Origin of the sequence: Bradyrhizobium sp. SZCCHNR1043 (genome assembly GCF_032489675.1) — a bacterium.
In the GTDB taxonomy this organism is placed as follows: Bacteria; Pseudomonadota; Alphaproteobacteria; order Rhizobiales; family Xanthobacteraceae; genus Bradyrhizobium.
This window is the reverse complement of sequence record NZ_JAUEYN010000025.1, coordinates 1-56,080: the sequence shown is the minus strand read 5'-3', so window position 1 is coordinate 56,080 and position 56,080 is coordinate 1. Positions and strand designations below refer to the sequence as shown.

At 65.6% G+C, this 56,080-nt stretch carries 54 protein-coding genes (1 of these 54 cut by a window edge); 16 read left to right on the top strand and 38 right to left on the bottom strand.

Annotated elements, in window-relative coordinates:
- On the top strand, nt 1–121 hold the final stretch of the coding sequence (locus tag QX039_RS32200) for a DUF2336 domain-containing protein (protein WP_315773158.1). The gene continues 962 nt to the left of window position 1, outside the view; 121 of the gene's 1,083 nt are visible here — the last part of the coding sequence; its start codon lies off the left edge, out of view; the stop codon is at nt 119–121.
- An 83-nt stretch (nt 122–204) separates the two neighbouring features.
- On the opposite strand, the gene QX039_RS32195 is transcribed toward QX039_RS32200, so the two are convergent.
- The 12 genes from QX039_RS32195 to QX039_RS32140 all read right to left on the bottom strand — a co-directional run bounded on the left by QX039_RS32195 (nt 205) and on the right by QX039_RS32140 (nt 11,235).
- Nucleotides 205–2,325, bottom strand: coding sequence for a sodium-translocating pyrophosphatase (locus QX039_RS32195; RefSeq protein ID WP_315773149.1), 2,121 nt, complete (start codon nt 2,323–2,325; stop codon nt 205–207).
- A 201-nt stretch (nt 2,326–2,526) separates the two neighbouring features.
- Complete coding sequence (thiL, locus tag QX039_RS32190; RefSeq protein WP_315773147.1) at nt 2,527–3,519, bottom strand: thiamine-phosphate kinase; 993 nt, start codon at nt 3,517–3,519, stop codon at nt 2,527–2,529.
- 196 nt (nt 3,520–3,715) lie between these two features.
- On the bottom strand, nt 3,716–4,225 hold the full coding sequence (gene nusB, locus QX039_RS32185; protein ID WP_315773146.1) for a transcription antitermination factor NusB: 510 nt from the start codon (nt 4,223–4,225) through the stop codon (nt 3,716–3,718).
- Nucleotide 4,226: 1 nt separating this feature from the next.
- Nucleotides 4,227–4,718, bottom strand: coding sequence for a 6,7-dimethyl-8-ribityllumazine synthase (gene ribH / locus QX039_RS32180; RefSeq protein ID WP_315740221.1), 492 nt, complete (start codon nt 4,716–4,718; stop codon nt 4,227–4,229).
- 182 nt (nt 4,719–4,900) lie between these two features.
- A complete protein-coding gene (locus QX039_RS32175) occupies nt 4,901–5,509 on the bottom strand; it encodes a riboflavin synthase (protein ID WP_315773144.1) in 609 nt (202 codons plus the stop codon).
- Complete coding sequence (ribD, locus tag QX039_RS32170) at nt 5,509–6,660, bottom strand: bifunctional diaminohydroxyphosphoribosylaminopyrimidine deaminase/5-amino-6-(5-phosphoribosylamino)uracil reductase RibD (protein WP_315773142.1); 1,152 nt, start codon at nt 6,658–6,660, stop codon at nt 5,509–5,511. The genes QX039_RS32175 and ribD overlap by 1 nt, the downstream gene beginning before the upstream one ends.
- Nucleotides 6,657–7,142 (bottom strand): transcriptional regulator NrdR, encoded by a 486-nt coding sequence (gene nrdR, locus QX039_RS32165; protein ID WP_006612773.1) that lies wholly within the window; start codon nt 7,140–7,142, stop codon nt 6,657–6,659. Before nrdR ends, ribD begins: the two co-directional genes overlap by 4 nt.
- Nucleotides 7,143–7,155: 13 nt before the next feature.
- Nucleotides 7,156–8,460, bottom strand: coding sequence for a serine hydroxymethyltransferase (glyA, locus tag QX039_RS32160; RefSeq protein ID WP_315740224.1), 1,305 nt, complete (start codon nt 8,458–8,460; stop codon nt 7,156–7,158).
- 763 nt (nt 8,461–9,223) lie between these two features.
- Complete coding sequence (locus tag QX039_RS32155) at nt 9,224–9,445, bottom strand: hypothetical protein (protein ID WP_315711437.1); 222 nt, start codon at nt 9,443–9,445, stop codon at nt 9,224–9,226.
- A 26-nt stretch (nt 9,446–9,471) separates the two neighbouring features.
- The gene (locus tag QX039_RS32150; protein ID WP_315740226.1) at nt 9,472–9,687 is read right to left on the bottom strand and encodes a hypothetical protein; all 216 of its coding nucleotides are present in this window, start codon (nt 9,685–9,687) and stop codon (nt 9,472–9,474) included.
- Nucleotides 9,688–9,894: 207 nt separating this feature from the next.
- Nucleotides 9,895–10,407 carry a transcriptional regulator LdtR gene (gene ldtR, locus QX039_RS32145; RefSeq protein ID WP_008962376.1) on the bottom strand — a complete coding sequence of 171 codons (513 nt, stop codon included), beginning with the start codon at nt 10,405–10,407 and terminating at the stop codon, nt 9,895–9,897.
- A gap of 360 nt (nt 10,408–10,767) precedes the next feature.
- On the bottom strand, nt 10,768–11,235 hold the full coding sequence (locus tag QX039_RS32140) for a DUF6163 family protein (protein WP_315740227.1): 468 nt from the start codon (nt 11,233–11,235) through the stop codon (nt 10,768–10,770).
- 217 nt (nt 11,236–11,452) lie between these two features.
- Between QX039_RS32140 and hemB the strand changes: the two genes are divergently transcribed.
- The 3 genes from hemB (at nt 11,453) to QX039_RS32125 (ending at nt 14,115) form a co-directional block, all read left to right on the top strand.
- The gene (hemB, locus tag QX039_RS32135) at nt 11,453–12,514 is read left to right on the top strand and encodes a porphobilinogen synthase (protein ID WP_315758572.1); all 1,062 of its coding nucleotides are present in this window, start codon (nt 11,453–11,455) and stop codon (nt 12,512–12,514) included.
- Between the two features lie 199 nt (nt 12,515–12,713).
- Nucleotides 12,714–13,247: an RDD family protein gene (locus QX039_RS32130; protein ID WP_315740229.1), complete on the top strand. Its 534-nt coding sequence runs from the start codon at nt 12,714–12,716 to the stop codon at nt 13,245–13,247.
- 91 nt (nt 13,248–13,338) lie between these two features.
- Nucleotides 13,339–14,115, top strand: coding sequence for an arginyltransferase (locus tag QX039_RS32125; RefSeq protein WP_315773141.1), 777 nt, complete (start codon nt 13,339–13,341; stop codon nt 14,113–14,115).
- 88 nt (nt 14,116–14,203) lie between these two features.
- On the opposite strand, the gene QX039_RS32120 is transcribed toward QX039_RS32125, so the two are convergent.
- On the bottom strand, nt 14,204–15,580 hold the full coding sequence (locus tag QX039_RS32120; protein WP_315773139.1) for an Nramp family divalent metal transporter: 1,377 nt from the start codon (nt 15,578–15,580) through the stop codon (nt 14,204–14,206).
- Between the two features lie 203 nt (nt 15,581–15,783).
- Here QX039_RS32120 and QX039_RS32115 point away from each other — a divergent pair, with 203 nt between their 5' ends.
- Both QX039_RS32115 and QX039_RS32110 read left to right on the top strand, forming a co-directional pair.
- On the top strand, nt 15,784–16,572 hold the full coding sequence (locus QX039_RS32115; RefSeq protein WP_315773138.1) for a class I SAM-dependent methyltransferase: 789 nt from the start codon (nt 15,784–15,786) through the stop codon (nt 16,570–16,572).
- A gap of 102 nt (nt 16,573–16,674) precedes the next feature.
- A complete protein-coding gene (locus QX039_RS32110; protein ID WP_315773137.1) occupies nt 16,675–17,901 on the top strand; it encodes an MFS transporter in 1,227 nt (408 codons plus the stop codon).
- Here QX039_RS32110 and QX039_RS32105 read toward each other — a convergent pair.
- The 5 genes from QX039_RS32105 to parC form a co-directional block, all read right to left on the bottom strand.
- Nucleotides 17,898–18,332, bottom strand: coding sequence for a universal stress protein (locus QX039_RS32105; protein ID WP_315740234.1), 435 nt, complete (start codon nt 18,330–18,332; stop codon nt 17,898–17,900). The genes QX039_RS32110 and QX039_RS32105 overlap by 4 nt on opposite strands.
- 62 nt (nt 18,333–18,394) lie before the next feature.
- Nucleotides 18,395–19,669, bottom strand: a complete 1,275-nt coding sequence (locus QX039_RS32100) for an adenylate/guanylate cyclase domain-containing protein (protein WP_315740235.1) — start codon at nt 19,667–19,669, stop codon at nt 18,395–18,397.
- A 37-nt stretch (nt 19,670–19,706) separates the two neighbouring features.
- A complete protein-coding gene (gene arsC / locus QX039_RS32095; RefSeq protein ID WP_315773135.1) occupies nt 19,707–20,111 on the bottom strand; it encodes an arsenate reductase (glutaredoxin) in 405 nt (134 codons plus the stop codon).
- A gap of 206 nt (nt 20,112–20,317) precedes the next feature.
- A complete protein-coding gene (locus QX039_RS32090; RefSeq protein ID WP_315740237.1) occupies nt 20,318–21,280 on the bottom strand; it encodes a cation diffusion facilitator family transporter in 963 nt (320 codons plus the stop codon).
- A gap of 83 nt (nt 21,281–21,363) precedes the next feature.
- Nucleotides 21,364–23,616: a DNA topoisomerase IV subunit A gene (gene parC / locus QX039_RS32085; RefSeq protein ID WP_315740238.1), complete on the bottom strand. Its 2,253-nt coding sequence runs from the start codon at nt 23,614–23,616 to the stop codon at nt 21,364–21,366.
- 397 nt (nt 23,617–24,013) lie between these two features.
- Here parC and QX039_RS32080 point away from each other — a divergent pair, with 397 nt between their 5' ends.
- From QX039_RS32080 to QX039_RS32055, 6 genes are all read left to right on the top strand, one after another.
- Entirely contained in the window at nt 24,014–24,844 is an 831-nt protein-coding gene (locus QX039_RS32080; protein ID WP_315740239.1) for an alpha/beta hydrolase, read from the top strand.
- Between the two features lie 694 nt (nt 24,845–25,538).
- Nucleotides 25,539–25,910 (top strand): hypothetical protein, encoded by a 372-nt coding sequence (locus tag QX039_RS33135; protein WP_409998904.1) that lies wholly within the window; start codon nt 25,539–25,541, stop codon nt 25,908–25,910.
- A gap of 254 nt (nt 25,911–26,164) precedes the next feature.
- Nucleotides 26,165–27,376 carry an ABC transporter substrate-binding protein gene (locus tag QX039_RS32070; RefSeq protein WP_315740240.1) on the top strand — a complete coding sequence of 404 codons (1,212 nt, stop codon included), beginning with the start codon at nt 26,165–26,167 and terminating at the stop codon, nt 27,374–27,376.
- 10 nt (nt 27,377–27,386) lie between these two features.
- On the top strand, nt 27,387–29,120 hold the full coding sequence (locus tag QX039_RS32065; protein WP_315740241.1) for an FAD-dependent oxidoreductase: 1,734 nt from the start codon (nt 27,387–27,389) through the stop codon (nt 29,118–29,120).
- Nucleotides 29,117–29,878, top strand: a complete 762-nt coding sequence (locus QX039_RS32060; RefSeq protein WP_315740242.1) for a glucose 1-dehydrogenase — start codon at nt 29,117–29,119, stop codon at nt 29,876–29,878. The genes QX039_RS32065 and QX039_RS32060 overlap by 4 nt, the downstream gene beginning before the upstream one ends.
- A 32-nt stretch (nt 29,879–29,910) precedes the next feature.
- Nucleotides 29,911–30,699 (top strand): IclR family transcriptional regulator, encoded by a 789-nt coding sequence (locus tag QX039_RS32055; protein ID WP_315740243.1) that lies wholly within the window; start codon nt 29,911–29,913, stop codon nt 30,697–30,699.
- Nucleotides 30,700–30,702: 3 nt separating this feature from the next.
- On the opposite strand, the gene QX039_RS32050 is transcribed toward QX039_RS32055, so the two are convergent.
- The 3 genes from QX039_RS32050 to QX039_RS32040 all read right to left on the bottom strand — a co-directional run bounded on the left by QX039_RS32050 (nt 30,703) and on the right by QX039_RS32040 (nt 34,701).
- Entirely contained in the window at nt 30,703–31,326 is a 624-nt protein-coding gene (locus QX039_RS32050) for a glutathione S-transferase family protein (protein WP_315740244.1), read from the bottom strand.
- 110 nt (nt 31,327–31,436) lie between these two features.
- On the bottom strand, nt 31,437–33,038 hold the full coding sequence (locus QX039_RS32045) for an FAD-binding protein (RefSeq protein ID WP_315740245.1): 1,602 nt from the start codon (nt 33,036–33,038) through the stop codon (nt 31,437–31,439).
- Between the two features lies 1 nt (nt 33,039).
- Nucleotides 33,040–34,701: an acetolactate synthase large subunit gene (locus QX039_RS32040; protein WP_315740246.1), complete on the bottom strand. Its 1,662-nt coding sequence runs from the start codon at nt 34,699–34,701 to the stop codon at nt 33,040–33,042.
- Nucleotides 34,702–34,856: 155 nt separating this feature from the next.
- Here QX039_RS32040 and QX039_RS32035 point away from each other — a divergent pair, with 155 nt between their 5' ends.
- Nucleotides 34,857–35,915: a LysR family transcriptional regulator gene (locus QX039_RS32035; RefSeq protein ID WP_315740358.1), complete on the top strand. Its 1,059-nt coding sequence runs from the start codon at nt 34,857–34,859 to the stop codon at nt 35,913–35,915.
- A 22-nt stretch (nt 35,916–35,937) separates the two neighbouring features.
- Here the strand turns inward: QX039_RS32035 and QX039_RS32030 are convergent, their stop codons facing one another.
- The 13 genes from QX039_RS32030 to rpoZ all read right to left on the bottom strand — a co-directional run bounded on the left by QX039_RS32030 (nt 35,938) and on the right by rpoZ (nt 49,152).
- The gene (locus QX039_RS32030; protein ID WP_315740247.1) at nt 35,938–36,348 is read right to left on the bottom strand and encodes an ACT domain-containing protein; all 411 of its coding nucleotides are present in this window, start codon (nt 36,346–36,348) and stop codon (nt 35,938–35,940) included.
- A gap of 9 nt (nt 36,349–36,357) precedes the next feature.
- A complete protein-coding gene (locus QX039_RS32025; RefSeq protein WP_315740248.1) occupies nt 36,358–37,344 on the bottom strand; it encodes a glutathione S-transferase family protein in 987 nt (328 codons plus the stop codon).
- Nucleotides 37,345–37,495: 151 nt separating this feature from the next.
- Nucleotides 37,496–38,542, bottom strand: coding sequence for a DUF2278 family protein (locus tag QX039_RS32020; RefSeq protein WP_315740249.1), 1,047 nt, complete (start codon nt 38,540–38,542; stop codon nt 37,496–37,498).
- A 30-nt stretch (nt 38,543–38,572) separates the two neighbouring features.
- On the bottom strand, nt 38,573–40,321 hold the full coding sequence (locus tag QX039_RS32015; RefSeq protein ID WP_315740250.1) for a phospholipase D-like domain-containing protein: 1,749 nt from the start codon (nt 40,319–40,321) through the stop codon (nt 38,573–38,575).
- A 294-nt stretch (nt 40,322–40,615) separates the two neighbouring features.
- Nucleotides 40,616–41,356 carry a DNA repair protein RecO gene (gene recO, locus QX039_RS32010; protein WP_315740251.1) on the bottom strand — a complete coding sequence of 247 codons (741 nt, stop codon included), beginning with the start codon at nt 41,354–41,356 and terminating at the stop codon, nt 40,616–40,618.
- 245 nt (nt 41,357–41,601) lie between these two features.
- Nucleotides 41,602–41,982 (bottom strand): hypothetical protein, encoded by a 381-nt coding sequence (locus QX039_RS32005; protein ID WP_315740252.1) that lies wholly within the window; start codon nt 41,980–41,982, stop codon nt 41,602–41,604.
- A 2-nt stretch (nt 41,983–41,984) separates the two neighbouring features.
- Complete coding sequence (era, locus tag QX039_RS32000) at nt 41,985–42,911, bottom strand: GTPase Era (protein ID WP_315740253.1); 927 nt, start codon at nt 42,909–42,911, stop codon at nt 41,985–41,987.
- Nucleotides 42,901–43,968: a ribonuclease III gene (rnc, locus tag QX039_RS31995; protein WP_315740254.1), complete on the bottom strand. Its 1,068-nt coding sequence runs from the start codon at nt 43,966–43,968 to the stop codon at nt 42,901–42,903. The genes era and rnc overlap by 11 nt, the downstream gene beginning before the upstream one ends.
- Nucleotides 43,965–44,726 carry a signal peptidase I gene (gene lepB / locus QX039_RS31990; RefSeq protein WP_315740255.1) on the bottom strand — a complete coding sequence of 254 codons (762 nt, stop codon included), beginning with the start codon at nt 44,724–44,726 and terminating at the stop codon, nt 43,965–43,967. Before lepB ends, rnc begins: the two co-directional genes overlap by 4 nt.
- A 285-nt stretch (nt 44,727–45,011) precedes the next feature.
- Entirely contained in the window at nt 45,012–45,431 is a 420-nt protein-coding gene (gene acpS / locus QX039_RS31985; RefSeq protein ID WP_315740256.1) for a holo-ACP synthase, read from the bottom strand.
- A complete protein-coding gene (locus tag QX039_RS31980; protein ID WP_315740257.1) occupies nt 45,428–46,210 on the bottom strand; it encodes a pyridoxine 5'-phosphate synthase in 783 nt (260 codons plus the stop codon). Before QX039_RS31980 ends, acpS begins: the two co-directional genes overlap by 4 nt.
- 81 nt (nt 46,211–46,291) lie before the next feature.
- Nucleotides 46,292–48,592, bottom strand: coding sequence for a bifunctional (p)ppGpp synthetase/guanosine-3',5'-bis(diphosphate) 3'-pyrophosphohydrolase (locus QX039_RS31975; RefSeq protein WP_315740258.1), 2,301 nt, complete (start codon nt 48,590–48,592; stop codon nt 46,292–46,294).
- Nucleotides 48,593–48,759: 167 nt separating this feature from the next.
- Nucleotides 48,760–49,152 carry a DNA-directed RNA polymerase subunit omega gene (gene rpoZ / locus QX039_RS31970; protein ID WP_006612728.1) on the bottom strand — a complete coding sequence of 131 codons (393 nt, stop codon included), beginning with the start codon at nt 49,150–49,152 and terminating at the stop codon, nt 48,760–48,762.
- 371 nt (nt 49,153–49,523) lie between these two features.
- On the opposite strand from rpoZ, the gene QX039_RS31965 reads away from it, so the two are divergent.
- Nucleotides 49,524–50,174, top strand: a complete 651-nt coding sequence (locus QX039_RS31965; RefSeq protein WP_315740259.1) for an NYN domain-containing protein — start codon at nt 49,524–49,526, stop codon at nt 50,172–50,174.
- On the top strand, nt 50,155–50,841 hold the full coding sequence (locus QX039_RS31960; RefSeq protein WP_315740260.1) for a uracil-DNA glycosylase: 687 nt from the start codon (nt 50,155–50,157) through the stop codon (nt 50,839–50,841). Before QX039_RS31965 ends, QX039_RS31960 begins: the two co-directional genes overlap by 20 nt.
- Before the next feature lie 17 nt (nt 50,842–50,858).
- Here the strand turns inward: QX039_RS31960 and QX039_RS31955 are convergent, their stop codons facing one another.
- From QX039_RS31955 to dapA, 4 genes are all read right to left on the bottom strand, one after another.
- The gene (locus QX039_RS31955) at nt 50,859–51,443 is read right to left on the bottom strand and encodes a peroxiredoxin (protein ID WP_315740261.1); all 585 of its coding nucleotides are present in this window, start codon (nt 51,441–51,443) and stop codon (nt 50,859–50,861) included.
- 56 nt (nt 51,444–51,499) lie between these two features.
- Nucleotides 51,500–51,973 carry an SsrA-binding protein SmpB gene (gene smpB / locus QX039_RS31950; protein WP_315711387.1) on the bottom strand — a complete coding sequence of 158 codons (474 nt, stop codon included), beginning with the start codon at nt 51,971–51,973 and terminating at the stop codon, nt 51,500–51,502.
- Entirely contained in the window at nt 51,973–52,389 is a 417-nt protein-coding gene (gene mscL / locus QX039_RS31945) for a large conductance mechanosensitive channel protein MscL (RefSeq protein WP_315740262.1), read from the bottom strand. The genes smpB and mscL overlap by 1 nt, the downstream gene beginning before the upstream one ends.
- Before the next feature lie 67 nt (nt 52,390–52,456).
- Nucleotides 52,457–53,347: a 4-hydroxy-tetrahydrodipicolinate synthase gene (gene dapA / locus QX039_RS31940; RefSeq protein ID WP_315740263.1), complete on the bottom strand. Its 891-nt coding sequence runs from the start codon at nt 53,345–53,347 to the stop codon at nt 52,457–52,459.
- Between the two features lie 310 nt (nt 53,348–53,657).
- On the opposite strand from dapA, the gene QX039_RS31935 reads away from it, so the two are divergent.
- Nucleotides 53,658–56,009 (top strand): lytic transglycosylase domain-containing protein, encoded by a 2,352-nt coding sequence (locus QX039_RS31935; RefSeq protein ID WP_315740264.1) that lies wholly within the window; start codon nt 53,658–53,660, stop codon nt 56,007–56,009.
- Nucleotides 56,010–56,080 lie beyond the last annotated feature (71 nt).

The window sequence follows — 56,080 nt, the reverse complement described above, 5'->3', positions numbered from 1 at the left end:
CGCCAGCGGCAGCGCACGCCCGCAGCTCGACCAGCATCTGGCGAGCTTCTCGCAAATGCAGCCGCGCATAGCGCAGAGCACGCTGCAGTCGTATCGCACGCGGCAGCGCGCGGCGGAATAGTCGGCGTCACGACACAACGAGAGACAATGAAAAACCCCGCGGCTCGCGCCGCGGGGCCTTTATTGGTCAGGACATCGCCCCGCTCAGTGCGCGAGGATCGCCAGCAGCAGCAGGGCCACGATGTTGGTGATCTTGATCATCGGGTTCACCGCGGGGCCGGCCGTGTCCTTGTAGGGGTCGCCGACGGTGTCACCCGTCACCGCCGCCTTGTGAGCATCCGAGCCCTTGCCGCCGTAGTGGCCGTCCTCGATGTACTTCTTGGCGTTGTCCCAGGCGCCACCGCCTGAGGTCATCGAGATTGCGACGAACAGGCCGGTGACGATGACGCCGAGCAGCATGGCGCCGACGGCCGAGAACGCCGCCGACTTGCCGGCCGCGCCGCCGCCCGCGATGGCGTAGATCAGGAAGTACACGACGATCGGCGACAGCACTGGCAGCAGCGAGGGGATGATCATCTCCTTGATCGCCGCCTTGGTCAGCAGGTCGACGGCCTTGCCGTAGTCGGGCTTGTCGGTGCCCTGCATGATGCCGGGCTTCTCGCGGAACTGCCGGCGCACCTCCTCGACGATTGCGCCGGCCGCGCGGCCGACAGCGGTCATGCCCATCGCGCCGAACAGATACGGCAGCAGGCCGCCGAACAGGAGGCCGACCACGACGTAGGGGTTGTTCAGCGAGAAGTCCGGCTTCACCCCAGCGAAATAGGGATGACGCGCGGAGTCGGCGATGAAGAACTGCAGGTCCTGGTTATAGGCGGCGAACAGCACCAGCGCGCCGAGACCGGCCGAGCCGATCGCGTAGCCCTTGGTGACCGCCTTGGTGGTGTTGCCGACCGCGTCGAGCGCGTCGGTGGACTTGCGCACCTCCTTCGGCAGGCCGGCCATCTCGGCGATGCCGCCGGCGTTGTCGGTGACGGGGCCGAAGGCGTCGAGCGCGACGATCATGCCGGCCAAAGCGAGCATGGTCGTGGTGGCGATCGCGATGCCGAACAGGCCGGCGAGGCTGTAGGTCACCAGGATGCCGGCGATGATGACGATCGCAGGCAGCGCGGTCGATTCCATCGAGATGGCGAGGCCCTGGATGACGTTGGTGCCATGGCCGGTCACCGAGGCCGCCGCGATCGACTTCACCGGACGGAAGTCGGTGCCGGTGTAGTACTCGGTGATCCAGATGATGAGGCCGGTGACGACGAGGCCGACCACGCCGCACATGAACAGCGCCGTGCCGGTGTAGTCGACGCCGTCGAGCTTGCCGAAGCCGATCAGCCAGGCGATGGCCAGCGCCACGCCGCCGAGCGAGAGGACGCCGGTCGCGATCAGGCCCTTATAGAGCGCGCCCATGATCGACTGGCTGGCGCCGAGCTTGACGAAGAAGGTGCCTGCGATCGAGGTGATGATGCAGATGCCGCCGATGGCGAGCGGCAGGGTCATCATGTTGGTCAACAGCGACGACTTGGCGAAGAAGATGGCCGCCAGGACCATGGTGGCGACCGCGGTCACCGCGTAGGTCTCGAACAGGTCGGCGGCCATGCCGGCGCAGTCACCGACGTTGTCGCCGACGTTGTCGGCGATGGTCGCGGGGTTGCGCGGATCGTCCTCCGGGATGCCGGCTTCGACCTTGCCGACGAGGTCACCGCCGACGTCGGCGCCCTTGGTGAAGATGCCGCCGCCGAGACGGGCGAAGATCGAGATCAGCGAGGCACCGAAGCCGAGCGCGACCAGCGCGTCGATCACGGTGCGACTGTCCGGCGCGAGCTTCATGAAGCCGGTCAGGATGCCGAAATAGATGGTGACGCCGAGTAGTGCGAGACCGGCCACGAGCAGACCGGTGATGGCGCCGGCCTTGAAGGCGAGTTCGAGGCCGCCGGCGAGCGAGGTGATGGCCGCCTGTGCCGTGCGGACGTTGGCGCGCACCGACACGTTCATGCCGATGAAGCCAGCCGCGCCGGAGAGGATCGCGCCGATCGCAAAGCCGATCGCGACGAGCATGCCGAGGAAATACGCAAGGAGCACGAAGATCACGACACCGACGATTCCGATCGTCATGTATTGGCGGCGAAGATAGGCCTGCGCGCCCTCACGCACGGCCGCCGCGATTTCCTGCATGCGCGCATTGCCGGCGTCTGCGCTGAGCACCGATTGTGTGGCCCAGATCGCATAGACGATCGACAGCGCTCCGCAGAGCACGATCACCCATAAAGCTGACATTTAGTTTCCTCGGCTCTTTGCTTTTCTAACTACGTCACGCCGCGCTGGTGCGACGCACGCCCCCTGTCAGGCAGCCCCGGGCGGAGCCGCCTCGAACATCATGAAGCTTGCCAAAATCGCCATGATGACGCAACGCCGCGACGCCTGAACCGCTCCAAATTCAGACGCTTCTTTGGTCGCATTGTGCGGTGCAAATAGGTGTCAGAAGTGGCTGAAGGACAAGCGCGTCAGTGTGACGGGACGGCCCTGCCCGTCCAGGAAGCGCGGGGCTCGCGTTCCTTCGACGATGGCGCCGATGTCGGTGACGGCAACGCCCGCCGTCTCGGCTGCGCCACGGAAGGCTGCGCATTGCGCTGCGGGAACAGTGCAGAGGATCTCGTAATCGTCGCCGCCGGAGATCATGCTTTCAAGCTGCGCGGCCCCGACAGCGAGCAGCTTCGCCGCCGCCGGCGATCGTGGAATGTGTGACAGCGTGATGTCGGCGCTCACGGAAGAGGCGGCGCAGAGCTTGATCAGGTCGCCTGCGAGGCCATCGGAGACGTCCATCGAGGCGGTCGCGTAGTCTCTCACGGCCGCGGCCAGGGCATTGCGCGGCTGCGGCGTGCGATAGCGGCCGATCAGCATATCCCGCGCGACGGGATCGTCGGCCAGCGCCGCCGCCTCCGCTGTGCCCGTCAGCATGCACAGGCCGAGCGCAGCATCACCGATCGTTCCCGTGACCATCACCCGGTCGCCGGGACGCGCCCCGAAGCGATGCACCATCCGGCCCCTAGGCACCCGCCCCCAGGCTGCGATCGAGATCATCACGGGACCGGGCGTCGACACGGTGTCGCCACCGAGCAGCGGACAGCCGAACGCAGCCGCGTCCTCGCCGAGGCCACGCGCGAACTCCGACAGCCACGCCTCGTCCTTCTCGCGCAGCGCCAGCGTCAGGACGAAGCCGGTGGGCACGGCGCCCTTGGCGGCGAGATCGGACAGGTTCACCCGCAGCGCCTTGCGCGCGATGGTGTCGGGGGGATCGCTGGCGAGATAATGGACGCCTTCGACGATGGCGTCGGTCTTGACGACGATGTCGTCACCATTGGCCGGAATGATCGCGGCATCGTCGACGAGGCCGAAGGCGCCGGGGTCGGTCGCCAGCGGCTTGAAATAGCGCGCGATCAGGGAGTCTTCGCCGGAGGGGTTGTGGGTCACGCGCTCGTCCCCCACACTTTGCACACTCTGCTGTCATCGCCCGGCTCGACCGGGCGATCCAGTACGCCGCGGCCCTTCCGTATCCCTTGAACGTCTCTGGAATACGGGATCACCCGCCGTCGCGGGTGATGACAGTCGAGGAAAGAGACTGGCATCGCGCCGGTTCGCAGCGATCGTGCTCCGGCGCCCCCCATCGCTACTTCGGCCCCATCTCGTCGGCTCGGTATTGCCGGGCGAGTTGCTCCAGCACGGCGTTGACCATGCCGGTCTCGTCGCGCTCGACGAAGGCATGGGCAATGTCGACATATTCAGACACCACGACCTTCGCCGGAATGTCCTTGCGCCGCTCCAGCTCATAGGCGCCGGCACGCAGCACCGCGCGCAAGATCGCCTCGATCCGCTGCAGCGGCCAGCCGCGCTCCAGCGCATTGTCCAGCACTGGATCGATCTTGGTCTGGTCGCGCACCACGCCGGAGACGATGTCGCGGAAGAAGGCGGCCTCGGCCGGCAGATACTGCTCGCCCTCGACCTCGTTGCCGAGCCAGTGGCTCTCGAACTCGGCCAGCACGTCGTTGATGCCGGCGCCGGCGATGTCCATCTGGTAGAGCGCCTGCACGGCGGCAAGCCGCGCCGCGCCGCGCCGGTTGGCCTTCCGATCGTTTGCTCTGACCGGGCCCTTGAACGGTTTGTTGCTGCTCTCGGCCATCTCAGCCTCGCGCCAGACGGCGTTTGATGCGCAGCACGGCGAGCGCGGCCCGCGCAGCATCGCCGCCCTTGTTCATTTCCGAGACGCGGGCGCGCGCCCAGGCCTGATCCTCGGTGTTGACCGTCAGGATGCCGTTGCCGAGCGGCAGGCCGCGCGCCACCGATAGGTCCATCAGCGCCCGCGAGGACTCCTGCGACACGATCTCGAAATGGATGGTGTCGCCGCGGATGACGCAACCGAGCGCGATCGCCGCATCATAGGGCTTGCCGTTCTTGGCGGCCGCATCGAGCGCAATGGCAATGGTCGCCGGAATCTCCAACGATCCGGTGACCGTGAGAACATCATAGCCCACGCCCGCCGCCTTCAGCTCGGCGGTGGCGCCCTCCAGCAGGGCATCCTGAAGATCGTCGTAGAAGCGGGCCTCGACGATCAGCGCCCGGGCGCCGGAGATGTCGGTCTGGTCTTTGAGCGGCGCGCGCCGTGCGTCTGCCATGGTTCTGTTTCCATTGTCTTCAGGTGCCTCGTCCCAAGGGAGCGGCCATCCGGCCGCCTCGCGAAGGGCGAGATGAAATCGGCCTCATGCTGCGAGACGACACATCAGCGCCTCCTCGCAATCAGGGCTGGCCTTGTAGGCGCCAGCGCCCGCAAAGCCAAGACGGAAAGCCCCCTTCGAGGCTACTTCATTTCCGTAAGGCGCGCGGCATAGCGCGCCATCAGGTCGACCTCGATATTGACCTCGCTGCCGGCCTGCCAGGACGACAGCGTGGTGACCGACAGCGTATGCGGAATGATCAGCACCGAGAAGGCCAGTTCGTCGACGGTGTTGACCGTGAGCGAGACGCCGTCGAGGGTGACTGAGCCCTTGGTGGCGATGAAGCGCGCCAGATCCCGCGTTGTCTTCAGCACGAACCGCGCCATATCAGGCAGGTCGTCGCGGCTGACGATGGTCGCGATGCCGTCGACATGACCCGAGACGATGTGACCGCCGAGTTCGTCGCCGATCTTCAGCGCCCGCTCCAGGTTCAGCTTCGTTCCGACGCGCCAGTGCTTGGCCGTGGTCAGCGCCAGCGTCTCCGCGGCGGCATCGACCTCGAACCAGGTCTTGCCGTCGGTGAGGCCCGACTGCACGACCGTGAGGCAGACGCCGTTGTTGGCGATGGACGCGCCATCGGCGATCGTGGCCTGGTCGTAGCTGCAGGCGATGCGCAGCCGGTGCAGCTTGCCCTCGGTCCGCGGCGTCAGGCTGACGATCTCGCCGATGTCGGTGACGATGCCGGTAAACATTACGCGCGCTCGTAAATCGTAAGGGTGTCGGGATCGAGCGTTTCGCTAGCACGAACGCGATAGGCCGGCGACTGCGTGATTGCGGTCAGCGGCAATGCATCCAGCGCAGCGATCCCGTCCGCTCCGATCTCCCCGGGACCACGCAGCAGCCAGATTTCATCGACCAAGCCACTTGCCATGAAAGATGATGCGACGCGGCTGCCGCCTTCGATCATCAAACGGGTGATGCCCTTCTCGGCGAGCGCCTTGAGCACGGCGGGTGGCTCCAGTGCCGACGGTGCGACCTGCGGCGGCAGGCGGATCACCTGCGCGCCGGCGGCCCCCAGCTTGGTCGCTGCGGCGGGCTCCGCCACCTCAGAGGCAACGAGCCAAAGCGGCGTCGTCCGCGCTGACTGCACCAGACGGCTGGCGGTCGGGAGGCGCAGGACGGGGTCGAGCACGACACGGACCGGCGAGCGGGATTCCATGCCGGGCAGCCGGCAGGTCAGCAGCGGATCGTCGGCGATCGCGGTGCGCACGCCGATCAGGATCGCGTCGCTCTGGGCACGCAACACATGCACGCGCGTCCGCGCCGCTTCGCCGGTGATCGCGACCGGCGTGTTGCCCGCGGCTGCAATCTTGTCGTCGGCCGAGACGGCAAGCTTCAGGATCACATGCGGCCGCCCGTCGCGGATGCGTCGGAAATGACCCGAATGGTCGCGCTTGGCGTCCGCCGAGCAGAGGCCGACCTCGACCTGGATGCCGGCAGCGCGGAGCTTCGCATGTCCCTGCCCTGCGACCTCTGGATTGGGATCCTCGATCGCCGAGACGACGCGGCTGATTCCGGCTGCGATGACAGCGTCCACGCAAGGCGGCGACTTGCCGACATGCGAACACGGCTCCAGCGTCACGTAGAGCGTGGCGCCTTTGGCTGCCTCCCCGGCACGGCGCAGCGCCTCGGGCTCGCCATGAGGACGTCCACCGGGCTGGGTCCAGCCGCGGCCGACGATCACGCCGTCCTTGACCACCACGGCACCGACGGCGGGATTGGGCCAGGTCCGCCCCAACCCGCGGCGGCCGAGCGTCAGCGCGAGCTGCATGAAGCGGCGGTCGGCGTCCTTCTGAGCCTTCAGCTTCTCGCCGACCTGATCGACCAGAACCCGGAAGATCATTTGCGGACCGGCGCGAGGCGCGGTGCTTCGTCCTCCGCCGAGAGCTCGCCGAGCACGGCCTCGAAATCCTTGGCCTCGCGGAAATTGCGGTAGACCGAGGCGAAGCGGACATAGGCCACGTCGTCGAGATCGCGCAGATGCTCCATCACGATCTCGCCGATCGCCTCCGAGGACACTTCCGACTCGCCGCCGCTCTCGAGCTCGCGCACGATCGCCGAGACCATCTTCTCGACCCGCTCCGGATCGACCGAGCGCTTGCGCAAGGAGATCTGCACCGAGCGCATCAGCTTGTCGCGGTCGAACGGCACGCGGCGGCCGTTGCGCTTGATCACGGTCAGTTCGCGCAGCTGCACCCGCTCGAAGGTCGTGAAGCGGAAATTGCAGGTGACGCAGACCCGCCGCCGCCGGATCACCGAGGAATCCTCGGTGGGGCGGGAGTCCTTCACCTGCGTATCGAGACTGTTGCAGCTCGGGCAGCGCATTTCGCGTTAAGCCTTACTGATAGATCGGGAACCGGTCGGTCAGCGCCTTCACCTTCTCCTTGACCGCAGCTTCCACCAGCGGCGCGCTGCCGTCCGGCGCCTGTGCGATCGCGTTCAGCACCTCGGCGATCAGGCTGCCGACCTGCTGGAATTCGGCGACGCCGAAGCCGCGGGTGGTCGCCGCGGGGGTGCCGAGACGCAGGCCCGAGGTGACGAACGGCTTCTCGGGGTCGAACGGGATGCCGTTCTTGTTGCAGGTGATGCCGGCGCGGACCAGCGCCTTCTCCGAGACGTTGCCCTTCAGGGCCTTGGGCCGGAGGTCGACCAGCATCAAATGGTTGTCGGTGCCGCCGGAGACGATGTCGAAGCCGTGCGCGCGCAGCGATTCCGCCAACGCCTTCGCATTCTCGACGATGTTCTTCGCGTAAGTCTTGAACTCCGGCCGCAGCGCCTCGGCGAAGGCCACCGCCTTGGCCGCGATCACATGCATCAGCGGACCGCCCTGCAGGCCCGGGAAGATCGCCGAGTTCAGCTTCTTGGTCAGCGCCTCGTCGTTCCAGAGGATCAGGCCGCCGCGCGGGCCACGCAGCGATTTGTGGGTCGTGGTTGTCGTGACGTGGGCATGCGGCACCGGCGAGGCATGTACGCCGCCGGCGACGAGACCGGCGAAGTGCGCCATGTCGACCAGGAGGTAGGCTCCGACGTGGTCTGCGATCTCACGGAAGCGCTTGAAGTCCCACGGGCGCGAGTAGGCGCTGCCACCGGCGATGATCAGCTTCGGCTTGACCTCCTCGGCCTGCTTGGCGACCGCATCCATGTCGATCAGATGATCGTCACGGCGGACCGTGTAGTGCGCGGCTTTGAACCACTTGCCGGACATGTTGACCGGCGAGCCGTGGGTGAGATGGCCGCCGGCGGCGAGGTCGAGGCCCATGAAGGTGTCGCCGGGCTGCAGGAGCGCCAGGAACACGGCCTGGTTCATCTGGCTCCCGGAGTTCGGCTGGACATTGGCGAAATTGGCGCCGAACAGCTTCTTGGCGCGGTCGATCGCGAGGTTCTCGGCGACGTCGACCCATTCGCAGCCGCCATAATAGCGCGCGCCCGGATACCCTTCCGCGTACTTGTTGGTCATCACCGAGCCCTGGGCCTCCAGGACCGCCCGGCTGACGATGTTCTCCGAGGCGATCAGCTCGATCTCGTGCCGTTGCCGACCGAGCTCACCCTTGATGGCGGCGGCGATTTCGGGATCGGCCTCGGCCAGGGTGGCGGAGAAGAAGGAATCGACTGACGAGGCGGGCTTGGCGCTGGAAGCGGTCATCGGCGGAATATCTCCACGTCCGCAAGGCCTTAGGTGGCCTGCGGTCGGTTCAGTGAAGTCGGTCGGAAAAGACCCCTGCCCTTACCATATGGGCGGCGGCAGGCCAAGGGACAGGCCAAGCGGTTGCGGGTCAAACCGGATATTTGCGCCAGATATGGTGGACGAGGTCCGGAGCAAGCCCTGCTCAAGCCCCGCCGCAGGAGTGCCAGCTTTCCGACATCTGCCACGTTTCCTTGGTCCGGAGATTGGTCGCCTTGTAGATTCGCCCCCGATCATCGGCGGCGGGCATTTCTTCGGCTTCCAGACGGTGCAGAGACGCACGGGATCGCCCAGTTTGGAATGGGCCACGGCGGCGTTCCACTCTGCGTCGATCTGCTCGGCACCGTTCTGGTACAGCACGTGCTTCCCCGGATCCATAATGGGATCAACATACTTGTCGCGCTTCTCGCCGCGCTTGAACGGGGTAGGCGACAGCGGCTCATCAAACCGATCAGCAATTTTCGTGATCGTCGTCGCTGCGCAGGCGCCTATTCTGGCCAGTGCTTCTCGACTGTTCGGTCCCTTCTGGGGTTAAACCGTCTCAGCCATACTCTTCGTGGGCAGGCTCAGCTCACCGCACGCGAAGGCCAAGATTCCTGCCACGACAATAACTCGGGACACCAAATGCATCGCCCCCCAAATACAAACAACCTGCATGAAACCGGACGGTCTCATACAGGTTGTGAGGCAAGCGCGCGGCGAGCAATGCCGCACCGAAAGAAAATCAGAGGCCGGTGTAGCCCGCCTTCACCGGATCGACGCGGCCATCGAGCTGACGCAGATAGGTCAGGCCGCATACCGTCAGGCGGTGCGGATCGCGCTCGCCGGCTTCGAACAAGGTCTGGATATAGGCGCTCACCTTGCGGCGCGCCTCGTCGCTCGCCGCGGCGGTGCGGTTCGCCAGCAGGTCGTAAGTGTGCATGATGCGATCGATGGCGGCTTCCATATCATCCCCTCTTGAACGTCAGGCCGTCAGGCAGACTTGAACATCGAGATCGCCTTGTTGGCGAGCTTGAGCTTGTTGAATTCTCCGCGGTGAATCAGCTGAACGATGATGTCGACAAGTCTCTCGTTCGGCGCGAACTCCTCTGGCAGCTCGCCGGAGAGACGCAGATAGTTGGAGGCGATGGCATAGGCATCCCCAACCATCGCCACGTTCATGACTTGCATTCCGGCATCGTGCAGCATGGTCCGACCTCCGGTCCAGGGACATAAGCCCAGGAGCCTCGATTGGTTCCAATTCGGACCGGGGTTTTTGCCAAGGTTTTTGCCAAGGCGAACAAGAAAACGCCGGCCCGAAGGGGCCGGCGCAAGAACGACTTCCAGACGATCAACGGCTGTCCGGTTTTGGCTCTCGATGTCTGAGGCCGGCTCAGCCGAAACGGTGAGACCGGCTCAGAGGCGATACAGGATCTGGTCGGTCCAGAACCGCTCGAGACGATGCAGCGACTTGTTGAGCGTGGAGAACTCCTCGCTCGAAATGCCGCCGACCTGCTCCACGGTCTTGACGTGCTTCTGATACAGCGAGTCGACGATGCGGCGGATCTCCTGCCCCTGCGGGGTCAGGCGGATGCGGACCGAGCGGCGATCGACGCGCGAGCGCTGGTGATCGAGGAAGCCGAGCTCGACCAGCTTCTTCAGGTTGTAGGAGACGTTGGAGCCGAGATAGTAGCCGCGCGTGCGCAGCTCGCCCGCGGTCAGCTCCTTGTCGCCGATGTTATAGAGCAGCAGCGCCTGGACCGAATTGATATCGGAACGACCACGGCGGTCGAACTCGTCCTTGATGACGTCGAGCAGACGGCGATGCAGCCGCTCCACCAGCGTCAGTGCTTCCAGATAGAGCGACTGCACGGTGCCGCCCTGGCCCGGCGCAGCAGTCTCCACGGCCGTCGCAACGGCTTTCATCATGACACTTCCCCTGTCGTCGTTTTTGTCGACTTATTCGACGAAACTTTTGTCCCGTCTGATAGAACGAACTTAAGGGGCGTGCTTTGAAGATCGCCTTAAATAAGAGCATAAAGAGAGAATGAATCGCGGAGAGTGAATCCTCTTTTAATTCAGTAATTACAGAGGCTTTTGCAATAGTCCGTTGACGGTCGAGGGGCGATGTTCGCGGTTCGTTTCACCCACCTGTCGCATTACAAAACACGCTTGGGTAGCGCCGCTAAGGTCTCTGTAACGGCTGTGGCAGACGCTCTTAAGGTGTTCGAAACATTACTTGCATCGCGCTGAAAAGATTTACAGCGTGCAACGAATTTTCCGCACGACCTATGGTGGCCGCTCCCGGGCCGCCATCCAGGCCAGCACGAGGTAGGCGGCGAGCATGACCGCCTCGCCCGCGACCACCAGCAGATTGCCGCCATAGATGCCCGGGAACATGAGCTCGATGACCGCCATCGAGACGACCGTGGTGAGCCACACCACCGCGCCCCACGGCGTGGCCAGCCACAGGCCCACGGCGGCGACGAGCTCGATCACCGCGAAATAGACCGTCGCGGCCTGCCAGGCCATCGCCTGGTTCTCGAACGCGTCGTCCTCGCCGCCGATGAAGCCGGTAACCTGGGCCCAATGGTAAAGGCCCTTGGCGATCGAGAGCATGGCCATGACCCGCAGGAACAGCACGAGCCGCCGCGTCCAGACATTGTCGTCGCTCTCGCGCCGATCCGAGGACATGGCGGCAATCGACATGGCGGCGTTGTCACGCGCCAGATCTCGCGCCGAGGGAATCTCAGCCATGGCAGCTCGAGCAGAACAGGCGGGTCGTCATTGGGGCCTCTCAAGACCAGGAGCATGGCGATTCTTGGCCGGCCGGCACCGTGAAATCAACCGGGCCGGAAATCAACCGGGCCGCTTGCGTCAGGTCAAGTGACGGGCGGCGGGCAAAGTGCTACAGATTGTTGGAATTACAACAAGTCAAAATCCGGCTCGCCGGTCAGCAAGGAGCCAGCCCCCCATGGCGATCAAATTCGGGCGCCCGATCGACCTGCGCGACACCGCGCGCAATCCGGCCACTGGACTGACGCCGGCGCTCGACCTCACCATCCGTCCCCGCCGCAACCGCAAGGCCGAGTGGGCACGCCGGCTGGTGCGCGAGAACGTGCTCACGACGGACGATCTGATCTGGCCCCTGTTCGTGGTGCAGGGCGACCGGACCCGCAGCACCGTCGCCTCGATGCCGGGCGTGGAGCGGCTGAGCGTCGACGAGATCGTCCGCGACGCTGAGCGCGCCGCCAAGCTCGACATTCCCTGCATCGCGCTGTTCCCCTATACCGAGCCGTCGCTGCGCGACGAGCACGGCTCCGAGGCCTGCAACCCGGACAATTTGGTCTGCCAGGCGGTGCGTGCGATCAAGAAGGAGTTCCCGGAGATCGGCGTGCTCTGCGACGTCGCGCTCGATCCGTTCACCAGCCACGGTCATGACGGCCTCATCAAGGACGGCCGCATTCTCAACGACGAGACGGTCGCCGTGCTGGTGCGCCAGGCCCTGGTCCAGGCCGAGGCCGGCTGCGACATCATCGCGCCGTCGGACATGATGGACGGCCGGGTCGGCGCGATCCGCCAGGCCCTGGATCAAGCCGGCTTCCTCGACGTGCAGATCATGGCCTATGCGGCCAAATATGCCTCCGCCTTCTACGGCCCGTTCCGCGACGCGATCGGCTCGGCCAAGACGCTGACCGGCGACAAGCGCACCTATCAGATGGACAGCGCCAACTCCGACGAGGCGCTGCGCGAGGTCGAGCTCGACATCGCCGAGGGCGCCGACATGGTGATGGTGAAGCCGGGCATGCCCTATCTCGACGTCGTCAGGCGCGTGAAGGACACGTTCAGCATGCCGACCTTCGCCTATCAGGTGTCGGGCGAATACGCGATGATCACGGCCGCCGCCAACAATGGCTGGATCGACGGCGACCGGGCGATGATGGAGAGCCTGCTGGCCTTCAAGCGCGCCGGCGCCGACGGCGTGCTCACCTATTTCGCCCCGCAAGCTGCCGAGCGGCTGCGGCAGCAGCGCTGAGGAGGCGCCAGGATCTTTCCGAGACCCCCCACGCTCCTTGAGCTCGCCGCTCCTTTCGCCTGCGCGGGCCGCCGGCTCGCGAAGTTCTGGCTTACAAGTCGCGAAATAGCCGGAAATTTGCCGCGTCCCATGCACGAACGGCCCTTGCAAGCGCAAGAGGGGTTCCCATGTCCTGGGTGCCAATCCGGAGGGCTTATTCATGGCGTATATGGGTTCAGGCGATAGCAATGGCGGTCCCGGTGCTCGGCCACACGCCTACGATCCCTATCAGCAGCCGGAATTGTTTCGCGGCGTGCTGACGCGGCGGATGATTGCGTTCCTGATCGATCTCCTGGTGCTCTCGGTCCCGGTGATCCTGGCGGTGATCTTCATTGCCGTGTTCGGCGTGGTCACGCTGGGTCTCGGCTGGGCGTTGTTCTGGCTGGTGTCGCCGGCTGCGGTGATCTGGGCCATCGTCTACTACGGCGCAACGATCGGCGGGCCGAACTCGGCGACGATCGGCATGCGGGTGATGGATCTGGAGGTACGGACCTGGTACGGCGCGCCGGGCTATTTCGTGCTCGGTGCCGTGCACGCGGTCTGCTTCTGGGTCTCGGTCTCGGCGTTGTCGCCGTTCGTGCTGCTGATCGGACTGTTCAACAGCCGCCGCCGGCTGCTGCACGATTTCGTGCTCGGTACCGTCGTGATCAACACGTCCGTGCGCTCGCAACTGACTGAACCGGCTCGCACCTGATGAGACGTCCGGTGGCACTGCAAAAGCGATTGACCGGCCGCCTCCGGAGCGCAATTCTGTTGATGATCGCCTCGGAGGCTCACGACGTTCCTTGACCCAGCATTCGCGTGACACCCCGCAATTCTACCTGACCGCGCCCTCGCCCTGCCCCTATCTGCCGGGGCGGCAGGAACGCAAGGTGTTCACGCATCTGGTCGGCGACAAGGCGACCGATCTCAACGACCTCCTGACCCATGGCGGCTTCCGCCGCAGCCAGTCGATCGCCTACCGGCCGGCCTGCGACCAATGCCGGGCCTGCGTGTCCGTCCGCGTGATCGCCAACGAATTCCGCCCCTCGCGCAACTTCCGCAAGGTGCTCGCGCGCAATTCCGATCTGGTCGGCGAGCAGCGCAGCGCCGTGCCGACCTCCGAGCAATATTCGATCTTCCGCAGCTATCTCGATCAGCGCCATCGTCATGGCGGCATGGCCGACATGACGGTGCTCGATTACGCCATGATGGTCGAGGACAGCCATGTCGAGACGCGAATCATCGAGTACCGCCGCCGCAATCTGAGCAACGGTCCGAATGCCCGCAGCGGCGAACTGGTCGCAGTGGCGCTGACGGACGTGCTCAGCGACGGCCTGTCGATGGTGTACTCGTTCTTCGACCCCTCGGAGACCACCCGCTCGCTCGGCACCTTCATGATCCTCGACCACATCGCCCGGGCGCGGCGCCAGGGCCTGCCCTACGTCTATCTGGGCTACTGGATCGAGGGTTCGAAGAAGATGGACTACAAGAGCCGCTATCTGCCGCAACAACGGCTCGCGGCTGCCGGCTGGCTGCGCGTGGATGCCGAAGGCGACACCGCGCCCGAGCCGCAGGACTAGAGGAGGCGAATAGCGAATGGGGAGTAGCGAATAGAGCGCTTCGAACGTCCCTATTCGCTACTCCCCACTCGCTATTCGCCTCTCCTCATCATCCCGTGGCCAGATCCCACACCAGCTTGGTATTGAGCGCGATGATCACCACCGCGATCAAGGTCGCGAGCGCCGTCAGCCAGCGCGGCGCCACGAACTGCCCCATCTTGGCCCGGCTCGCGGTGAGCAGCACCAGCGGCACGATCGCGAACGGCAGTTGCAGGCTGAGCACGACCTGACTGAGGATCAGGAGCTGCCCGGTCGCCTTCTCGCCGGCCCAGATCGTCACCACCACGGCCGGCACGATTGCGATCATGCGGGTGATCAGCCGGCGCAGCCAGGGCGCGATCCGCCAGTGAAGAAAGCCTTCCATCACGATCTGACCGGACAGGGTCGCGGTGATCGTCGAATTCAGGCCGCAGCACAAAAGCGCGATCGCAAACAGCGTCGGTGCCAACGTCGACCCGAGCAGCGGCGCCAGGAAGGAATGCGCCTGATCAAGCTCGGCGACGTCGCGTTGTCCGGTCCGGTGGAACGTCGCCGCCGCCAGGATCAGGATCGAGGCGTTGATGGTCAGCGCAAGGCACAGCGCGATGGTCGAATCGATCGTGGAGAGCGTGATCGCCTCGCGCTTGTCCTCTGGGCTGTCGCCGTAGCCGCGGGTCTGGACCAGACCCGAGTGGAGATACAAATTGTGCGGCATCACGGTAGCGCCGAGAATGCCGAGCGCCAGATAGAGCATCTCCGGGTTGGCGATCAGCTGTCCGCTGGGGACGAAGCCTTTCACCACCTCGGCCCAGTCCGGCTGCGCCATCGCGATCTGGATCGCGAAGCACAGCGCGATGATGCCGAGCAGCGCGACCACGAACGCCTCGATCCAACGGAAGCCGAAGGCCTGCAGCGCCAGGATCAGAAAGACATCGAGCGCGGTGACGCAGACGCCGATCGACAGCGGCAGCCCGAACAGCAGGCTGAGACCGATCGCAGTACCGATCACCTCGGCGAGGTCGGTGGCCGTGATCGCGATCTCCGCCGACAGCCACAGCGGCAACGAAACCCAGCGCGGCGTCGAATCGCGGCACGCCTGGGCCAGGTCGCGGCCGGTGGCGACGCCGAGCCGGGTGCACAGCGACTGCAGCACGATCGCCATCAGGTTGGACAGCAGCGCGACCGATAATAGCACGTAGCCGAACTTGGCACCGCCGGCGAGCGAGGTCGCCCAATTGCCGGGGTCCATGTAGCCGACCGCGACCAGATAGCCGGGTCCGAGAAAGGCGAGCAGCTTTCGCCAGAGCGACCCCTTGGTTGCGGTTCGCACTGTCGCGAACATGTCGCCGAGAGAGGGCTCACCGCGCTCACCGCGCCAGCCGGAGCGGCTGTCGCTGGGCTGCACCAAGGCTTGCAGTTGCGAAAGATCTGACGGTTTTGCGTCCATTCCGCTATCCTGAACGAAACCGACCTTTAATGCAACTGACTTGCAAGTAGAGGAGCGCTGCGGGCTGGTACCCGCGAGCGTTGGTATTAATCCAATACCATTCCATCATGGCAGCTGCTCGCCCTTGCCGATTCGCGAGAGCGCCTGAAGCACACACGAATCGGCGCGGCCGGGTCCCCGTCTCCCCACTGACCGGATCCAACATGTCTGCCAACCTTGGCCTCCGACCGATCTCCAACGCGCCTGTTCCTTGCAAGATCTGTGACGGTCCTGCCGACCTCTACGGCGTCGTCGACATGAACCGCCCATGCCAGACGGCGCATGCGTATCGCGCGCCGCTCTCGGGTGTGCCCATCTATTACCGGCGCTGCGCGGACTGCGGCTTTCTGTTCACCGACGCATTCGACGACTGGAGCATCGAGCAGTTCAAGACCCACATCTACAACGACGGCTACGAAGCCGTGGATCCCGACTATCGGGTCAAGCGCCCGACCGACAATGCGGCGGCCGTCGCCCGCTTCTGGGCGCCACACAAGGCCGGCATGCGGGTGCTCGACTTCGGCGGCGGCAACGACGTGTTCTGCACCGGCCTGCGTGCTCAAGGCTTTGCGGAAGCGGTCACCTATGATCCGATGGTGGCCGAGCACGCCACCCGCCCCGATCGCAAGTTCGATCTCGTTACCTGCTTCGAGACGCTGGAGCACGTGCCCGATCCGCTGGCGACGATTGGAGCCATGGCGGCCTGCGTGGCCGAACCGGGCGCGGTGTTCTACTCGACGTTGACCCAGCCGGAAGACTTCGACAGCCAGGGCATGTCCTGGTGGTACATTGCGCCGCGCAACGGCCACATCTCGATCTACACCCAGCATGCGTTGACGCTGGCTTGGCACCGGTTCGGATTCAAGACGGCGCCGCTGAATGCCGGCACCCATCTGGCGTTCCGCACGCTGCCCCCGGAATGGGGACTGGCCGAGGCACCGACCGCGGCATAGGCCGTCCGCAGCACGACGGCCGATACCTGAGATCAGGAAGCGGGTGGGCGCAAGGAGGCGGCGTGGTGATGATGGCCACATCATCACATCAGGTTCCTCTTCATGCCTCCTTCTCCCGCCCTGCCCGCCGGCTTCCACCGCCTCGCCTGGTCGAACCTCACCGCGCAATCGGCCGAGCAGATCGCGCTCGCCGCAGCACCGATCGTCGCGGTGCTCGCCCTCGGCGTTGGCGAGGGCGCGACCGGCCTGCTGCAGACGGCGCTGACCGCGCCCTTCGTGCTATTCGCGATCCCTGCGGGGCTGCTCGCCGACCGGATGTCGCGACGGTTGCTGATGGCCCTGGCAGAGACGCTTCGCGCGCTCGCGCTGCTCGCGATCCTCATCGCCTTCGCGTCCGGCGCGCTCACGCTGCCGCTGCTGGCGGCGCTCGGATTCGCGGCGGTGTGCGGCACGGTCGTGTTCAGCGTCGCAGCGCCTGCCCTGGTGCCGAGCCTCGTCGCCCCGGCCCAGTTGGCGTCCGCGAATGCGCGCATCGAGCTTGCCCGCACCATCGCCTTTGCCACCGGGCCCGCGCTGGGCGGCGTGCTGGTCGGCTGGATCGGCGGCGCTCCGGCCTTCGGCTGTGCCGCGGCGCTCTCGCTGATCGCAGCCATGTGCCTGGCCGGCATCGCCGAGCCCGCCCGCGCGCCGGTGCCGCGCCGCCATCCGCTCGCCGACATCCGCGAAGGCGCCGCCTTCGTGCTGCATCATCCGCTGCTGCGGCCGGTGTTCGTCACCCAGTTCATCTTCAACACCGCGCATTTCCTGCTGCTCGCGGTGTTCGTGCCCTATGCGGTGCATCGGCTCGGCCTGTCGGCGGGAGGCGTCGGCACTGTGCTGTCGATGTTCGGCGTCGGCATGGTGTGCGGCGCGCTGCTGGCGACGCGCATCATGCGGCGGCTGCCGTTCGGCACCGTCATCGGGCTCGGCCCCGTCACCGGCTTCGCCGCGGCGCTCATCATGGCACTGACCACGTTCGTCCCCTCGCCCTACCTTGCCGCCCTCAGCTTCTTCCTGCTCGGCGCCGGGCCGATCCTCTGGGTGATCTCGACCACGACGCTGCGGCAGTCGGTGACTCCGGCGGGCCTGCTCGGGCGGGTGTCGGCCATCAACATCCTGAGCTACGGCGCCCGTCCGCTGGGCTCACTGCTCGGCGCGGTCGTCGGCGGCCGTTACGGCGCCGACATGTGTCTCTACCTCGTCGCCGCCATCTTCGGCCTGCAGGCGCTCGTCATCCTCGCCTCGCCGGTCGTCGCGATCGCGCGCCAGCCGGAGCCGCAGCCCGCCTAGCGATAGACCAGGATCGGCACGGTCGAATGCGTCAGCACCTTCAAGGTCTCGCTGCCCAGGATCGCCGAGACGCCGCGCAGCCCATGCGAGGCCATCAGCACCAGATCGCAATGCTGCTTGCGCGCGGTCTCGACGATCGCCTCATAGGGCTTGTCGTGCTCGACGCAGAGCGTGGCGCAGGCGACGCCGGCCTGCTCCGCGTCGTCCTTCACGTGATCGAGATATTTTGCGGTCTGATCGGCCACCAGCGACTTGTATTGCGCAAGCGCCTTGGTCGCAGCGTGGGGATCGACGACCAGCGAATGCAGCGGCGTCGACACCACCAGCGCCGTGACCCTGGCTCCGGTCGCCTTAGCGAGCGCGATACCGTGCTTGATTGCGGCCTTGGAAAGGTCGGACCCATCGGTCGGCAGCAGAATATGTTTGTACATGAGCTTTCACCTCGCGGCAGAGGATGCTGGGCAGACTCGCTTCTGCTGGGCATTGACGTGGGTCAAGGGTGCGACATCTCGTCCGCCAGGTAGTTCTCGTAGGCCCGCGTGGCTGAGGCGCTGCCGGCAAGTTCCGGATCGAGCGTGAAGAGATCCTGCGCGCGGCCGATGCCGCGCAGCGCGTAGCGCCCGGTCGACACCAGATAGCGGCGACCTTCGTCGTCGAGCCCCTCGCAGAACTCGGAGGATGCCAACAGTTCGCGATCGACCGAGCGGCACATCGAGGCGATGCGGCTGACCTCGTTGACGGCCGGTCCCACGACGGTGAAGTCGAGCCGGTCCTCGCTGCCGATATTGCCGTAGAACACCTCGCCGACATGCAGGCCGACATAGGCCGAGGTGACGGGCCGTCCCTCGCCGGCGCGCCGCGCGTTCAGCTTCATGATGTTCAGCCGAAAGCGATGCTCGGCGCGCAGCGCAGCGTGACGGGCCGAGGCCATGTCGCCGCCGGTGAAGATCGCCAGCACGCCGTCGCCGATCAGCTTCAGCACGTCGCCGCCCGACTCGTAGATCGCGTCGATCGATGCCTCCGCATAGTCGTTGAGCAGCGGGATGATCTCGTCCGGCGAGATGCTCTCGCTGATCGCGGTCGAACTGCGCAGGTCGGAGAACCACAGCACCGCATTGATGCGCTCGGTGACACCGCGGGAGATCCGGCCGCGCAGCACCTGCTCCGAAGCATCGCGGCCGAGATAGACGCGGCCAAGGGTTCGCACGATATCGACCTGCTGCGCGGATTTGATCGTCAGCGCGAGCAGCGGGACCAGGTCGCGCAATGCGCCGATCTGCGTGTCGGTGAAGCCGCCGTCACGTCGCGTCAGCCAGTTGGAATAGAAGCAGTCCATCTGGCCGAGCGTGCCGGCTTCCCCGAACCGGTGCACGAAGGCGAGATAGTGCCGATGCCCCTGTGCGGAAAGCTCCTCGATGACCGGAAAATCGAGATGCGCACAATTCGTGAAGTCGATGCTGAACTCGTCATGGCCGTTCTCCAGCATGTGGTGGAAGACCGAGCGCCGCCAATTCTGTGCCGCCTCTCCCTCATTGCTGGAGCCATATTCAAAGCTGTCGGCTTCGTTCGTGTCGAAATCGTTCCAGCGGAAGCCACGCCCCTCGAAAATCGGATGCAGCGTATCGATGATCGCAAGGCTGCGCGACAATTCAAGCCCGGCCACGCGGCAGCGCTCGCAGAAGCCGCGCAGGATCTCGTTTTCCGGCATGCCGGTCAGGCTCTGAGCCACGAGCCAGTTCGCCACTTCGAGACGGGTCGCCGTGTCCATGGTTTCAGCTCACCAACGCGTCACGATCCGGAAAGCTTCAGGCAGGCCGGCTCACCACCTCGCCGTCCTCCTTGGTGAAGGAGGAGACGGGATGATCGAGCAGGTCGAGCACAAGTTCGGACGGGCGGCAGAGCCGCGCGCCCTTGCTGGTCACCACGATCGGCCGGTTGATCAGGATCGGATGCGCGAGCATCGCCTCGATCAGCTGGTCGTCGGTCCATTTGGGATCGCTCAGCCCAAGCTCGGCATAGGGCGTGCCCTTTTCACGCAGCACGTCGCGCACCTTGACGCCCATCGCGTTGATCAGCGCAATCAGCTGCTCGCGGCTCGGCGGGCTTTTCAGATATTCGATCACCTCAGGCTCCTCACCCGAGGCGCGGATCATCGCGAGCGTGTTGCGCGACGTGCCGCAGGCCGGATTGTGAAAGATCGTCACGGGCATGGGCTGTCCAGTCGTTGCGTTCCAAAGGCACATTCCCGTGCCATGCGTCTCACCCCACGCATCGTGTCCCTGATGGTGCGGCCGCGATGCGGGAAATGGACACTGTTATCACGGCGCCGCCGCCGGCAGGAATGGGAACTCCGCCGGTCGAGGGAAATCGCCGGCGCGCTGTGCAGACTGGCTGGCGGGAGCTGACCCATCGCGGCTTACACCACGTCGGCAGGAGCGAGCTTGCAGGCGCAGCCATCGGCCTCGATCTGCAGGGTCGGATGCTGGATGTTGAAGCGATGTGACAGCTCGGCGCAGACGCGATGCAGGAATGCATCATCCGTTCCGCCTGCCCGTACCAGATGCGCCGTCAGCGCGGTCTCGTTGGTGCTCATCGCCCATATGTGGAGGTCGTGCACCTCGCTGACGCCGTCGAGGGAGGCGAGATATTCGCGCACCTCCGGAAGCGCGATGTCGCGCGGCACAGCGTCGAGCGCCAGATTGACGCTGTCGCGGGCGAGATCCCAGCCACTCAGGAGCACGACGAGCGCGATGACCAGGCTGACCACCGGATCGATCCACAGCCACCCCGTCCAGATCGTGACCAGCGCCGCGACGACCACGCCGAACGACACGGCGGCATCGGCGGCCATGTGCAGGTAGGCGCCGCGAATGTTGAGGTCGGTGTCGCGGCCGCGCATGAACATCATCGCGGTGGCGCCGTTGATGGCGATGCCGAGCGCGGCGACCCACAGCACGGTGGTGCCGGCCACCTCGCCCGGATTGCGCAGGCGATCGAACGCCTCGACGGCGATGCCGCCGACCACCACCAGCAGCAGCCCCGCATTGATCAGCGCCGCCAGAATCGAGGCGCGGCGATAGCCGTAGGTATGGCGGTCGGTCGGCCGCCGGCCCGCCAGCCATAGGGCGCCCCAGGCCAGCAGCAGCGACATCACGTCGGACAGATTGTGGACGGCGTCCGAGATCAGTGCCAGCGAATGCGCGGCATAGCCGAACACAAGCTCGGCGATGACGAAGGCCGTGTTGAGCGACACGCCGATCGCAAAGGCCGCACCAAAGCTCACCGGCGCATGGCTGTGGCCGGCATGGCCGTGGGCATGTGAGGGGCCATGATCATGGGAATGGTCATGGCCGTGATGATGAGAATGCGAGTGCGCCATCCAACGTGCCCCCGGGCGATCGCGCGCCTCGCGATCGCCCGCTGCCTGATATAGACGGCCGCTCGACGGATACTATTACGTCGCTACTCGATCGGCCGGTTGAACTTGTTCGACTTCGGCAGCCCCTGCGCGATGCGTCCGGCATCGGCGCGGTTGCCGCGGTAGTCGGCGAGCTCCTTCCAGCTCAGCCCCTGGTCGCGGCCGGCGGAATCCTTCCAGGCCAGTCCCTGCTTCTGCTCGAAGGTGGTGACGTCGGAGAGCTGCGCGCTGGTGTATTTCTGGAGCCGGACGCCGCGGCCGCGCGCCATCTCCGGCACCTGGTCGAGCCCAAACACCACCATCTTGTGGTTGGTGCCGATGACCGCGACCTGATCGCCCGCGACCGTCGTGATCGCGCGCGCTTCCGCCGGCGCGGTCACGTTGAGCACCTGCTTGCCCTTGCGGGTGTTGCTGACACAATCCTCCTCCTTGACCACGAAGCCCTGACCGTCCGAGGCGGCAATGAGGAACTTGCGCTCCCCCTTGTTGACGAACATCGACACGATCGAAGCGTCCTGGTCGAGATCGATGAACATGCGGATCGGCTCGCCGTGGCCGCGCCCGCCGGGCAGCTTGCCGACGTCCAGCGAGTAGAACTTGCCGTTGCTGGCGAACAGCAGCACCTTGGAGGTGTTCTCGGCGAAGAACGCCTGGCCGAGCTGGTCGTCGGTCTTGAACTGCAGGTTCGACAGGTCGGCGACGTGGCCCTTCAAGGTGCGCACCCAGCCCTTGTCGGAGACGACGACGGTGACCGGCTCGCGCTCGATGAAGGCTTCTTCAATAGCGGCGAGATCGTGCTCAGGCGCGTCGGCGAAATTGGTGCGGCGCTTGCCGAGCGGCGTCTTCGGCCCGAACATGTCGCGGACCGTCTTGACCTGCTCGCCGACCTTGGCCCATTGCAGCTCCTCGGATCCGAGCAGCGCATTGATGCCCTTCAGCTCGCCGCGCAGATTCTTGTCCTCGGTGCGGATCTCCATTTCCTCGAGCTTGCGCAAGCTACGCAGGCGCATGTTGAGGATGGCCTCGGCCTGCACCTCGGTGAGCTTGAACGTCTTCATCAGCACCGGCTTGGGCTCGTCCTCGGTGCGGATGATCCTGATCACCTCGTCGATGTTGAGGTAGGCGATCAAATAGCCACCGAGAATCTCCAGCCGGTTCTCGATCTGCTTCTTGCGGTAGTTCGAGCGCCGCAGCAGCACGTCGCGCAGATGGTCGAGCCATTCGCGCAGGCACTCGGCCAGGCCCACCACCTTGGGGATGCGGCCTTTGATCAGCACGTTGAGGTTCAGCGGAATCTTGCTCTCGAGATCGGTGAGCCGGAACAGCGATTCCATCATCAGCGCCGGATCGACGTTCTTCGACTTCGGCTCGATCACGAGCCGCACGTCCTCGGCCGACTCGTCACGGACGTCGCCGACCAGCGGCAGCTTCTTCTCGTTGAGCAGCTCTGCGATCTTCTCGACCAGCCGTGACTTCTGCACGAGATAGGGAATCTCGGTGATGACGACGATCCAGGTGCCGCGGTTGCCCTCCTCCTGCTTCCACTTGGCGCGGACACGGAACGAGCCGCGGCCGGTGGTGTAGGCCTCGATGATCGACTCCTTGGAATCGATCACGGTGCCGCCGGTCGGGAAGTCCGGCCCCTTCACCCAGCGCAGCAGCGCGCGCGACTTGGCGTCAGGCTTCTCGATCAGATGCAGCGCGGCGTCGCAGAGCTCCGCGGCATTGTGCGGCGGAATCGAAGTTGCCATGCCCACCGCGATACCCTGGGCGCCGTTGGCCAGCAGGTTCGGGAAGCCGCCGGGCAGTACGACCGGCTCCTTCGACTGGCCGTCATAGTTCGGCCGGAACTCGACGCCGTCCTCGTCGATGCCTTCCAGCAGCAGCCGCGCGACATCGGTCATGCGCGCTTCGGTGTAGCGGTAGGCTGCCGGATTATCGCCGTCGATGTTGCCGAAATTGCCCTGGCCGTCGACCAGCGGATAGCGCGAGGAAAAATCCTGCGCGAGGCGCACCATCGCGTCGTAGATCGCCTGGTCGCCATGCGGATGGAACGAGCCCATCACGTCGCCGACGATCTTGGCGGATTTCTTGAACGCCGTGCCCGGGTCGAGCCGCAGCAGCCGCATGCCGTAGAGGATGCGCCGGTGCACGGGCTTGAGGCCGTCGCGCGCGTCCGGCAGTGCGCGGTGCATGATGGTCGAGAGCGCGTAGGCGAGATAGCGCTCTTCCAGCGCATCCCGGAGCGTCACCTCGTGAATCTCGGCTGGTTCCGGCGGAATCAGTGATTTTCCCATTCGCGTTGAGCTTTCAGTGGGTTAGCCCTTGAGCCTGAGCTAGCGTGAACGATTTGGGAACAGGCTTTATGCGATGATGCGCTGGGGCGCAATGTCGGCCCTGCCCGGTTCCCCGAGGAAAAAGCCGGGACTTCGGCCGCGGAACCGCAACCCGGCCCGAAAATCATGCAGTTCACGTGACGCCGACGCATGTCGCAACGCTCACGGATTGAGCAGCCGACCCGCGTCCCGTTGAGGTGCAACGATGTCGCACACGAGTCTGTGTAGCTGAGATCGTCACCCGCCGTCGCTAAGGTGACGGCGCTCATCCTCGCCGACGCAACGGCCCTGCGAGGAGAGCCATCGCGCCGCGCCTTGAACGCGGCAGATCCCATCCAGTGAGAAAGGCAGATGCTCCATGAGCTCAGGATTCGTGACGACATCGGACGGCACGCAGATCTTCTACAAGGATTGGGGCTCGGGCCAGCCCATCGTCTTCCACCACGGCTGGCCGCTGTCGTCCGACGATTGGGACGCGCAGATGCTGTTCTTCCTCGACAAGGGTTTTCGCGTCATCGCGCACGACCGGCGTGGTCACGGCCGCTCCAGCCAGACGGAGACCGGCAATGAAATGGACACCTACGCCGCCGATGTCGCTGCGCTTGCCGCGAAGCTCGACCTGCGAGACGCGATCCATGTCGGCCACTCCACCGGCGGCGGCGAGGTCGCGCGCTACGTCGCCAAGCACGGCAAGGGCCGCGTCGCCAAGGCCGCGTTGCTCGGAGCGGTACCACCGATCATGCTGAAGACGGCGAGCAATCCCGGCGGACTGCCGATCGAGGTGTTCGACGGCTTCCGCACGGCGCTCGCCGCCAACCGCGCGCAATTCTTCCTCGATATTCCGACCGGCCCGTTCTACGGCTTCAACCGCGACGGCGCCAAGGTCTCCGAAGGCGTGATCCGCAACTGGTGGCGCCAGGGCATGATGGGCGGCACCAAGGCCCATTACGATTGCATCAAGGCCTTCTCGGAGACCGACTTCACCGAGGACCTGAAGGCGATCGACGTGCCGGTGCTGCTGATGCACGGCGAGGACGACCAGATCGTCCCGATCGACGATTCCGCGCGCATCGGCATCAAGCTGTTGAAGCACGGGACCTTGAAGACCTATCCGGGATTTCCGCATGGCATGGCGACCACGCATGCCGACGTGATCAATGCCGACCTGCTGGCCTTCATCAAGGGGTAGCTCGATCATTGCACTTCGCCGAATGCGCATTCCGATGCCGATGAAGCGATAGATCTCAAATCTTGCTCGTCATGGCCGGGCTTGTCCCGGCCATCCACGCAGCACTGCACACGCCGAACGACGTGGATGCCCGGGACAAGCCCGGGCACGACGAGTTCGGGGCTACCATTGATCCACTATCTCAATTTCCGCGTTGGAGACGTCGTCCTGCCTTCTCGCGACGCGCTCCGCGCCCGAGCTATCAGGATCGATCACCCTCATCTAACAGAGGGCGCAGGGAAGGCCGGACCTCGACTGAGGCCCGTGGCCCGCCTGCGAAAAAAAATGCAGGCGGCAGGTACCACAGGTCAGCCGGACGACCCGGCCCTCCCTGTGCGATGGGCTTACGAGTTATACGCAGTCTCCCCGGTGTCCGGCTTGTGAGCCACCGTCGCCCCTGGGATCATCACCCACGGACTTGGCGCCAGCATCGGGGCGCCAGGACGCTGCGATTTCCTCGTCCTGCCGGACACGTTCGTCCGCGCGCACATGCACGCTGCGATCCGACAGGCCACCGCTCCCCGCTTCCTACGTCTCGTGACGATCGCGATGCGCCCCTCATGTGGAGGCGGGATGCCGGGAAACATCGTCCTGATTTGCCCGACGACACAAGGCGCGCCCCCTGCGGCAGATTGGCTCGACGGGCAATTGGCGCATGGGAGATCGCGCAATTCTGCATATCAGAAGCGGGACCACGCAGCTCAGCGCAACCGCGGGAACCGATAGCGCCCAAGGCGCGTTCTCTCCGCATCAACGTAATGCGTATGCGATATCAACCGAAGCACGACCTGCTGGCGGGCATCTTTGCATGAAGAATTTTTCCGATGCGTCCTTTTCGCCTGATGTCATCGCGCTGATGACCGAAGCCCTCAACGCGTCGGTCGCCGCGCTGCCTGAGCCGGTGAGTTCGACGAACGTGAACCTGCTTGCGGAAGCCGTGCTGCGTGCCGCCAAGGCCGGCGAGCGCGACGTCACCGCGATGCAGCGGCTCGCGCTGCTCGAACTGCAGATCATGCCGCGCATGTAGAGCGGATCACAGGCTTTCCTACAGTCGTAAAGCATCCCCAACGCGCTCACTTCGGGACCTCTTGGTTCGAGATGCGCCGCACGCGGCGCTCCTCACCATGAGGACGTCGGATCGCGCCTGACGCGCCGCCGGCCTCCATCTTCTATCCCCCGGCCGCTGCGCCACGTCCCACCCGTTCGCAATTGACAAATTTATTCGTCAATGTCTAATTCCCATCACCGCCGACAGAGCGGAGCAAAACGGGGAGGATCTTCATGCGACGGCAGCTGCTCGCCTGCGCGTTCCTGGCAACGACATCATTCATCGCGACAGGCGCTTCAGCCCAGGTTTCTGACGACGTGGTGCGGATCGGCGTACTCACCGATCTCTCGAGCTGGGGACGCGACAACAGCGGGCCGGGCTCGGTCGAGGCGGCCAAGATGGCGGTCGAGGAGTTCGGCCCCAATGTGCTCGGCAAGCCGATCGAGATCATCAGCGCCGATCACCAGATGAAGACCGACGTCGGAACGACGGTCGTGCGCGACTGGTTCGACAACGGCAAGGTCGACGCCGTCGTCGACATCCCCAACTCCGGCATCGCGATTGCCGTGCACAACATGGTGCGCGAGCGCAACAAGATCGCGCTGCTGTCCGGTCCCGGCGCGAGCTCGCTGACCGACGAGCTGTGCAGCCCGAACACCGTGCATTTCACCTATGATACGTATGCGCTGTCCAAGGTGACGACTTCGGCCGTGATCGGCCAGGGCGGCAAATCCTGGTACTTCATCACCGCGGACTATGCCTTCGGCCAGCAGTTGGAGAAGGACGCCACACGCTTCATCAAGGAGCTCGGCGGCACCATCCTCGGCGGCGTCAAGCATCCGACCAACACCGCCGACTTCTCCTCCTTCGCGCTGCAGGCGCAGAGCTCCAAGGCCGACGTCGTCGCCTTCGCCAATGCCGGCCAGGATACCGACAACGCGATCAAGCAGTCCGGCGAGTTTGGCCTGGTGAAGGGCGGCCAGAAGCTGGTGGGCCTCCTGATGTTCGACACCGACGTGCATGCGATCGGGCTCGAGGCCGCGCAGGGCACCTACATGACCACGGCGTCCTATTGGGCGATGGACGAGGCCACCCGCGCCTGGTCGAAGAAGTTCTACGCTCGCGCCAAGGTGATGCCGACCATGATCCAGACCGGCGTCTACGGCTCGGTGCTGCACTATCTCAAGGCGATCAAGGCGGCCGGCACCGATGATCCCAAGGCTGTCATGGCGAAGATGCGCGAGCTGCCGATCGAGGACACCTTCGTTCACGGCGGCAAGTTGCGCGAGGATGGCCGGGTCATCCGCGACATGTACCTCGCCCGCGTCAAGAAGCCGTCGGAGTCGAAGGAGCCGTGGGACTATCTGGAGATCGTCAAGACCGTGAAGGGCGAGGATGCGTTCCGGCCGGTCTCCGAGTCCAAGTGCCCGTTGCTGAAGAAGTAGGAGCGCGCGCATGAGCGGAGCCGATACCAAGGACGGCGACAGCTATGATTGCGACGTGCTGGTGGTCGGCTCCGGCGCGGCCGGGCTGTCAGCGGCGGTTACCGCCGCCCATGCCGGGCTGAAGGTCCTCGTCACCGAAAAGGAGCCGCGGTTCGGCGGCACCACCGCGCGCTCCGGCGGCTGGCTGTGGATCCCCGGGACCTCGCTGGCGAAGGCGTGGGGCATCGACGAGCCGCCCGAGCTGGCGCGCAGCTATCTGCGTCATGAAGCCGGCAACAGTTTCGATGCGGCGCGGGTCGATGCGTTCCTGAGCAAGGGCCCGGAGGCGGTCGACTTCTTCATCGGCAAGACGGCACTCAAGTTCGACATGCCGCTGACCTTCCCTGACTATCACGCGGAGGCGCCGGGCGGCACGCAGGGCGGCCGCTCGATGGTGACGCGGCCGTTCGACGGCCGCGAGCTGGGCGATCACATCAACGATCTCGGCCAGCCGCTGCCCGAGCTCACCGTGTTCGGCATGATGCTCGGCTCCGGCAAGGAGATCATCCATTTCATGCGCGCGACCAAGTCGCTGGCGTCCGCGTTCTATGTCGCCAAGCGGCTGTCGAAACATGCGCTGGACGTGCTGCGCCATGGCCGCGGCATGACGCTCACCAACGGCAACGCGCTGGCAGGGCGGCTGGCGAAATCCGCGTTCGATCTCGGCATTCCCCTGTGGCTGTCGTCGCCTGTGGCGGAGCTGATCCGCGACGGCGATGCCGTGCGCGGCGCCGTGGTGACGCGACAGGGCAAGCGCATCAGGGTCAATGCGCGGCTCGGCGTGGTGCTTGCCTGCGGCGGCTTCCCGCATGACGTCGAACGACGCAAGGCGATGTTTCCGCATGCGCCGACCGGCCAGGAGCATGTGTCGCCCGGCCCTGTCGGCAACACCGGCGACGGCCTGCGGCTGGCGGAAGCGGTCGGCGGCCGGGTCGAGGACGGCCTGCCGCATGCGGCGGCCTGGGTGCCGGTCTCCGTCACCACGCGCAAGGACGGCAGCAAGGGCGTGATGCCGCACTTCATCGACCGTGCCAAGCCCGGCGTGATCGCAGTGACCGCGGACGGCGTGCGCTTCGCCAATGAAGGCAATTCCTACCACGACTTCGTGCAGGCGATGGTCAAGGCGGCCAAGCCCGGCCGCGAGATCGCTGCCTGGCTGATCACCGATCACCGCTCATTGCGCCGCTACGGCCTCGGCTGCGTACCACCGTTCCCGATGCCGCTCGGGCATCATCTCAGCACCGGCTATCTCAAGCGCGGCGCGACGCTCGCCGAGCTCGCGCGCGTAGCCGGCATCGACGCGATGGCGCTGGAAGCAACCGTCGCCGCCTTCAACGCCGATGCGGCGCTGGGCCAGGATCCGACCTTCGGCAAGGGCTCGCGCGCCTACAATCGCTACCAGGGCGATGCGCTGCACGGGCCGAACCCGTGCGTGGCGCCGATCAAGGACGGGCCGTTCTACGCGATCAAGATGGTGATCGGCGATCTCGGCACCTATGCCGGCATCCGCACCGACGAGCATGCCCGCGCGCTCGATGCGCAGGGCCAGCCGATCGAGGGGCTGTATGCCGCCGGCAACGACATGGCGAGCATCATGGGCGGCAACTATCCCGGCGCCGGCATCACGCTGGGCCCGGCGCTGACCTTCGGCTACATTGCCGGCCGGCATCTCGCCGAACGCGCCAGGCAAAGGAGCCCCGCATGAGCGACAGTCAGATGTTGGCCGGCAAGCTCGCGCTGGTGACGGGCGCGGCGCACGGCAATGGCCGCGCGATCGCGCTGGGGCTCGCCGGCCGCGGCGCCGACGTGATCATCACCGACATCGACTTGGAGGGCGCCGAGCGCTGCGCCGCCGAGATCCGCGATCACGGCCGCAAGGCGTGGGCACATCGGCTCGACGTCACCGACGCCGCGGGCTGCACCGCATTGGCGGCGCAGTTGCGCACCGAGGTCGGCGCCATCTCCATCCTCGTCAACAACGCCGGCATCATCATTCGCGAGGGCATCGACTCAGCCCGCGCGCCACAGAACTGGCAGCGCGTGCTCGACGTCAATCTCAACGGCGTGTTCAACGTCACCTACGCGTTTCTCGCCGCGTTGCGCGCGACGCGCGGCACGATCGTCAACATCGCCTCCGTCGCCTCCTTCATCGGCATCAGCAACACGCTCGGCTACTCGCCCTCCAAGGGCGGCGTGAAGTCGCTGACCCAGGCGCTGGCGCGCGAGCTCGCCGCCGACGGCATCCGCGTCAACGCGATCGCGCCCGGCGTGATCGCCACCGCGATGACGGAGTCGACCCGCAACGATCCCGAGCGGCTCGCCGGCTTCATGAGCCGCACGCCGCTCGGCCGCGTCGGCCAGCCCGAGGAGCTCGCGGGCCCGGTGGCGTTCCTGGTCTCGGACATGGCGTCCTACGTCAACGGCGTGACCTTGCCGGTCGACGGCGGCTTCCTGGCGGTGTAGGCACGGCGCCGGACCAGGGGGCACAACGAGACATGGGACGAGAGAGCCGCGGCATCCAGTCGATCGAGGTCGGCGGCACCCTGCTGCAGGCACTGGCGCGCAGCGGCGAGCCGATGATGCTGCGCGACCTCGCGCGCGAGGCCGGGCTGCCGCCCGCCAAGGCGCATCCCTATCTCGTCAGCTTCTCGCGCATCGGTTTGATCGAGCAGGACGAAACCACCGGACGCTACGAGATCGGCCCGCTCGCGCTCGAGCTCGGCCTGATCAGCCTGCGGCGGCTGTCGGCGGTACGGATCGCAACGCCGAAGATCGCCGCGCTCGCCGGGGCCATCGATCACGCGGTGTCGCTCGCCGTGTGGGGCACCAACGGCCCGACCGTGGTGCGGCTGGAGGAGCCGAGCCATCCGGTGCACATCGTGATGCGCGTCGGCTCGATCATGGCGCTGCTGGAGACGGCAACCGGCCGGGCCTTCGCGGCGTTCCTGCCGCCGAAGACCGTGAAAGCGGCGCTGGACGCCGGCCTCGACCATCTCGGCGTCGGCTACAATCCGAAGCGCTCACCAAAGAGTCCGAAGGTCGCCGAGATACTGGCCGAGGTGCGCGCGCAGGGGCTCGCGCGCGCCGTCGGCGATCCGCTGCCCGGCGTCAACGCCTTCGCCGCGCCGGTGTTCGATCACGCCGGCCACGTCGCACTGGTCATCACGGCGATGGGCCCGGCCGGCACCTTCGACGCCGGCTGGCAGTCACCGCTGGCGACGCGGCTGCGTGCCTGCGCGGCCGAGATCTCCAAGCAGCTCGGCCACGGCATCGCGCAGCCGTGACGCTCAGGCCGCGACCGAGCGCTTCTCCGGCCACGGCTCGGCCCACGCCGGCAGCCGCATCAGGCCATCGAGCCAGCGCACGATGTTCGGAAACGCCTCCATCGGCATCTCGGCCTCGCGCCAGTCGGTCGCCATCGACGCCGCCGCGAAATCGGCGATGGTGAGCCGGTCGCAGGCGATGTGGCTGCGCGCCCGCAGATGCGCATCGAGCACGGCGGCGAAGGTCTTCAGGTTGGCGACCTTGCCGGCCAGCGCGGCACGGTCAGGCACACCGAGGCCGAACGTCTTGCGGACGATGTGCTCGAAATAGAACGGTCCGACCGCCGGCGCCCAGTGGCAGTCGTTCCATGCCAGCCAGCGCAGCACCTCGATCTGCTCCTGCGGATCGCGCGCCGGCCACATGTCGCAGCTCTCGCGAATGCAGAGGTGCGCCATGATGGCGGTCGACTCCCACAGCACGGTGTCGCCATCGACCAGCACCGGCGCCTTCATGTTGGGGTTGAGCGCGGCGAACTCCGGCGTCTTCAGGCCGCGGCTGATATCGATGAACTCGGCGGGAACGCCGAGGTGCTTCACCAGCGCGAGCACGCGGCGCGGCGCCTGGGCCTTGATCCAGTAGATCTTCATGACGGGTCTCCATCTCCTGTGCCTTGAAGACGAACGTAGCAGCACCGGATCGACAGCGACGGAGCAAAAATTCAGCGACGGTTCCGTCGACTCGTACGGTTCCCGTAGCGTCACATTGCGCGCACCGCCGCCCGTGCGGTGAGAATGCAACCCGGCAGGAACGTACCCTCCAGCGATCGCTTGCCGGACGCGCCGCCGCCGCCGAAGCCGGCCGCTTCGCCGACCGCATAGAGGCCGCCGATCGGCGCACCCGTGGTGTCGAGCACCCGGCTCTGCAGATCGGTCTTGAGGCCGCCGAGGCTCTTGCGGGTGATGAGTTGCATGTGAATGGCGATGTAAGGCCCGGCGCCCGGCGCCTGCAGCGGCGCAGGCTTGCAGGTGCGGAGCTTGTCGGGCCCCCATTGCCGCGCGTGCAGGATGCGGCGCAACTGGTCGTCGTTGTGGAGCTTGTCGCCATTCCCAAAGTTCGCGTCGAAGGCGTCGGCGGTGGCCTGCAGCACCTCCGGCTTCACGTCGCCGGTGCCGGTCAGCGCATTCATCTTGGCGGCGAGACCGGCCAGCGTCTCGTCGACCAGGAAATGCCGGCTCTCGCGCTGCATCTGCCTGACCAGGCGATGATTGCCGAACAGGGTCTCCTTGAGGAACATCGGCATCTGCCGGTCGCGGATGCGCGGATTGTGCTCGGCCCCGGAGATGGCGAACTCCTTGGCGGCGATGCGCCAGTTCAACAGATGCCACGTATACGGCTTCTCCTGCGCCGCGACGCGCTGGCACAGATCATGGGTGTCGAAGCCGGTCACCAGCGGCTCGGGCCCGATGCGCTCGCCCCTGTGATTGAGCCACAGTGCCGATTTGCACGGCACCAGCGACAGGCCATGGCCGTCGAAATGCGGAAACGGATGCGGGATGCCGGCGGCGTAGTTCCACATCTCGCCGGCATGCGTGATCTCGGCGCCGAGCGCCTCGGCCGCGTGGTGATGCAATTTGCCATCAGAGAACGGATGCGCGCCATTGAGCATCGCCTGCGGCAGCGGCCGGCTCTTCAGCCAATTGGCGCGGGCCTCCGCATGGCTGCCATTGAGGCCGCCCATCGCCAGCACTGTCAGCGGCGCGGCGATGCGGATTTCGGCGCCCGTCTCCTCGTTGACGGCAACCACGCCCGATACGGCGCCGGCAGCGCGATCGAGGCTGACGACGCGGTGACGGTGCAGCACCGTCAGCCGGCCGCCGCTATCGGCCGCACGCATCGCTTCGATCATCACGCGCGTGAGCCGCTGCGAGGTGCCCCAGACGATGTGATAGCGCGGCAGCGCATTGCCGTCGCCGTGCCGGCCGCGCTCGACCCAGTTCACCGCCGGCATGAACGTCACGCCGTGCGCCAGCAGCCAGTCGTAAACGTCGCTGCGCGAATGCGCGACGTAGTAGCGGGCCCATTGCAGCGGCCAGTGCTCGACGGCATCGAGCTCGCCAAACCTGATCCAGTCGCGCAACGCGATCTCGGGCGTATCCGGGATCTTCATGCGCGCCTGCAACGGCGTCCCGACCAGCGCCATGCCCCCGAACGCCCACAACGCCAGCCCGCCGAACCGCTCGGGCGTGTCCCGGTCCACGATGGTCACCGACTTGCCGGCGCGCAGTGCCTCCAGCGCGGTGACGATGCCGGCGAGACCGCCGCCGGCGATGACGACATCGGATTGCAGCGTCGCGCTCATGTCACGGCGCGATCTTGCGCTTGAGCATCCGCGCCACCGGCAGCGGGACGCGGTCGAGCGATCCCAAGAGGTGCGGCAAAAGCTTCAGCTTGAGGCCGGTCAGCGCCGGCGGCACCATGGCCTCGATCAGATGCGGCCCCGGCCGCGCCAGCGCTCCCTGCAACGCGCTGGTGAATTCGTCCGGCGTGCCGACGCGGGTCGCGCGTACGCCCATGCCGTCGGCGATCTGCGCGAGCTTGAGGACCGGTCCGTGAAGGTCGAGCTGCGCCCGCGCCTTCGGTCCGATCTCCTCGGCGCCGACCCGCTCCAGCTCGACGTTGAGCACCGAGTAGGATGCATTGTTGAAGATCACGGCGGTGACGTTGAGCCGCTCGCGCGCGATCGTCCACAGCGACTGGATCGTATACATCGAGCTGCCGTCGCCGATCAGCGCGATCACCGGCCGGTCCGGACAGGCGATCGCCGCCCCGATCGCATTCGGCAGCCCCTGCCCGATGGCGCCGCCGGTCAGGGTGATCAGATCGTGGCGCGGAGCGCCCGCGGTGAATTTCGACAGCATCAGGCCGGAGCTGATCGCCTCGTCGATGATGATGGCGTTCTCGGGCAGGAGATGACCCACGGCCTTGCAGACCTTTTCCGCGGTGAGCTTCTTGCCGCGCGGACGTCCGGGCCGCGAGGCCGGTGACAACGCCGGCGTGGCGCGCGCTGCCTCCAGGGCGGCGGCCAGCCTGGTCAGGCTGCACGCGGCGTGCTGTGCCGGCGTCGACAAGGTCAGCACCTTGCAGCCGTCATGCGGCAGATAGCTCTTCTTGCCGGGATAGGCGAAGAACGACACCGGCGCCTTGGCGTCGACCAGGATCAGCGTGTCGATCTCCTTGAGCTGGATCTGCGCCATCTCGGCGAGATAGGCGATCCGCTCGACGGCCGGCAGGCCCGCTCCACGCTGCATGCGTGTCGGAAAGGTTTCGGCGTAGACCTTCACACCGCAGGCCGCGGCGATGCGCGCGGCCGCCAGCAGGGATTCCTCGTGCAGCGCCGTACCACCGAGCAGAAGCGCGCTGCGGCCGCCCGACTTGATCGCCTCGGCGACGGCCTGCACAGCGGAATCGTCGGCGGGCGCCGGCGGCTCGATCACCGGCGCCGGCTCGGCGACGCCTCCCTCACCCCAGGACACGTCGGCCGGCAGGATCAGCGTCGCGACCTGCCCGGGCCAGGAGCATGCCGCCTTCACGGCCGCCACCGCGTCACGGCACAGCTCCGACGTCACCTGCGAGGTCCAGACGAATTCCGGCGAGACGTTGCGTGCGACGGTCTCGATGTCGGACTGGAGCTGCGCGTCATACGGGACATGATAGGTGGCGTGGTCGCCGACGATGTTGACGACGGGCACCTTGCCCTTGCGCGCATTGTGCAGATTGGCGAGGCCGTTGCCGAGACCGCAACCGAGATGCAGCAGCGTTGCCGCGGGCGTGCCGGTCATCCGGGCGTAGCCGTCCGCCGCACCGGTCGCCACCCCTTCGAACAGGCACAGCACGGCGCGCATCTCCGGCGCGGAGTCCAGCGCGGCGACGAAATGCATCTCGGAGGTGCCGGGATTGGTGAAGCAGACCCGGATGCCGGAATTGACCAGGGTCCGTATCAGAGCTTGTGCGCCGTTGGGCATGAGAAAAGCCTGTTGCGGGGAAACTGCCGCAGCTCGGGGCGACTTGGCCGGCCCCGCCATGGCATTTCCCCTGTTTATATTTGCGCCATTTTGGAATTGACGGTCTCAGAAATCCAATGAATTGTTATGGCTTGATCAATGATTTCGGTGCATCGATGTACACCCCCACCCTGCGCCAGCTGCAGCAGTTAGTCTACCTCGCGGAAGAGCGGCATTTCGCCCGGGCGGCCCAGCGCGCCCACGTCACGCAGTCGGCGCTGAGCCGCAGCTTGCAGACCCTGGAGGACGCCGTCGGGATGCGGCTGTTCGACCGCAGCTCGCGCTCGGTGGAGATCACACCGGTCGGCGAGCGACTGGTGGCGCGGGCCCGCTCGCTCCTGTCGAGCGCAGACGACCTTGGCCGCGAGATGCGCCTGCTGCGCTCGGGAGATGCCGGCGAGGTGACGGTGGGCGTCGGCGCGTTCACCGGGCTGACGCTTCTGCCGGATGCCATGGCGCGGCTGTATTCGGAGCACCCGTCCGTGCGCATCATCGTGGTACAGGACAATTGGCGCGCCCTGATGGAGGTGCTGCAGCAAGGAAAGCTCGATTTCTTCCTCGCGCACATCACCGACATCCGCGCCGACGACAGCCTCGACATCGAGCCGCTCGGCGGCCTTCCAGGACACTTTTACTGTCGGGCGACTCATCCGTTGGCGCGCCGACGGGAGCTTTCGGCACGCGAGCTCGCCGGCCAGCACTTCGCTTCCGTTGCGCTGCCACCGGAATTCAGCAGGCGCCTGGAAGCGCTCATCGCTGCGCCGGAGGGCCGCGGCTTCGACGTCGCGCTCGAATCCGAGAACGCGAGCCTGCTGATTCAAATGGCCATTCGCTCCGACATCGTGCTCGTCGCCGGCGATGCCGTGCTCACCCATGAGCTCGCCTCCGGCCAGTTGGTCAGGCTCAACGTGGCCGAACTGAAAGAGCCGCGCGCGTCGGACCTGCTGATGGCGCAGTTCGGCATCCTGCGGCTGAAGGGACGGACCCTATCGCCCGCAGCGATGATGCTGATGGACCTGGTGCGCGCGCAAGCTGCGCGAACGCTGACCGGACCACGCCGGCCGCCAGCTCCCCGCGCCGCACGTGACACGCATCGGTCTCGACCCGTCCCACGCAAGAAGCCGAGCACAACCGGACGTAGCCAATCGCGTCATCCCACCAGGGGCAAAGCCTGACTCGGTCGCCGGCCTTGCGCAATCATCTGCTGGCCGCGCTGCGGGACAGCTCCTGCAGAAGCCGCATCGCCTGCTCTCCCTGCGCTTCCGGGACGAACAGGTGATCATGATGAAAGGCCGAGACAGCGTTGACGCTGATGCCCGCCCCTGCGAGGCAGGTTGTGACCGCGGCGAGGAAGCCGACCGCATCGAGCGCTGATAGCACCGACAGCGTGATCAGGCGCGCGACGAACTGATACGGCAGCCCGACCTGCTCGGCGTCCTCGCGCCGGACGATCAGCGTGATCCCTTCGCGCTCTCGAAACAGCATCAAGGGCGTCAGCTCGGCCGGGATGTCGTGATGCGTATCGACAGTGCAGAACACGAAGACATCGTCCTGCAGCTCCGGAGCCATCGTGCGCAGCAGCGTATCGAGGTTGGGTTCGCCCGCCATGGATCCTCGTCAGTTCGCCGCGAGGCGCTCGCGACCATGCGGCACGGTGAAATCCTGCAGCGGCCCGACCGGGACGATGCCGGTCGGGTTGATGGTGCGATGGCTCTCGTAGTAGTGCCGCTTGATGTGCTCAAAATTCACTGTCGCGGCAATCCCCGGCCATTGGTAAAAATCGCGCGTGTAGGCTGAAAGATGCTGATAGTCGGCGATGCGGCGGATGTTGCACTTGAAGTGGCCGACATAGACGGCATCGAAGCGGATCAGGGTCGTGAACAGCCGGATGTCGGCCTCGGTCATGGTGTCGCCGAGCAGGAAGCGGCGGGTCGACAGCCGCTCCTCCAGCCAGTCGAGCGTGGCGAACAGCGGCCCGATCGCCTCCTCATAGGCTCCCTGCGTGGTCGCGAAGCCGCATTTGTAGACGCCGTTGTTCAGCGTGTCGTAGACGCGCACATTGATGGCGTCGATCTCATCGCGCTGGGCTTGCGGATAATAGTCACCTTGCCTGGCGCCGACGCCGTCGAACGCCGAGTTCAGCATGCGGATGATCTCGGATGACTCGTTGTTGACGATGGTGCGGTTTTGCTTGTCCCAGAGCACGGGCACGGTGACGCGGCCGGAATAATGCGATTCCGCGGCGGTGTAGACCTGATGCAGAAGGCCGGCGTGATTGACGCTGTCGGCCACGACGCCCGGCCCCTCGGCAAACGTCCAGCCCTGCTCGCGCATCAGCCAGTGCACGACCGATACCGAAATCATGTCATCGAGCCCCTTCAGCGCGCGCATGATCAGGGTGCGGTGAGCCCACGGGCAGGCCAGGCTGACATAAAGATGGTAGCGGCCCGCTTCGGCCTCGAAGCCGCCGGTGCCGGACGGGCCCGGACGGCCGTCAGCCGTGACGAAGCTACGGAACGCCGAATCCTTGCGGATGAAACGGCCCCCGGACGCCGCCGTGTCGTACCAGACGTCGTGCCATTGGCCGTCGACCAGGACTCCCATGACGCTCTCCTCCCACAGCGTGGCCTGGGCGGAGGGCCGCAATGTGCCGCCCTTTTGCCTTGGCCCCTCGCATGACAGGAGTACACATCACTCCGCCGCTGCGCCAGCGGAGAGCCCGCGCTTCAAGGCACGGCTCCGCCGAAACACGCGGTCACGACTGGAACGGGATGGTGCGGCCCGGCTGCGCCGCCTGTTCCCGCGTATAGGAGACGCCGTGCACCTTCACGCCCGCGGCATTCAACAGGGTGATGATTCCGCCGCGGTTCGACAGCGCGACCGGCGCGACGATGGGCACCACCAAGGTGGCGCCGCGCGCGATCGTGCCGCTCAGTTGCATGGCGTTCTTCTGCCTGTCCTTGATCTGCCAGCCGGTGAGATCGACGTCGACATCGGCAGTGTTCAGCAGCGTGACCGTCTCCTGCTCCGGCGTGCGCACGTCGTTGACATAGGCCGCGATGATCCGCACCAGCCCATCGGGCACGTCGAGCGGCGGAATGTGGTCACGGTCGGGAGGCGTATGCGGCGCGTTCGGGTGATCGGGATCGGGCGGAAGGATGACCCCTCCGCTGGCATCGTCCGAATGCCAGGCCTGGGTCTGGAACTTCAGGAAGACGGCGACCCATTGCTGCTGGTCGGGAAACTCGAAGAGCAGTCCGCCATCCTGCCAGGGACCGTTGTCCTTGGCGTATTTGCCGGGCGGATTGCCCTGGTTGAAATGGATGTCGTGGATGCCGCGGCCTGGCTTGAAGCCGAAATAGCGGTCGGCCTTGTCCTCCGGTCCCCATGCGACGCCGAAGGCGTAGATGAGAGCCGTCTCGTCCGACATGGCGCGCTGAACGTAGGCGTCGATCTTCTCGTTGAGATCGTTGTCGGGGCCCGCGGCCGACAGCGGCAGCGGCTTCAGCTCCCATGGCTGCATCAGATTGCCCCGGATGAAATCGAGCGCCACGCCGCCGGGCTTGCTCTCCAGCGGATGCAGCCCTTCCGAAAACGCCTTCAGGCCATCGACGATCGGATGTTCGAAGCGCGAGCGGACCAGGAATTCGACCTCGCTGCCATCCTGGGAGCGGACATTGATGGCGATGCGATAGAGCTCACCATCGGCGGAGACCTGCACCTGATAGTGCGGACTGCTTCCCGTCGCCAGACGATTGTTGATGGGCCGACCCTTGAGAAGCGAATAGTCGTTCAATGGCATGGTCGTCTCCAACTCTGTCCGTAACGACATCTAGGACGAGAACAGCAATCGATCGCGTTCGGCCTGCGACCCCTCGACATAGAAGCGCTCGAACCAGGCCGGCTTGCCGGACAATGCGGTCGGCTTGCGCAGCGTGATCGCGGCAGGCGCGGATGCAGCGCGCTGCCGCTCGGACTTGCCGTGGAACGCGTCGCGCATCCGGTTGCGAAACTGCAGGTGATCGAACACGCGGGTGGCCTCGATCGCATAGGAGGTGGCGATCTTTCGGTCCTCGATCATGATGAGATGGTCGCCGTTGCCCTTCTCGCCGCTCGGCGAGAAGTTGCTCGATCCGGTGAACACTTTCGCGGTCGGCAGGCTGAAATCGGTCACCAGGAACTTGTGATGGATGTTACGGCCCTTGCCGCCGGACCATTCGCTGCGGAACGGCTCCGGCGCCTTGCTCGCGAGATAGGCGAAATCGACGAGACCGATCGAGCCGTCGGGCTTGCGCAGCTCCAGGGCGCCGCGCTTGTCGACGGTACCGTAGCTGAAGATCGGCCGCTCCATCACGCGGTCGAACGCCTCCTTGGTCGGACCGTCACCGAGCTGGCTCAGAAATGCGACCGAGTAGAACACGGACGAGGTGGCCTGATCGATCGCGGCCCGGATCGGATTGAGCGAGAGATCAGTGGCCTGATGCGGTGAGAAGCAGAGCTGTACGGTCGGCTTTCCCTCGGTGTGGACGGCGTGCCACTTCTTGGAAAAATCATTCGTCCGGAAGGCCGAGGGGTCCTCGAAGGCGATGTCGAACATCTCGCCGAACAGCCCGGCGACATCAGGCGAATGAAAAACCAGCATGTTGTTGGCCTGAATATAGAGGCCGCGGAAGGTGAAATTGGTCGAGCCGCACAGCACCTTCTCGGGCTTGCCGTTGCGGCGCGTGATCAGGACCTTGTTGTGCTGGAGATTGCTGAAATGCGTGCGCAGCACGGCAGCACCCGCCTGCTTGAAGCGCTTGGCGCTGCGCGATTCCGCGCTGCCGGGCAGCTTGTGGCTGTTATCCTTGGCGTTGGAGTCGTCGATGATCGCGCGCAGCCGCGGGCCGAACTGCTCCAGCAGGCCGATCACGTCGGGCTCATTGAGGTCATAGGCCATCACGTCGAGCGTGAGCCCGGGATCCGCCAGGGCCTCTTTCAAGAAGCCGAACAGGAGGTCGTAGGCCTCGAACCCCAGCCACTCGTAGACGCTGTCGCCGGCCTCGTTGGCGAGGTCGAGCTTCTCGAAGCTCGGCCCGTCGCGGCTCTCGACGGGGATGATCTCGGCATTGTTGCCGAACTGATCGCGATAGGCCTGAGACGAGGCGAAGTTGCGGGTGAAACCGATGTCGATGAGGCCATCATAGGTCACGGCGCTCTGCGTGATGTCGAGCGAGAGGCTGGTCCCTGCCACGAGCGTGCCGTCATTGCGCATGTGCTGCTTGGCGACGCGATACGTATAGACTCCGTCCTTGGGCCGGTAAGGAAAATGGATCCAGCGGAATTTCTGGAACGGCGCCTCGGTCGACGGGAAATTCCGGTTGCCGTCGACCTCCGCGCCGGCCCCGGCCGGATAGGAAAACGCGATCCTGTTGCGCAACTGGGAAAAATCCCGCGCGCCCGGCGACTTCACCTCGATCGAGAATCCGACCAGATCGGGTTCGGGCTCGGCGACGTCGAAGCCGATCATCGTCATGCGCTCTCCACGCCACAGCTTGGACGTGAACCCGTTGCTGGATTTGCTGTTCTCGAAATCGCTCATGATCGAAATGCCCCACGGTGATGAAAAAAGGCGCGCACGAAACGCATCTCGCCGAAGGGCTACAATCTTCGCCATGAGCCGCGGACGACGCAACCTCAAAATGATGCGAAACTGGTCATCAACCAGGATTGTTGCATGATCCTACGTCGGTCATGTGAAGGCGGATGTGAATGACGTCACAGTCGGAGACGGTATCCGGATCAGCTTTGCCGTGATGCCGGCGCGTGTGTCGTCAGTCTCGACGTTGGCGAACAAGCGCGAGGGCACATGACGACGAGCGTCGAAAACCGAGCCCTATCGCGGGGCGGGCCTAGCCCGCGTCACGGCGTTGATGAAGCCCTCGCGGGCGTCGGAATGCCCCTGCCCGCGCGGCTCCAACACGTGACGCAGCAGGAACAGGCCGGTCAGCCGGAAACCGTCGAGAAGATCCTGCTGCGACCAGCCATGGCCCCGCTCGCTCTCGCGCAGGAAGGGCGGCAACGGCAGCAGCCGGTCGGCCCATGGCGCGCCGGCCGTGCGCGACACCGCGCCGCCCGACTTCGGGGATACGTAGATCAGGTCCGAGGTCTCGCCGGTCGCAGCGCAGGAGTAGAGATCGAGCCCGAAGCCGAGTTCGGCGAGGATCGCCAGCTCGAAGCGTACGATGTGGACGGCGGCGCCGCCCGCATCCTCGAAATCATCGAGCGCATGTTCGAGCCGCAGATACATCTCCTCGTGCGGATCGCGCTCCGGCAACAGCCGGGCCAGCGAGGCAAGATGCGTCACGCCGTAGGCGCCGTGTTGCGCGGAGATCAGCCCCGCCGCCCGCAAGGTCAGCGCGTCGATGGCGTACATGCCGAGATGCTCGTCGAGCCGCGCGCGCCAGATCGCGCGCACCGTGTTGCCCGGTTGCAGCACCGGGCGCATGCGCTTGCCGCTGGCCCCGCGCACGAGACCGAGATGCCGGCCATGCTCGCGGGTCAGCAACTCGACGACGGCCGAGGATTCGCCGTGCCGCCGCACGCCCAGCACGATGCCATCGTCGGTCCATTCCATCGGTGTGGGATCTCCACCACTCGCAGACGCCAAGCCGTGAGCGCCAGTCGACGATCAAGCCCCAACGTTGCTCGCCCGTGCTGCCGCCACAAACACCGTCATTGCGAGCGCAGCGAAGCAATCCAGAGTTTCACGCGCAGCCCTGGATTGCTTCGCTGCGCTCGCAATGACGGAATGATCGTTATGCGCCAAACGCAGGGTGGGCACGCTGCGCTTTGCCGACTCTGCATTCTGCATTCCATCCATCACGCGTTGAACCAGCCGCGCGCATCGCCCGTGAACGAGTAGTACAATCCCATCGTCGTCAGCGCGCAGGAGATGACCTCGATGCCGGCATCGAGCGTCATGCCCTTCTGACCAATCACCTGCACCAGGGAGATGTCGGACAGCACCAGCGCCGCCAGCAGCACCCAGCGCGGCCAGTTCTTGCGGCGCTGCGCCGCCAGATAGACGAAATAGAACAGCAGCAGGATGACCACCCCGTTGAGCACGGTCTGCGCGGTGATCATGTCCTCGGTCATGTCGAAGGTCGGCGTCCGATCCGAGACGGCAACAGACAACGCATCCAGCATCAGCGAGATGTAGAGCAGCACTTCGAACCACAACACGTTGCGCGGCACGCTCATTGTCATTCCCTGGGGAACTCGAGCCCCATTTCCCGGTAGCGGTCGGGATCGTCGCCCCAGTTCTCGCGGACCTTCACGAACAGGAACAGGTGCACCGGCACACCGGTGATCTCTGAGATTTCCTTGCGCGACTGCGCGCCGATCGACTTGATCGTCGCGCCGCCCTTGCCGAGCACGATCTTGCGCTGGCTGTCCCGCTCCACGAAGATCGTCTGCTCGATCCGGATCGAACCGTCCTTGCGCTCGGTCCAGCTGTCGGTCTCGACGGTGGACTGATACGGCAGCTCCTGATGCAGATGCGAATAGATCTTCTCGCGGGTGATCTCGGCCGCGAGGTGCCGCATCGGCGCGTCCGACATCTGGTCCTCGGGATAGTGGAACGGACCGGGAGGCACCATCTCCGCCAAGGCCCGCCTGAGATCGTCGACTCCGTCGCCCGAGATCGCCGAGATCATGAAGGTGCGCGCGAAGGACAGCTTCTCGTTGGCAGCCGCGACCAGCGCCAGCAGCTTCTCGCGCGGCACCAGGTCGACCTTGTTGACCACCAGGATCTTCTCGTGCGCGACCGCGGCCGCCTTGTCGATGATGGACTGCGCCTCGTCGTCGATGCCCTTCTTGGCATCGAGCAGCACGCAGACGACATCGGCGTCGTGCGCGCCGCTCCAGGCCGTCGTGACCATGGCGCGGTCCAGCCTGCGCTTCGGCGCGAAGATGCCGGGGGTATCAACCAGAATGATCTGGGACGCCCCCTCGATGACGATGCCGCGGATCAGCGCTCGCGTCGTCTGCACCTTGCGCGAGACGATCGTGACCTTGGAGCCGACCAGCGCGTTGACGAGCGTCGATTTGCCGACGTTGGGCGCGCCGATCAGCGCAACGAAACCGCAGCGGGTCTGGACAGACGGCACTGATTGCTGTTCAGCCGTCATTGCTGCCGCCGCTGACGCCTTCGCGCTCGATCATGACCGATGCCGCCACCTTTTCTGCCGCCCGCTTGGAGCCACCGACGCCTTCAGCGGGCTCCAGGCCCGGCAGGTCGACGGCGACGCGGAACTGCGGATCGTGATGCGGGCCGGTGCGCTCGACCTCCCGGTACACCGGGGTCGGCAGGCCCTTGCCCTGGGCCCATTCCTGCAGCACCGTCTTCGGATCGCGCAGCGGGCGCCGCGGCTTGTGCATGCGCTCGGTCCAGTTGCGCTCGACGAATCCCGCGGCGGCCGCGTAGCCACCGTCGAGGAAGATCGCGCCGATCACCGCCTCGCAGACGTCGCCCAGCACCGACTTGCGCAACCGCGCCCCGGCGCCGGCGCCGACCGCGCCGAGCTTGATGTCGTCGAGCAGGCCGAGCGACTTGGCGACGTCGGCGCAGCTCTCCTTGCGCACGAGATCGGCCAGCCGCTTCGACAATTCGCCCTCGTCCGCGCTCGGAAACGAGCGATACAGCATGTCGGACACGATCAGGCCGAGCACGTGGTCGCCGAGGAATTCGAGCCGCTGATAGCTGTCGCCACGCTTCTTGGACGACTTCAGCGCCGAGACGTGGGTGAAGGCGGTGCTGAGCAGTGACGGATCGGCGAAGTGATGACCGATGCGCGCCTCGATCGCGGCATTGGCGGCCTTGTCCGCGGCCTTGGCGCCCTTGGCCGCGCCGGTTCCCGCGCTCTTGGTGCGGCGACTGCCCTTCGCCTTGCTGCGCGGCTTGCCGTCGGGATCGGTCTCGGCAACGAGCAGGGCCGTGTCCGCCGCGTCCGGGCTCGCGATCGCCGATTCGGACTCGACGGTCTTCGTATCCGCCTTGAAGCTCGGCTTCGGATCGGTCTTGGAATCGGTCTTCGACTCGGTCTTGGGCTCGCTCTTCTGCTCAGGCTTGATCTCAGACTTCGGCCGCGACGCGGCCTTGGGCGTCGCCTCCATCGCACCCGTGCCGGGTTGCGGGCTCGATGCGGCAGCCTGCGTCGTCTGGATTTCGGGTGAGTCGTCGATCATCGGACGAATTTGAAGATTCGATTCCAGCGCACCGATACCGGCCAGCGCCAGAACGCCCAGGCATGCTCGCCTTCGGCAATGGAAAAGAAGATCAGCTGCGCGCGGCCGACGATGTTCTCGAACGGCACGTAGCCGACCTGGCTGAGGAAGCGGCTGTCTGTCGAGTTGTCGCGGTTGTCGCCCATCATGAAGAAGTTGCCGGCCGGCACGGTATACACCGCGGTGTTGTCGACATAACCGTTGTCGACGCAGTCGAGCGTCTCGTAGCTGACGCCGTTCGGCAGGGTCTCCTTCCAGCGCTTGACGCGCGCGGTCGAGTCGGGCTGCCCGCAGGGATCCTCGCCGATGAAATCGGAGAGCCGCTCGCGCTGCACCGGCTTGTCGTTGACGTAGAGCAACCCTTCGCGCACCTGGATGCGGTCGCCAGGCAGACCGATCACGCGCTTGATGTAGTCGGTGGTGTCGTCCTTGGGCAGACGAAACACGACGATGTCGCCGCGGCTCGGCTCCGAGCCGAACATGCGGCCCGAGAACAGCGGCGGCGACAGCGGAATCGAGTAGTGGCTATAGCCGTACGAATATTTCGATACGAACAGATAGTCGCCGACCAGCAGGGTCGCCTTCATCGATCCGGAGGGGATGTTGAACGGCTGGAACAGGAAGGTGCGGATCACCAGCGCAATCAGTAGCGCATGAACGACGACGCGAACGGTTTCACCGAGGCCGCTCTCAGTCTTGGTTCCGGAGGTCACGCTCATCGCTCTTTCAATGTCCCTTGGCGAATGGTCCGACGATTCGCCAGCCGTTGCCGAACACCCCTCCGCCCGCGAACACCATACCGTTCCGCGGCTTAAGGGAGTCTGTCCTGATTCTGGTGGTTAAGGCCAACTCCGGTTTGACCCAGAATCCGCCCGTGATGCAGCCGGTTCAATCCGGCGGGTTTTAGACGACTGCGCGGGGCCGCGCAATCAATCGCCGTATCAAAACTATATAACTCGCTGGAATCGATCGCATTTTTGTTTTTCCTGCGGGGCGGCCGCCCATCAGGATGTCTCGCGGCGCACCGCCGAAATTATGACGAAGGCTTGCGCCAGCGGCCAGTCGTCGGTGATCGACAGGTCGATGCGGGCCTCGTGGCCCTCAGGCGTCAGCGCCCTGAGCCGTTCGGCCGCGCCACCCGTAAGCTGCATGGTCGGCCTGCCCCCGGGCAGGTTCACCACCCCCATGTCACGCCACCACACCCCGTGACGGATTCCGGTGCCGAGCGCCTTGGCGCAGGCCTCCTTGGCGGCGAATCGCTTGGCGTAGGTGGCGATCACCATCTTCTCGTTCTTGGCCCGCCGCTCGGCCTTGGCGCGCTCGGCCGCGGTGAAGATGCGGTTCAGGAAGCGCTCGCCATGGCGCCCGATGACCTCGCCGACCCGGCGGATGTCGATCAGGTCGGAGCCGATGCCGATGATCATGCTGATGTCCCCAGCCGCGCGCGGCCGCGATCCATCGCCGCGCGCATGGTCCGCACCGACTGGGGCAAACCCACGAACAGCGCCTCGCCCATCATGAAGTAGCCGATGTTGAGCTCGACGATCTCCGGCAGGGTCGCGATCCGCTCGGCGGTGGCATAGTCGAGCCCGTGTCCGGCATGGACCTCGAGCCCGGCCGCATAGGCCAGCCGGGCGCCGGTCACGATCCGCTCCCACTCGGCAGCCGCCTTGTCATCATGGCCGTCGGTAATGGCATCGCACCAGCCGCCGGTGTGGATCTCGATCACGGGCGCGCGCAACCGGGCCGCCATCTCGATCTGCGCCGGGTCGGCGGCGATGAACAGCGAGACCCGGATGCCGGCATCGCTCAGCCGGGCGATCGCCGGTGCCAGCGCCTTGTGCTGGCCGACCACGTCGAGGCCGCCCTCCGTGGTCAGCTCCTCGCGCCGCTCCGGCACCAGACAGCAGGCGTGCGGCCGCGTCGCGAGCGCGATCCGCACCATCTCCTCGGTGGCCGCCATCTCGAAATTCAGCGGCTTGGAGATCTCGGCCTTCAGCCGCGCCATGTCGTCGTCGCGGATGTGCCGGCGGTCCTCGCGCAGATGCGCCGTGATGCCGTCGGCCCCGGCCTCGATCGCGAGCAGCGCGGCGCGCACCGGATCGGGGCTACGGCCGCCGCGGGCATTTCGCAAGGTGGCGATGTGATCGACGTTGACGCCGAGGCGCAGCTTCGGAGGATGTGACTTAGACGGATCGGACATGGGCCGGCTCGCAGGACTTTCGAGTAGACTACGGCTTGTTTAGCGCATCCCGGAGCAGAACGCCGCTGCCATCCCCGCAGATTAGCCATTCACCCGGTCGACCCGCGCCACGATGGTCTTGGCGCGCAACTGGTTGATGATCGCCGAGAGATGCTTGAGGTCATAGACCTCGAGATCGATCGTGAGTTCGGTGAAATCAGGCGAGCGGCGGCTCATGCTGATGTTGTCGATGTTGCCGTCGTGCTCGGCGATCACGGTCGCGACCTGGGCGAGGCTGCCGGGCTCGTTGACGTTCTCGACGCGAATGCGCGCCGGGAAGCGCTGCGGGGAGGTCTCGTCGACATCCCAGCGCACGTCGAGCCAGCGCTCCGGCTCCTCCTCGAAATCCTTCAGCGCCGGCGACTGGATCGGATAGATCGTGATCCCCTCGCCCGGCGTCACGATGCCGACGATGCGGTCGCCCGGCACGGCGCCGCCGTTCGGCGCGAACTTCACCGGCAGACCGGAATTGAGCCCGCTGATCGGGATCGCAAACGGGCCGCGGTGGGGCTCGGCCGCAGGCGCGGTAGCCTTGGCTGCCGGCGCGGCGACCGTCTTCTTGGCGCCGTAGCGCACGACGCGCTCTTCCTTGTAGTCCGGATACATCGCACGCGCGACGTCGGAGGCCTTGATCTCGCCGCGTCCGACCGCCGCCATCACGTCGTCGATCGAGGCGCGGGCCAGGCGCGGCAACGCCCCTTTCAGCTTGTCGTCGGCATATTCGAGCTTGGTGCGCTCGAACAGGCGCTCGACGATGCGGCGGCCGAGCCCGGCATATTGATCGCGCACGGCGGTGCGGGTGGCGCGCCGGATCGCCGCGCGGGCCTTGCCGGTGACGGCGAGCGTCTCCCAGGCCGAGGGCGGCGCCGACTGCGCGTCCGAGGTCAGGACCTCGACCTCGTCGCCGTTCTGCAGTTCCGACGACAGCGCGGCGAACTTGCCGTTGATCTTGCAGCCGACCGCGCTGTTGCCGACATCGGTATGCACGGCATAGGCGAAGTCGATCACGTTTGCGTGGCGCGGCAGCGCGATCAGCTTTCCCTTCGGCGTGAAGCAGAACACCTGATCGTGAAACAGCTCCAGCTTGGTGTGCTCGAGGAACTCCTCCGGATTTGCGCTCTCCGAGAGGATGCCGATGGTGTGGCGCAGCCACGCGAATGCGTTCGATTCGCGTTTGAGCCGTTCGGTCGGCGAGCCGATGTCGTCCTTGTAGAAGGCATGGGCGGCGATGCCGAGCTCGGCGATCTGATCCATGTCCTCGGTGCGGATCTGCAGCTCGACGCGCTGCTTGCCCGGGCCGATCACGGTTGTGTGTATCGAGCGATAGTCGTTCTGCTTCGGCGTCGAGATGTAGTCCTTGAAACGGCCCGGCACGACCGGCCAGGTCGTATGCACGATACCGAGCGCACGATAGCAGGATTCGAGATCCGGCATGATCACGCGAAAGCCGAAGATGTCGGACAGCTGCTCGAACCCGATCGATTTGCGCTCCATCTTGGTCCAGATCGAGAACGGCCGTTTGCGGCGGCCGAACACCCGGGCCGTCAGGCCATGGTCGCGAAACTTGCGCGCCAGCTGGCTCTCGATTTCGCCGATCAGATTGCGGTTGCGCTCCGCCAGCGCATCGAGCCGCTGCATCACCACGCTGTAGGCCTGCGGGTCGAGCGTCCGGAACGAGAGATCCTCGAGTTCCTCGCGCATCTCCTGCATGCCCATCCGGCCCGCCAGCGGCGCATAGATGTCGAGCGTTTCCTCGGCGATGCGCCGGCGCGACGTCTCGGGCACGAACTCCAGCGTGCGCATGTTGTGCAAGCGATCCGCGAGCTTGACCAGCAGGACACGCACGTCGTCGGCGATGGCGAGCAGCAGCTTGCGCAGGTTCTCGGCCTGCTTGGCCTCGCGCGAGACCAATTCGAGCCGCTTCAGCTTGGTCAGTCCCTCGACCAGAGCGCCGATCTCGGGCCCGAAGAAGCGGTCGATCTCGGCGCGGGTCGCCTCGGTGTCCTCGATCGTGTCGTGCAGCAGCGCCGCGACGATGGTCGCGTCATCCAGCTTCAGGTCGGTCAAAATGGCTGCGACCTCGAGCGGATGCGTGAAATACGGGTCGCCGGACGCGCGGGTCTGCGACCCATGCGCCTTCATGGCGTACACATAGGCGCGGTTGAGGAGATCCTCGTTCGTATCCGGATTGTAGGAGCGGACCCGTTCCACCAGATCGTACTGCCGCATCATGCGGGAGCGCGGCTTCTGCGGCCGCGGCCGCTCAGCCGGCGGCGGAGGCGCCAACGCGGCCGATTCGGCCGCCGCCTGCATCTGCTGAGGAATGTGGCCCGAAACCACCATGGAAAATGACTAAACCTTTATCTTCGTGACCAAATCTGCCGGACGGCAGGCGCTGGCCGCAGCCCTATGGTAATCACGGAATCACGTTCAAATGCAAAGGCCCGGACGCGGTCCGGGCCTTCACAATCTCACAAGTGAACTGGAGCGCGCTGACGGCGACGAGGCCGTCACTCGTCCTCTTCGGGCTGCTCTTCCGGCGGAGCGAGGCCCTCGAGGCCCTTCAGCAGTTCTTCCTCGGTCATGCGCTCGACGGCGACCTCGGTGTCGTCGGCATCGACGCTGGCACCGGCCGAGCCGATCAGCGGCACCGTGTCCGGCTCCGGCTCGTCGACCTCGACGAACTTCTGCAGCGAATGAACCAGTTCTTCCTTCAGATCCTCGGGAGAAATGGTCGAATCCGCAATTTCGCGGAGTGCGACGACGGGATTCTTGTCATTATCTCTATCGATTGTAAGTTGTGATCCCGACGAGATCATGCGCGCGCGATGCGCGGCCAGAAGGACCAGGTCGAACCGGTTGTCGACTTTATCGATACAATCTTCCACAGTGACGCGCGCCATTGTCGCTCCGGTCCTTTGTGTGCTTAATATGCTGATTATGCTGGGCTAGTTATAGAGGCTGGCCGGTTTTCGCAAGGCTAAACTGGCGTCAGGTTTCTGTAAGGGGCAAGGTGTACCGAATTCGGCAACCTTGACTGGCGCTCCGTCCAGACCCGCGGAATTCGGGCGTTGGACAAGAAAACGCTTCATTACGTCGTCACAAGTGCGCCTTTGTTGCCCCGATCACTCCCGTTTGCGGTAACCTCACACCAGATGGACCGCCGACGCCTTGGCAGTATCTTGAGCCGACGCCTTGGCAGTATCTTGAAATGGAATGCGCGACCGACTGGAGTCGCGCCAAAAATAGAATCTAACTGAACGCGAGACACTGAATGTCATCTTCGACCAACAAGATTGCGCTCTTCATTGACGGCGCCAACCTATACGCCACGGCCAAGACGCTCGGCTTCGACATCGACTACAAGCGCCTGCTCAAGGAATTTCAGAGCCGCGGCACGCTGCTCCGCGCGTTCTATTACACCGCGATCATCGAAGATCAGGAGTACTCGTCGATTCGGCCCTTGATCGACTGGCTCGACTACAACGGCTATACGGTCGTCACCAAGGCGACCAAGGAATTCATCGACGCGAGCGGCCGCCGCAAGGTCAAGGGCAACATGGACATCGAGCTCGCCGTGGATGCGATGGAACTCGCCGAGCATATCGACCAGATGGTGCTGTTCTCGGGCGACGGCGACTTCCGCTCGCTGGTCGAAGCGATGCAGCGTCGCGGCGTTCGCGTCACCGTGATCTCGACCATCTCCAGCCAGCCGCCGATGATCGCCGACGAGTTGCGCCGCCAGGCCGACGTCTTCACCGACCTCATGGAGTTGCAGTCCAAGCTCGGCCGCGACCCGTCGGAGCGCCCCGCCCCGCGCGAGCCGCGCCACCATTCCCCGCAATTCCTCCAGCGCAGCACGACCGCACCGGCCGCACGCACCACCACGACCACCCCCACCACCGATGACGATTTCGACGACTAGGCGGCGGACGGACGCCACATCTGCGCCATCCACCCCGTCCTCGACCAATCCCGATCGAGACTGTCCGCTGTGCCCTCGCCTCGTGGAGTTCCGCGAGGCACAGCGCGCGCGTGAGCCGTCGTGGTTCAACGCGCCGGTGCCGTCGTTCGGTGATCCCGATGCGCGGCTCCTGATCGTCGGGCTCGCGCCGGGGCTGCAAGGCGCCAATCGGACCGGGCGTCCCTTCACGGGCGACTACGCCGGCGAGCTGCTCTATGGGACGCTGCTGCATTACGGATTTGCGAAAGGCCGGTTCGAAGCTCGCCCCGACGACGGGCTGACGCTGGTGGACTGTCGAATCAGCAACGCGGTGCGCTGCGTGCCGCCACAGAACAAGCCGCTGCCGGCCGAGATCAACCAGTGCCGGAGCTTCCTCGGCGCCACCATCGCCACGATGCCGCGGCTGCGCAGCATCGTCGCGCTCGGCCGCATCTCCCACGACACGCTGCTGAAGCTGCTGGGCTTGCGCGCGGTCGCGGCGCCCTTCGGCCATGGCGCCGTGCACCAGGCCGGCAGGATCAGGCTGTACGACAGCTATCACTGCTCACGCTACAACACGAACACCGGCGTGCTCACGACCGAGATGTTCCACGCCGTGTTCGCGCGCGTAAAGGCGGAGCTGGATTAGTTCGGCGCACCCCACCCTCACGCGGCAGATGCGCGGTTGTCCTTCAGCCACGCCAGCACGTCGCCCGCGTTCCTGTCCGGCGGAAACACCGGGTAGAACACATGGGTGATGCGCGCGGCGTCCACGATCATGGCAAGCCGCTTGATCATGGTCAGCCCGGCGATCTCCATGGTCGGCAACCGCAGCGCATTGGTGAGCTCGAGCTTCTCGTCCGACAGCACCGGAAACGGCAGGTGCAGGCGCGAGGCCATCTCGGTCTGATAGGCATTGCTCTGCGTCGACAGACCGAACACATGCACGGCGCCCGCTGATTTCAACTCGCCGAACAGGTCGCGGAAGCTGCAGGTCTGCGGCGTGCAGCCGCGCGCGCCCGGGATCATGTCCCAGTCCTCGACCAGTGACACCTTGCCGGGTTCGCCGGTCCGTGGATAGGCGAACACCACGGTCCGTCCCGGCAGATCCGACAGCGTGACCAGCGTGTCGTCGGTGGCACGCAGTCCGATCGCGGGAATGGTCATCCCGACCAGATGATCGGCTGCGCCGTCGTCGATCGGAGCCGGAATCCGGCTCCAGTCGACGTCCAAGAGGTTCTTCTGATTCATCGGATGCTTTCCCAAGGCTCAGGCGTGCCGCCGAGGAGCGCACGGCAAAGGTCTCGTTAGCCGCGCGCCCGCAGCAGCCGGCCCTTCTCGCGGCCCCAATCGCGCTTCTTCTCGCTCTCGCGCTTGTCGTGCAGCTTCTTGCCCTTGGCCACGGCGAGCAGCAGCTTGGCGCGGCCGCGCTCGTTGAAATAGAGCTTCAGCGGGATCAGCGTCATGCCTTCGCGCTCGACCGCACCCATCAGCTTGTTGATCTGCTTGCGATGCAGCAGCAGCTTGCGCGGCCGCTTCGGCTCGTGATTGAAGCGGTTGGCCTGCAGATATTCGGGAATGTTGGCGTTGATCAGCCAGATCTCGCCGTTACGCGAATCCGCATAGGATTCCGCGATCGTCGACTTGCCGCCGCGGACCGACTTCACCTCGGTGCCGGTCAGCGCGATGCCGGCCTCGATGGTGTCCTCGATCGCGTAGTTGAACCGCGCCTTGCGATTCTCGGCGGCGACCGTGATCTTGGGTTCGTTCTTTTCAGCCATCAGGACTTTTTCAGGAGATCACGGATCTCGGTCAACAGCTCGACCTCGGCCGAGGGCTTCGCCGGCGCCGCGGGAGCTGCCGCTTCGTTCCGCTTCAACCTGTTTATCACACGGATGATCATGAACAGCACGAAAGCGATGATGAAGAAGTTCAGGGTCAAGGTCAGGAACTGTCCATAGGCCAGCACGGCACCCTGCTTCTTCGCGTCCGCAAGGTTGCCCGCATTGACCGTCTTGGACAGCGGGATGAAGTAGTTCGAGAAATCGAGACCGCCGGTGATGGCGCCGATGATCGGCATGATCACATCGGCAACGAGCGAAGTGACGATGGCGCCGAAGGCCGCGCCGATGATGACGCCGACGGCGAGGTCGACGACGTTGCCCTTCATCGCGAATTCACGGAATTCCTTCAACATGCTCGCGTCCCCCTCAGACTTGCGAGAAATCCTCGCGACCTTCGCCGATCCCGAGCTCCCTCGGAACCTAGTTGATCAATCCGGCATGAACCATCGCCTCGCGCACCGCGACCCGGGTCGGCTCCGACACCGGCACCATCGGCAGCCGCAGCTTCTCCTCGATCTTGCCGAGCAGCGACAGCGCGTATTTCACCGGCGCCGGGTTGGACTCGATGAACAGATTGGTATGCAGCGGCATCAGCTTATCGTGGATCTTCAGCGCCGTTGCGACATCGCCCTTCTGCCAGGCCTGGTGGAATTCCGAGCACAGCCGCGGCGCGACGTTCGACGTGACGGAGATGCAGCCATGGCCGCCATGCGCCATGTAGCCGATGATCGTCGCATCCTCGCCCGAGAGCTGGTTGAACTCCTCGCCCATCGCGGCGCGCTGCTGCGACACCCGCACCATGCTCGCGGTGGCATCCTTCACGCCGGCGATGTTCTTCAGCTCGAACAGGCGCTTCATGGTGTCGACGGACATGTCGATCACCGAGCGCGGAGGAATATTGTAGATGATGATCGGAATGCCGATCGCATCGTTGATCGCCTTGAAGTGCTGATACAGGCCTTCCTGCGTCGGCTTGTTGTAATAGGGCGTCACCACCAGCACTGCGTCCGCCCCCGCCTTCTCGGCGTGCTGGGCGAGCTCGACCGCCTCCTTGGTCGAATTGGAGCCGGCGCCGGCGACGACGGGCACGCGTCCCCGGGCCTCGGCGATGCACCACTCGACCACCTGCTTATGCTCGTCATGGCTGAGCGTCGGGCTCTCGCCGGTCGTGCCGACCGGCACGAGGCCGTTGGTGCCCTCGTCGATCTGCCAGTTCACCAGGCTGCGAAAAGCGGCCTCGTCCACGGACCCGTTCTTGAAAGGAGTGACCAAGGCGGTGAAAGAACCCCGGAAATTCGTCTTGGCTGCCATGAAACTCCCTCCCAAACGCCGCTTGGCCCCTGTACGAGCCACTTCATACCGGGTCTGCCGACGAGGCGGAAGGCCCGCCCGCGGTTGGGCTGCCTTCTCAACAGGCACACGGATCGCTCGAATCGCATTGCCGAGGCCCGCGATCACCCTTCGCTGAAGCCCCACGGCCCGCACGCCGCCCTTCGGTCGTGATTTCGCCGCGGTGTTGGCGCAGGTTGCAATCCTTCCCGGTATATTTAGGATTTGTTCACCTTTTCGATAGACCCATGTTGGTCAGGGGATCGAAGTCATCCGCCGCAAAAGGAACGCCGTGCCCTTTTCTGCCCGCGCCACTGCATTGCGATCGACCGCCCTGTCGGTGTCACTCTCGGTGTCCTTGGCCGCCGGCCTGACACTCGGATGGGCTCTCGCCGGGCATAGCGCTCTCGCCAAGGACCAGGCTGCTGGGTCCAAGGTTTCGGGATCCAAGGCTGCCGCGGCCAAGGTTCCGGTGCCGAAGGCGCGTCCGATCGCGCGCAGCGCGGTTCCGAAGACGAACACCCACGAGGCCGCCGGGACCAAGAGCGAGGTCGACGCGCGGGCCGAAGCGAAGGCCGAGGTCAAGAGCAGCCCCAAAGGCGCCGGCGAGACGGCGCGCGCGGCGCCGAAGGACATCACCCCCGGCGCGGCGGCTGCGAGCCTGCCGGCCCGCCAGCATGCCGCCCTGCCCGCCTCCCGCAAGCCCGTGGTGCCGGCTGCGATCGCCGCGACGTCCTCGACCTCGCAATCCGACAAGGAGGCGCTCGAAAACGTGATCGAGCTCGTCCGCAAGCGCAAGCCCAGCGATGCCACCGAGGTCGTGCAGGCGATCTCGGATCCCGTGGCGCGCAAGCTCGCGGAGTGGGTGATCCTGCGCAGCGACAACAACAATGCCAGCGTGGAGCGCTACCGCGCGTTCATCGCCGCCAACCCGTCCTGGCCGTCGCAGACCTTCCTGCGGCGCCGGCTCGAGGCCGCGTTGTGGGACGACAAGCGCGACGATGCCGTGGTGTGGTCCTGGTTCGAGAACGAATCGCCGCTGTCGGCCAAGGGAAAGTTCGCGCTGGCCCGGGTGATGCTCAATCGCGGCGACCGCGCCAATGCCGAGCGCCTGGTGCGCGATGCCTGGCGCAACGACGCGATGTCCGAGGAGACCGAGAACAACATCCTGGACCAGTACGGTGCCCTGTTGTCCGGCGGCGATCACAAGGCGCGGATGGACACGCTGCTGTATGGCAGCGAGCACGAGGCCGCCATGCGCGCTGCCCGGCGGCTTGGCTCGGGCCACGTGGCGCTGGCAAAAGCGCGAATCGCGACCTACCGCAAAGCCTCCAATAGCCAGAGCCTGCTCGAAGCCGTGCCGCGCGAACTCCACGGCGATGCAGGCTATATCTTCAGCCGCATCCAACTGCTGCGGCGCGACGAAAAATTCGCCGAGGCGGCGCAGCTGATGCTGAACGCGCCCAAGGATCCCGGCCGCCTGCACAATCTGGACGAATGGTGGATCGAACGCCGACTGCTGGCGCGAAAGATGATCGACACCGGCGAATATCGCAGCGCCTATCTGATCGCGCGGGATGCGGCGCTGCCGAACCGCGACATCTACAAGACCGAGCAGGAATTCACTGCCGGCTGGATCGCACTGCGTTTCCTCAACGATCCGGCCACCGCGGCCCAGCACTTTGCGCGCATCGGCGTCGGCAGCGTCAATCCGACCACCCTGGCGCGGGCCGGCTATTGGCAGGGCCGCGCGGCAGAAGCGATGGGGCGCATGCAGGAGGCGCGCGCGGCCTATACGTCGGCCGCCGAGCAGTCCACGAGCTATTACGGACAGCTGGCGCGCGCGAAGCTCGGCCTGCCGCAGCTCGGCCTCAATGCGGCGCCGAGCGGCCGCGGACGCGGCGTCGAGCGGCTCGAGGTGGTGCGCGCGGTGCAGCTGCTCTACGAACTCGACGAGGGCGAGGTCGCGATCCCGATCTTCGCCGACATGGGCGACAATGGCGACCCCGACGTGCTGGTCGGACTCGCGGAAATCGCCGCGCGAAACAGCGATGCGCGAGCGATGCTGCTGGTCGGCAAGGCCGCACTCAATCGCGGGCTGCCGTTCGACCATTACGCCTATCCGATCACGGGCATTCCTGCGTTCCGCTCGCTGGGACCGGAGGTCGAGCCGAGCGTGGTCTTCTCGATCGCGCGCCAGGAGAGCGCCTTCAACCAGGCCGTGGTCTCGCCGGCACAGGCCTATGGGCTGATGCAGGTCACGCCGGATGCGGGTCGCTACGTCTGCAAGCGCGCGGGCGTCAGCTTCGATCTGAACCGGATGAAGACCGACCCGGTCTACAACGCGCAGCTCGGCGCCGCCGAGCTCGGCGGCCTGCTCGAGGACTATCGCGGCTCGTACATCATGACCTTCGCGGCCTACAATGCCGGCCGCGGCAGCGTCAGAAAATGGGTCGAGCGCTATGGCGATCCGCGCGATCCCAAGGTCGATGCCGTCGACTGGGTCGAACTGATCCCCTTCTCGGAGACCCGCAACTACGTGCAGCGGGTGATGGAGAACCTGCAGGTCTATCGCGCCCGCTTCGGCGGCGGCTCGCGGCTGCAGATCGAGGCCGATCTGCGCCGCGGCGCTGTGGTGGAGTAGCGAGTAGCGAGTAGCGAGTAGCGAGTAGCGAGTAGCGAGTAGCGAGTAGCGAGTAGCGAGTAGCGAGTAGC

What these genes read in the sequence shown, in the direction of transcription:
- QX039_RS32195 (WP_315773149.1), bottom strand. Translation starts at nt 2,325, where the DNA reads ATGTCAGCTTTATGGGTGATCGTGCTCTGCGGAGCGCTGTCGATCGTC.
- nusB (WP_315773146.1), bottom strand. Translation starts at nt 4,225, where the DNA reads ATGGCCGAGAGCAGCAACAAACCGTTCAAGGGCCCGGTCAGAGCAAAC.
- ribH (WP_315740221.1), bottom strand. Translation starts at nt 4,718, where the DNA reads ATGGCAGACGCACGGCGCGCGCCGCTCAAAGACCAGACCGACATCTCC.
- QX039_RS32175 (WP_315773144.1), bottom strand. Translation starts at nt 5,509, where the DNA reads ATGTTTACCGGCATCGTCACCGACATCGGCGAGATCGTCAGCCTGACG.
- ribD (WP_315773142.1), bottom strand. Translation starts at nt 6,660, where the DNA reads ATGATCTTCCGGGTTCTGGTCGATCAGGTCGGCGAGAAGCTGAAGGCT.
- nrdR (WP_006612773.1), bottom strand. Translation starts at nt 7,142, where the DNA reads ATGCGCTGCCCGAGCTGCAACAGTCTCGATACGCAGGTGAAGGACTCC.
- glyA (WP_315740224.1), bottom strand. Translation starts at nt 8,460, where the DNA reads ATGACCGCTTCCAGCGCCAAGCCCGCCTCGTCAGTCGATTCCTTCTTC.
- QX039_RS32155 (WP_315711437.1), bottom strand. Translation starts at nt 9,445, where the DNA reads ATGGAAGCCGCCATCGATCGCATCATGCACACTTACGACCTGCTGGCG.
- QX039_RS32150 (WP_315740226.1), bottom strand. Translation starts at nt 9,687, where the DNA reads ATGCTGCACGATGCCGGAATGCAAGTCATGAACGTGGCGATGGTTGGG.
- ldtR (WP_008962376.1), bottom strand. Translation starts at nt 10,407, where the DNA reads ATGATGAAAGCCGTTGCGACGGCCGTGGAGACTGCTGCGCCGGGCCAG.
- QX039_RS32140 (WP_315740227.1), bottom strand. Translation starts at nt 11,235, where the DNA reads ATGGCTGAGATTCCCTCGGCGCGAGATCTGGCGCGTGACAACGCCGCC.
- hemB (WP_315758572.1), top strand. Translation starts at nt 11,453, where the DNA reads ATGGCGATCAAATTCGGGCGCCCGATCGACCTGCGCGACACCGCGCGC.
- QX039_RS32130 (WP_315740229.1), top strand. Translation starts at nt 12,714, where the DNA reads ATGGCGTATATGGGTTCAGGCGATAGCAATGGCGGTCCCGGTGCTCGG.
- QX039_RS32120 (WP_315773139.1), bottom strand. Translation starts at nt 15,580, where the DNA reads ATGGACGCAAAACCGTCAGATCTTTCGCAACTGCAAGCCTTGGTGCAG.
- QX039_RS32115 (WP_315773138.1), top strand. Translation starts at nt 15,784, where the DNA reads ATGTCTGCCAACCTTGGCCTCCGACCGATCTCCAACGCGCCTGTTCCT.
- QX039_RS32110 (WP_315773137.1), top strand. Translation starts at nt 16,675, where the DNA reads ATGCCTCCTTCTCCCGCCCTGCCCGCCGGCTTCCACCGCCTCGCCTGG.
- QX039_RS32105 (WP_315740234.1), bottom strand. Translation starts at nt 18,332, where the DNA reads ATGTACAAACATATTCTGCTGCCGACCGATGGGTCCGACCTTTCCAAG.
- QX039_RS32100 (WP_315740235.1), bottom strand. Translation starts at nt 19,669, where the DNA reads ATGGACACGGCGACCCGTCTCGAAGTGGCGAACTGGCTCGTGGCTCAG.
- arsC (WP_315773135.1), bottom strand. Translation starts at nt 20,111, where the DNA reads ATGCCCGTGACGATCTTTCACAATCCGGCCTGCGGCACGTCGCGCAAC.
- QX039_RS32090 (WP_315740237.1), bottom strand. Translation starts at nt 21,280, where the DNA reads ATGGCGCACTCGCATTCTCATCATCACGGCCATGACCATTCCCATGAT.
- parC (WP_315740238.1), bottom strand. Translation starts at nt 23,616, where the DNA reads ATGGGAAAATCACTGATTCCGCCGGAACCAGCCGAGATTCACGAGGTG.
- QX039_RS32080 (WP_315740239.1), top strand. Translation starts at nt 24,014, where the DNA reads ATGAGCTCAGGATTCGTGACGACATCGGACGGCACGCAGATCTTCTAC.
- QX039_RS33135 (WP_409998904.1), top strand. Translation starts at nt 25,539, where the DNA reads ATGGGAGATCGCGCAATTCTGCATATCAGAAGCGGGACCACGCAGCTC.
- QX039_RS32070 (WP_315740240.1), top strand. Translation starts at nt 26,165, where the DNA reads ATGCGACGGCAGCTGCTCGCCTGCGCGTTCCTGGCAACGACATCATTC.
- QX039_RS32065 (WP_315740241.1), top strand. Translation starts at nt 27,387, where the DNA reads ATGAGCGGAGCCGATACCAAGGACGGCGACAGCTATGATTGCGACGTG.
- QX039_RS32060 (WP_315740242.1), top strand. Translation starts at nt 29,117, where the DNA reads ATGAGCGACAGTCAGATGTTGGCCGGCAAGCTCGCGCTGGTGACGGGC.
- QX039_RS32055 (WP_315740243.1), top strand. Translation starts at nt 29,911, where the DNA reads ATGGGACGAGAGAGCCGCGGCATCCAGTCGATCGAGGTCGGCGGCACC.
- QX039_RS32050 (WP_315740244.1), bottom strand. Translation starts at nt 31,326, where the DNA reads ATGAAGATCTACTGGATCAAGGCCCAGGCGCCGCGCCGCGTGCTCGCG.
- QX039_RS32045 (WP_315740245.1), bottom strand. Translation starts at nt 33,038, where the DNA reads ATGAGCGCGACGCTGCAATCCGATGTCGTCATCGCCGGCGGCGGTCTC.
- QX039_RS32040 (WP_315740246.1), bottom strand. Translation starts at nt 34,701, where the DNA reads ATGCCCAACGGCGCACAAGCTCTGATACGGACCCTGGTCAATTCCGGC.
- QX039_RS32035 (WP_315740358.1), top strand. Translation starts at nt 34,857, where the DNA reads ATGTACACCCCCACCCTGCGCCAGCTGCAGCAGTTAGTCTACCTCGCG.
- QX039_RS32030 (WP_315740247.1), bottom strand. Translation starts at nt 36,348, where the DNA reads ATGGCGGGCGAACCCAACCTCGATACGCTGCTGCGCACGATGGCTCCG.
- QX039_RS32025 (WP_315740248.1), bottom strand. Translation starts at nt 37,344, where the DNA reads ATGGGAGTCCTGGTCGACGGCCAATGGCACGACGTCTGGTACGACACG.
- QX039_RS32020 (WP_315740249.1), bottom strand. Translation starts at nt 38,542, where the DNA reads ATGCCATTGAACGACTATTCGCTTCTCAAGGGTCGGCCCATCAACAAT.
- QX039_RS32015 (WP_315740250.1), bottom strand. Translation starts at nt 40,321, where the DNA reads ATGAGCGATTTCGAGAACAGCAAATCCAGCAACGGGTTCACGTCCAAG.
- recO (WP_315740251.1), bottom strand. Translation starts at nt 41,356, where the DNA reads ATGGAATGGACCGACGATGGCATCGTGCTGGGCGTGCGGCGGCACGGC.
- QX039_RS32005 (WP_315740252.1), bottom strand. Translation starts at nt 41,982, where the DNA reads ATGAGCGTGCCGCGCAACGTGTTGTGGTTCGAAGTGCTGCTCTACATC.
- era (WP_315740253.1), bottom strand. Translation starts at nt 42,911, where the DNA reads ATGACGGCTGAACAGCAATCAGTGCCGTCTGTCCAGACCCGCTGCGGT.
- rnc (WP_315740254.1), bottom strand. Translation starts at nt 43,968, where the DNA reads ATGATCGACGACTCACCCGAAATCCAGACGACGCAGGCTGCCGCATCG.
- lepB (WP_315740255.1), bottom strand. Translation starts at nt 44,726, where the DNA reads ATGAGCGTGACCTCCGGAACCAAGACTGAGAGCGGCCTCGGTGAAACC.
- acpS (WP_315740256.1), bottom strand. Translation starts at nt 45,431, where the DNA reads ATGATCATCGGCATCGGCTCCGACCTGATCGACATCCGCCGGGTCGGC.
- QX039_RS31980 (WP_315740257.1), bottom strand. Translation starts at nt 46,210, where the DNA reads ATGTCCGATCCGTCTAAGTCACATCCTCCGAAGCTGCGCCTCGGCGTC.
- QX039_RS31975 (WP_315740258.1), bottom strand. Translation starts at nt 48,592, where the DNA reads ATGGTGGTTTCGGGCCACATTCCTCAGCAGATGCAGGCGGCGGCCGAA.
- rpoZ (WP_006612728.1), bottom strand. Translation starts at nt 49,152, where the DNA reads ATGGCGCGCGTCACTGTGGAAGATTGTATCGATAAAGTCGACAACCGG.
- QX039_RS31965 (WP_315740259.1), top strand. Translation starts at nt 49,524, where the DNA reads ATGTCATCTTCGACCAACAAGATTGCGCTCTTCATTGACGGCGCCAAC.
- QX039_RS31960 (WP_315740260.1), top strand. Translation starts at nt 50,155, where the DNA reads ATGACGATTTCGACGACTAGGCGGCGGACGGACGCCACATCTGCGCCA.
- QX039_RS31955 (WP_315740261.1), bottom strand. Translation starts at nt 51,443, where the DNA reads ATGAATCAGAAGAACCTCTTGGACGTCGACTGGAGCCGGATTCCGGCT.
- smpB (WP_315711387.1), bottom strand. Translation starts at nt 51,973, where the DNA reads ATGGCTGAAAAGAACGAACCCAAGATCACGGTCGCCGCCGAGAATCGC.
- mscL (WP_315740262.1), bottom strand. Translation starts at nt 52,389, where the DNA reads ATGTTGAAGGAATTCCGTGAATTCGCGATGAAGGGCAACGTCGTCGAC.
- dapA (WP_315740263.1), bottom strand. Translation starts at nt 53,347, where the DNA reads ATGGCAGCCAAGACGAATTTCCGGGGTTCTTTCACCGCCTTGGTCACT.